Origin of the sequence: Proteus sp. fly-1013 (genome assembly GCF_040140245.1) — a bacterium.
GTDB lineage: Bacteria > Pseudomonadota > Gammaproteobacteria > Enterobacterales > Enterobacteriaceae > Proteus > Proteus mirabilis_B.
The window spans coordinates 173,015-230,685 of the sequence record NZ_JBEEWD010000007.1 but is presented as its reverse complement, the minus strand read 5'-3'; the positions used below and the strand labels follow the sequence as shown (position 1 = coordinate 230,685).

General features: G+C 39.1%; 50 protein-coding genes and 1 tRNA gene (2 of these 51 running past the window's edge). 26 read left to right on the top strand and 25 right to left on the bottom strand.

Going from position 1 to position 57,671, the window contains the following annotated elements:
- The 3 genes from yhjD to ABN236_RS14760 all read left to right on the top strand — a co-directional run.
- Window positions 1–483, top strand: partial view of an inner membrane protein YhjD gene (gene yhjD, locus ABN236_RS14770; RefSeq protein ID WP_194951378.1) — the end only. Its footprint begins 537 nt before the window's first position; 483 of the gene's 1,020 nt are visible here — the last part of the coding sequence; the start codon falls outside the window, past its left edge; its stop codon occupies window positions 481–483.
- A 69-nt stretch (window positions 484–552) separates the two neighbouring features.
- Complete coding sequence (locus ABN236_RS14765) at window positions 553–762, top strand: 2-hydroxymuconate tautomerase family protein (protein WP_006534633.1); 210 nt, start codon at window positions 553–555, stop codon at window positions 760–762.
- Between the two features lie 79 nt (window positions 763–841).
- On the top strand, window positions 842–1,852 hold the full coding sequence (locus ABN236_RS14760) for a serine hydrolase domain-containing protein (protein WP_194951379.1): 1,011 nt from the start codon (window positions 842–844) through the stop codon (window positions 1,850–1,852).
- Between the two features lie 181 nt (window positions 1,853–2,033).
- Here the strand turns inward: ABN236_RS14760 and ABN236_RS14755 are convergent, their stop codons facing one another.
- From ABN236_RS14755 to ABN236_RS14720, 8 genes are all read right to left on the bottom strand, one after another.
- Window positions 2,034–3,506, bottom strand: a complete 1,473-nt coding sequence (locus tag ABN236_RS14755; RefSeq protein WP_088494355.1) for an insulinase family protein — start codon at window positions 3,504–3,506, stop codon at window positions 2,034–2,036.
- Between the two features lie 174 nt (window positions 3,507–3,680).
- The gene (locus tag ABN236_RS14750; protein WP_349474316.1) at window positions 3,681–4,391 is read right to left on the bottom strand and encodes a HAMP domain-containing protein; all 711 of its coding nucleotides are present in this window, start codon (window positions 4,389–4,391) and stop codon (window positions 3,681–3,683) included.
- 521 nt (window positions 4,392–4,912) lie between these two features.
- The gene (gene dppF / locus ABN236_RS14745) at window positions 4,913–5,914 is read right to left on the bottom strand and encodes a dipeptide ABC transporter ATP-binding subunit DppF (protein ID WP_088494353.1); all 1,002 of its coding nucleotides are present in this window, start codon (window positions 5,912–5,914) and stop codon (window positions 4,913–4,915) included.
- The gene (gene dppD / locus ABN236_RS14740) at window positions 5,907–6,890 is read right to left on the bottom strand and encodes a dipeptide ABC transporter ATP-binding protein (RefSeq protein ID WP_194951381.1); all 984 of its coding nucleotides are present in this window, start codon (window positions 6,888–6,890) and stop codon (window positions 5,907–5,909) included. Before dppD ends, dppF begins: the two co-directional genes overlap by 8 nt.
- 12 nt (window positions 6,891–6,902) lie before the next feature.
- Window positions 6,903–7,805, bottom strand: a complete 903-nt coding sequence (gene dppC / locus ABN236_RS14735; RefSeq protein WP_088494351.1) for a dipeptide ABC transporter permease DppC — start codon at window positions 7,803–7,805, stop codon at window positions 6,903–6,905.
- Between the two features lie 11 nt (window positions 7,806–7,816).
- The gene (dppB, locus tag ABN236_RS14730; RefSeq protein ID WP_088494350.1) at window positions 7,817–8,836 is read right to left on the bottom strand and encodes a dipeptide ABC transporter permease DppB; all 1,020 of its coding nucleotides are present in this window, start codon (window positions 8,834–8,836) and stop codon (window positions 7,817–7,819) included.
- A 165-nt stretch (window positions 8,837–9,001) separates the two neighbouring features.
- The gene (gene dppA, locus ABN236_RS14725; RefSeq protein ID WP_088494349.1) at window positions 9,002–10,609 is read right to left on the bottom strand and encodes a dipeptide ABC transporter periplasmic-binding protein DppA; all 1,608 of its coding nucleotides are present in this window, start codon (window positions 10,607–10,609) and stop codon (window positions 9,002–9,004) included.
- 859 nt (window positions 10,610–11,468) lie between these two features.
- Window positions 11,469–11,545: transfer RNA gene (locus ABN236_RS14720), tRNA-Pro, on the bottom strand.
- A gap of 298 nt (window positions 11,546–11,843) precedes the next feature.
- Between ABN236_RS14720 and ABN236_RS14715 the strand changes: the two genes are divergently transcribed.
- Window positions 11,844–12,149, top strand: coding sequence for a DUF5339 family protein (locus ABN236_RS14715; protein WP_349474315.1), 306 nt, complete (start codon window positions 11,844–11,846; stop codon window positions 12,147–12,149).
- Window positions 12,150–12,211: 62 nt separating this feature from the next.
- On the opposite strand, the gene ABN236_RS14710 is transcribed toward ABN236_RS14715, so the two are convergent.
- Window positions 12,212–12,547, bottom strand: a complete 336-nt coding sequence (locus ABN236_RS14710) for a YceK/YidQ family lipoprotein (RefSeq protein WP_088494347.1) — start codon at window positions 12,545–12,547, stop codon at window positions 12,212–12,214.
- A gap of 390 nt (window positions 12,548–12,937) precedes the next feature.
- Between ABN236_RS14710 and ABN236_RS14705 the strand changes: the two genes are divergently transcribed.
- On the top strand, window positions 12,938–14,596 hold the full coding sequence (locus tag ABN236_RS14705) for a putative transporter (protein WP_349474314.1): 1,659 nt from the start codon (window positions 12,938–12,940) through the stop codon (window positions 14,594–14,596).
- A gap of 265 nt (window positions 14,597–14,861) precedes the next feature.
- Here ABN236_RS14705 and ABN236_RS14700 read toward each other — a convergent pair whose 3' ends face one another.
- A complete protein-coding gene (locus ABN236_RS14700; protein ID WP_270756458.1) occupies window positions 14,862–16,121 on the bottom strand; it encodes a valine--pyruvate transaminase in 1,260 nt (419 codons plus the stop codon).
- A gap of 170 nt (window positions 16,122–16,291) precedes the next feature.
- Complete coding sequence (locus ABN236_RS14695; RefSeq protein WP_349474313.1) at window positions 16,292–16,876, bottom strand: DNA-3-methyladenine glycosylase I; 585 nt, start codon at window positions 16,874–16,876, stop codon at window positions 16,292–16,294.
- Between the two features lie 238 nt (window positions 16,877–17,114).
- Between ABN236_RS14695 and glyQ the strand changes: the two genes are divergently transcribed.
- Both glyQ and glyS read left to right on the top strand, forming a co-directional pair.
- Window positions 17,115–18,020, top strand: coding sequence for a glycine--tRNA ligase subunit alpha (gene glyQ / locus ABN236_RS14690; RefSeq protein WP_004246832.1), 906 nt, complete (start codon window positions 17,115–17,117; stop codon window positions 18,018–18,020).
- 9 nt (window positions 18,021–18,029) lie between these two features.
- A complete protein-coding gene (gene glyS, locus ABN236_RS14685; protein WP_194951384.1) occupies window positions 18,030–20,102 on the top strand; it encodes a glycine--tRNA ligase subunit beta in 2,073 nt (690 codons plus the stop codon).
- 54 nt (window positions 20,103–20,156) lie between these two features.
- Here glyS and ABN236_RS14680 read toward each other — a convergent pair whose 3' ends face one another.
- From ABN236_RS14680 to ABN236_RS14670, 3 genes are all read right to left on the bottom strand, one after another.
- Window positions 20,157–20,597, bottom strand: a complete 441-nt coding sequence (locus ABN236_RS14680) for a hypothetical protein (RefSeq protein ID WP_349474312.1) — start codon at window positions 20,595–20,597, stop codon at window positions 20,157–20,159.
- Window positions 20,587–21,474, bottom strand: coding sequence for an endonuclease/exonuclease/phosphatase family protein (locus tag ABN236_RS14675; RefSeq protein WP_349474311.1), 888 nt, complete (start codon window positions 21,472–21,474; stop codon window positions 20,587–20,589). The genes ABN236_RS14680 and ABN236_RS14675 overlap by 11 nt, the downstream gene beginning before the upstream one ends.
- A gap of 217 nt (window positions 21,475–21,691) precedes the next feature.
- Window positions 21,692–22,978: a YidR family protein gene (locus ABN236_RS14670; RefSeq protein ID WP_349474310.1), complete on the bottom strand. Its 1,287-nt coding sequence runs from the start codon at window positions 22,976–22,978 to the stop codon at window positions 21,692–21,694.
- 136 nt (window positions 22,979–23,114) lie between these two features.
- Between ABN236_RS14670 and ABN236_RS14665 the strand changes: the two genes are divergently transcribed.
- The 6 genes from ABN236_RS14665 (at window position 23,115) to recG (ending at window position 29,964) form a co-directional block, all read left to right on the top strand.
- A complete protein-coding gene (locus ABN236_RS14665) occupies window positions 23,115–23,732 on the top strand; it encodes a trimeric intracellular cation channel family protein (protein ID WP_088494339.1) in 618 nt (205 codons plus the stop codon).
- 305 nt (window positions 23,733–24,037) lie between these two features.
- Window positions 24,038–24,661 carry a guanylate kinase gene (gene gmk, locus ABN236_RS14660; protein WP_088494338.1) on the top strand — a complete coding sequence of 208 codons (624 nt, stop codon included), beginning with the start codon at window positions 24,038–24,040 and terminating at the stop codon, window positions 24,659–24,661.
- A 54-nt stretch (window positions 24,662–24,715) separates the two neighbouring features.
- Window positions 24,716–24,991, top strand: a complete 276-nt coding sequence (gene rpoZ / locus ABN236_RS14655) for a DNA-directed RNA polymerase subunit omega (RefSeq protein ID WP_006534607.1) — start codon at window positions 24,716–24,718, stop codon at window positions 24,989–24,991.
- A gap of 29 nt (window positions 24,992–25,020) precedes the next feature.
- Window positions 25,021–27,147, top strand: a complete 2,127-nt coding sequence (spoT, locus tag ABN236_RS14650) for a bifunctional GTP diphosphokinase/guanosine-3',5'-bis pyrophosphate 3'-pyrophosphohydrolase (protein ID WP_088494337.1) — start codon at window positions 25,021–25,023, stop codon at window positions 27,145–27,147.
- A 2-nt stretch (window positions 27,148–27,149) separates the two neighbouring features.
- Window positions 27,150–27,872: a tRNA (guanosine(18)-2'-O)-methyltransferase TrmH gene (gene trmH / locus ABN236_RS14645; protein WP_194951388.1), complete on the top strand. Its 723-nt coding sequence runs from the start codon at window positions 27,150–27,152 to the stop codon at window positions 27,870–27,872.
- Between the two features lie 4 nt (window positions 27,873–27,876).
- Window positions 27,877–29,964 (top strand): ATP-dependent DNA helicase RecG, encoded by a 2,088-nt coding sequence (gene recG, locus ABN236_RS14640; RefSeq protein WP_311755499.1) that lies wholly within the window; start codon window positions 27,877–27,879, stop codon window positions 29,962–29,964.
- Between the two features lie 149 nt (window positions 29,965–30,113).
- Here recG and gltS read toward each other — a convergent pair whose 3' ends face one another.
- Window positions 30,114–31,328: a sodium/glutamate symporter gene (gene gltS, locus ABN236_RS14635; protein ID WP_088494334.1), complete on the bottom strand. Its 1,215-nt coding sequence runs from the start codon at window positions 31,326–31,328 to the stop codon at window positions 30,114–30,116.
- Window positions 31,329–31,569: 241 nt separating this feature from the next.
- Between gltS and ABN236_RS14630 the strand changes: the two genes are divergently transcribed.
- From ABN236_RS14630 to ABN236_RS14615, 4 genes are all read left to right on the top strand, one after another.
- A complete protein-coding gene (locus ABN236_RS14630; RefSeq protein ID WP_270756439.1) occupies window positions 31,570–32,961 on the top strand; it encodes a uracil-xanthine permease family protein in 1,392 nt (463 codons plus the stop codon).
- 154 nt (window positions 32,962–33,115) lie between these two features.
- Window positions 33,116–33,646: a hypothetical protein gene (locus ABN236_RS14625; RefSeq protein WP_349474309.1), complete on the top strand. Its 531-nt coding sequence runs from the start codon at window positions 33,116–33,118 to the stop codon at window positions 33,644–33,646.
- 100 nt (window positions 33,647–33,746) lie between these two features.
- Complete coding sequence (locus ABN236_RS14620; protein ID WP_349474308.1) at window positions 33,747–35,423, top strand: AsmA family protein; 1,677 nt, start codon at window positions 33,747–33,749, stop codon at window positions 35,421–35,423.
- A gap of 87 nt (window positions 35,424–35,510) precedes the next feature.
- Window positions 35,511–35,750 carry a hypothetical protein gene (locus ABN236_RS14615; protein WP_088494331.1) on the top strand — a complete coding sequence of 80 codons (240 nt, stop codon included), beginning with the start codon at window positions 35,511–35,513 and terminating at the stop codon, window positions 35,748–35,750.
- Window positions 35,751–35,841: 91 nt separating this feature from the next.
- Here the strand turns inward: ABN236_RS14615 and rluF are convergent, their stop codons facing one another.
- The 5 genes from rluF to typA all read right to left on the bottom strand — a co-directional run bounded on the left by rluF (window position 35,842) and on the right by typA (window position 41,288).
- Window positions 35,842–36,723, bottom strand: coding sequence for a 23S rRNA pseudouridine(2604) synthase RluF (rluF, locus tag ABN236_RS14610; protein ID WP_102949444.1), 882 nt, complete (start codon window positions 36,721–36,723; stop codon window positions 35,842–35,844).
- Window positions 36,724–36,897: 174 nt separating this feature from the next.
- Window positions 36,898–37,812 (bottom strand): fatty acid biosynthesis protein FabY, encoded by a 915-nt coding sequence (fabY, locus tag ABN236_RS14605; RefSeq protein ID WP_088494330.1) that lies wholly within the window; start codon window positions 37,810–37,812, stop codon window positions 36,898–36,900.
- A gap of 36 nt (window positions 37,813–37,848) precedes the next feature.
- Window positions 37,849–38,286 carry a D-aminoacyl-tRNA deacylase gene (gene dtd, locus ABN236_RS14600; RefSeq protein ID WP_072064855.1) on the bottom strand — a complete coding sequence of 146 codons (438 nt, stop codon included), beginning with the start codon at window positions 38,284–38,286 and terminating at the stop codon, window positions 37,849–37,851.
- 67 nt (window positions 38,287–38,353) lie between these two features.
- Window positions 38,354–38,971 carry a glucose-1-phosphatase gene (yihX, locus tag ABN236_RS14595; RefSeq protein ID WP_194951395.1) on the bottom strand — a complete coding sequence of 206 codons (618 nt, stop codon included), beginning with the start codon at window positions 38,969–38,971 and terminating at the stop codon, window positions 38,354–38,356.
- Window positions 38,972–39,452: 481 nt separating this feature from the next.
- Window positions 39,453–41,288, bottom strand: coding sequence for a ribosome-dependent GTPase TypA (typA, locus tag ABN236_RS14590; protein WP_023583239.1), 1,836 nt, complete (start codon window positions 41,286–41,288; stop codon window positions 39,453–39,455).
- 359 nt (window positions 41,289–41,647) lie between these two features.
- On the opposite strand from typA, the gene glnA reads away from it, so the two are divergent.
- From glnA to glnG, 3 genes are all read left to right on the top strand, one after another.
- Window positions 41,648–43,057: a glutamate--ammonia ligase gene (glnA, locus tag ABN236_RS14585; protein WP_088494326.1), complete on the top strand. Its 1,410-nt coding sequence runs from the start codon at window positions 41,648–41,650 to the stop codon at window positions 43,055–43,057.
- 185 nt (window positions 43,058–43,242) lie between these two features.
- Window positions 43,243–44,289 (top strand): nitrogen regulation protein NR(II), encoded by a 1,047-nt coding sequence (gene glnL / locus ABN236_RS14580; protein ID WP_075671278.1) that lies wholly within the window; start codon window positions 43,243–43,245, stop codon window positions 44,287–44,289.
- 10 nt (window positions 44,290–44,299) lie between these two features.
- Entirely contained in the window at window positions 44,300–45,724 is a 1,425-nt protein-coding gene (glnG, locus tag ABN236_RS14575) for a nitrogen regulation protein NR(I) (RefSeq protein ID WP_088494325.1), read from the top strand.
- A gap of 19 nt (window positions 45,725–45,743) precedes the next feature.
- On the opposite strand, the gene hemN is transcribed toward glnG, so the two are convergent.
- The 5 genes from hemN to ABN236_RS14550 form a co-directional block, all read right to left on the bottom strand.
- Window positions 45,744–47,117, bottom strand: coding sequence for an oxygen-independent coproporphyrinogen III oxidase (gene hemN / locus ABN236_RS14570; RefSeq protein ID WP_349474307.1), 1,374 nt, complete (start codon window positions 47,115–47,117; stop codon window positions 45,744–45,746).
- A gap of 860 nt (window positions 47,118–47,977) precedes the next feature.
- A complete protein-coding gene (locus tag ABN236_RS14565; RefSeq protein WP_088494323.1) occupies window positions 47,978–48,634 on the bottom strand; it encodes a DUF799 domain-containing protein in 657 nt (218 codons plus the stop codon).
- Window positions 48,631–48,984 (bottom strand): DUF4810 domain-containing protein, encoded by a 354-nt coding sequence (locus ABN236_RS14560; RefSeq protein ID WP_349474306.1) that lies wholly within the window; start codon window positions 48,982–48,984, stop codon window positions 48,631–48,633. The genes ABN236_RS14565 and ABN236_RS14560 overlap by 4 nt, the downstream gene beginning before the upstream one ends.
- Window positions 48,985–49,008: 24 nt before the next feature.
- On the bottom strand, window positions 49,009–49,683 hold the full coding sequence (locus ABN236_RS14555) for a CsgG/HfaB family protein (RefSeq protein WP_075671346.1): 675 nt from the start codon (window positions 49,681–49,683) through the stop codon (window positions 49,009–49,011).
- 481 nt (window positions 49,684–50,164) lie between these two features.
- A complete protein-coding gene (locus ABN236_RS14550; RefSeq protein ID WP_349474305.1) occupies window positions 50,165–52,504 on the bottom strand; it encodes a Tex family protein in 2,340 nt (779 codons plus the stop codon).
- Between the two features lie 181 nt (window positions 52,505–52,685).
- On the opposite strand from ABN236_RS14550, the gene greB reads away from it, so the two are divergent.
- The 6 genes from greB to pstA all read left to right on the top strand — a co-directional run.
- Window positions 52,686–53,165: a transcription elongation factor GreB gene (gene greB / locus ABN236_RS14545; protein ID WP_006534574.1), complete on the top strand. Its 480-nt coding sequence runs from the start codon at window positions 52,686–52,688 to the stop codon at window positions 53,163–53,165.
- Window positions 53,166–53,314: 149 nt separating this feature from the next.
- The gene (gene ompR, locus ABN236_RS14540) at window positions 53,315–54,037 is read left to right on the top strand and encodes an osmolarity response regulator transcription factor OmpR (protein ID WP_036933800.1); all 723 of its coding nucleotides are present in this window, start codon (window positions 53,315–53,317) and stop codon (window positions 54,035–54,037) included.
- A complete protein-coding gene (gene envZ / locus ABN236_RS14535; RefSeq protein WP_318620439.1) occupies window positions 54,034–55,374 on the top strand; it encodes a two-component system sensor histidine kinase EnvZ in 1,341 nt (446 codons plus the stop codon). Before ompR ends, envZ begins: the two co-directional genes overlap by 4 nt.
- A gap of 214 nt (window positions 55,375–55,588) precedes the next feature.
- Window positions 55,589–56,629 (top strand): phosphate ABC transporter substrate-binding protein PstS, encoded by a 1,041-nt coding sequence (pstS, locus tag ABN236_RS14530; RefSeq protein ID WP_088494319.1) that lies wholly within the window; start codon window positions 55,589–55,591, stop codon window positions 56,627–56,629.
- 77 nt (window positions 56,630–56,706) lie between these two features.
- Window positions 56,707–57,666 (top strand): phosphate ABC transporter permease PstC, encoded by a 960-nt coding sequence (gene pstC / locus ABN236_RS14525; protein WP_088494318.1) that lies wholly within the window; start codon window positions 56,707–56,709, stop codon window positions 57,664–57,666.
- Between the two features lies 1 nt (window position 57,667).
- Window positions 57,668–57,671, top strand: partial view of a phosphate ABC transporter permease PstA gene (gene pstA / locus ABN236_RS14520; protein WP_228766712.1) — the 5' end (the start) only. The gene runs 899 nt beyond the window's last position; only the first 4 of its 903 coding nucleotides appear in the window; the start codon lies at window positions 57,668–57,670; its stop codon lies beyond the right edge, outside the window.

The window sequence follows — 57,671 nt, the reverse complement described above, 5'->3', positions numbered from 1 at the left end:
TTCCGCTATTTTCGTGACTTTTTAGCGCTAATTGGCTTACTTTTTGCGTTAATTGTCACGATTACGCTTACTTCAGTGGCAGGTTCGGCCCAAAGGATGATTGTTCATACATTGGGATTAGACGGTATTGAATGGCTAACCCCCGCATGGACAACAATCGGCTTAACCATTTCTATTACTGCAAACTATTTACTATTTTTATGGATATTGTGGATCCTACCTCGCCACCAGCCAAAGCGTATTTCACTTATTAAAGGCACTCTTATCGCTGCCATTGGTTTTGAAATATTGAAATCGGTAATGACATGGATGCTACCCAAAATCGCAAGCTCACCATCAGGTGCTGCATTTGGTTCAGTGATAGGTTTAATGGCTTTTTTCTACTTTTTTGCCCGATTAACGCTCTTTTGTGCCGCGTGGATCGCTACTGATGGCCCAAATATGCGTAAAGAACAGTTGGCTGAAACGCAATCAACATCTTAACTTTATGATAAAACTATATGGTTAATTCCCTGCATTAACCGCCTATAAATAGCGTAATAAGGAAAAACAATGCCATACGTTAATATTAAAATTACACGCGAAGGTGCAACCGCAGAGCAAAAAGAGCAACTTATTGCAGGTGCGACACAACTTTTAGTTGATGTATTAGGCAAAAACCCAGCAACCACTGTTGTGGTAATTGATGAAGTTGAAACAGACAACTGGGGAATAGGCGGTAAAACAGTAACAGAATTACGAGCAGCAACAAAAAGTAAATAAAGAGTTCTGCAATATAAATAAAGGGTGCCAAGTACACCCTTTTTGCTGATTTATTTTCCTGACAGATAAGGAAGTAACTATGGTTCAATCAATGACTGATGCTTTTCATGCCTTACCTTCAGCAAGTGCTATCTATATCACAGGTGCTGGTATTCAATACCCCTTTGGTATGGCACACGGATTTGCTGACGAAAGTACCCAGAAAAAATTAACTGTAGATACGCCTTTTCGAATCGCTAGTAATACAAAAACCTTTCTTGCTGCCGCTTTTTTACGTTTATGGGAACAAGATGCTCTATCCCTTGATGATGACATAACTAAGTATTTAAGTGCTAATTATCAACAGACATTATTAGAGCTAGGGTATGATCTCAAAACCATTACACTACGTCATTTATTAAGCCACAGTAGTGGTTTATTCGATCATGCAAATGAAGCTTACCTTGAAGAGGTGATTAAAGATCCCTCTCATAAATGGACACGAGAAGAGCAAATAGCACGCTATGCTCAACAAGGTTTTCCCATTATCCCAGCAGGAAAACGCTTTATTTATTCAGATACAGGCTACATTTTGTTAGGTGATATTCTTTCTCAGTTTATGAGAAAAAATATGGCCATCGCCGTTCGTGAATTATTGCATTTTCAAGACTTAAATTTACCACAAACATGGTGGGAAGGTTTGGAGCTACAACCTAAGCCCCCTAAAGCGCGCGCTAGACAATTTACAGGTGAGCATGAAGGTACTCATATTGATCCTTCAATGGACGCTTTTGGCGGTGGCGGGCTTGTGATGACAACCCTTGAATTAGCTGAATTTACAGCTGATCTCTTCGAAGATAGAGTTTACTTACATCCCTCAACCTTGAAAGAGATGAAATGGCAAGGCTCGCATACTGGTGCTGCAAATTACCGTTTAGGTTTAATGGCTGAAGAAACTAGCCTAGGCACACTTTACTATCACCTTGGTTACTGGGGCTCGGTAGCTTATTATTTACCTGAAAAACAGATTGCTATTGCAGGTTTTACAACCCAGAGAAATAGCCGTGAAGATTTGATAGCTATTATTAAAGAAGCGTTTAAACGTCTTTAAGATCAAACAAATAAAAAGCCAAAAATTTGGGGTCACTTCAAATATAGAAATAACACTTTTGGCTTTTTATTTGCTTTATGGCTGATATTTTTTCAATATCAGCCTATCTCTGTTTTATTACGATTTCTTCGTCGGTGTTGTTTCCACCACTGGAGTTGTTACCGCAGGGGTTTCAACTGCTTTATTTTGGTGTAGCATTAGTTGCAACAGGAGCTGGTGTATTTGCCGTTTCTGGATGAACTTGCTTTTCAAATTGAATACGTAACTCACCTAGATTTACGGTTGGCGTTTCACCACTTTGCGTTAGTACAAAAGCAATATCTTCAGATAAAATTCTTGAAAGTTCCTGATTTAACGTCTCTTTTGTTAAGCCGGCTAAAAATGCTTGGCGTAAACGCTGATATTGTTCAGGTGGAATATCAATAATATTGCTTTGTTGTGATAACAGACGCTGATTAATTAAAATAGCCGTACTGGTTTTTGCATAACGCGCAAACAACTGAGTTAATTGAAGTTGTTTCTCTTGTTGAAGCTCTTGGTACAACTCATCGCTAATACCTTGGTTACGCAAGCGACCTAATTCTTCTCCTACCCATGATGCTAATGCAGGAATGTGTGCTGTGGCAGTATCAAGATTTAAAGAACAACTTGCACGCTGATATTGTACTCGGCAATCAATGTTAATTTGAGTGCTGTCGTTTTCTTTGCGTTGTTCAAGACTACGACCTAAATGTACGAAAATTACTTCACGAGCTAAATCACTTAACCAATATTTATTTAACGTGTCAGAGTCTTTTACTGGCGACCAATCTAAATCCCAAATTAAAGCAATCTGGTCTTTTGCACGCATAGGTTCTTGCACATATAACGTTTCAGGTTTCATATCAGCAAGAATAGGGACTGGAACTGGTGTTACACGTTTTCCTGATAGAGATGAAAAAGCCTGATTAATACTTTCAGTCAATACTCGATTATCAACATTACCTGCAACATAAAGCGTCATCATATCTGGGGTATACCAACGCTGTTGGTAATCCGACAACTCTTTAGTATTTACAGATTGATTAACGGGTTTGCCCGGATTGTGACCTTTTAAATTAGAACCTTCAAGACGTGAGCGCCAGATAGGATCTTCAATATTAAGAGGAAATGTTGCAATCGGAAGTGGAGATTGAACTGCGTTACGAACTGCATTTTCTGTATATTGTGCAGGTTTAGCAATACCTGCTAATAATGCAAAAGCATCCTTTAACAGCTCAGGCTGGTTGTTCGGTAAACTTAGATTATAAACAGTAAAATCGTATGAAACGATCATTGGAGGTAACGGATAGTCAGGATCTAACGCATTTTTCCATAGATTATCGCGTTTTTCTGGCGTTAAACCTGTATTTTCCAAAACGTTGAGTTTGGACACCAAGGATGAAAAACCCGTTTCACTGCTTTTTTCTGATAAAGACCCCGTATTGACTAATAAACGGATCTGTATTCTATCATTTGGGCGTTGCGGTGTTTGTAAGATTTGCCACTGAAAGCCATTTGCTAGTCGCCCTTCTTGCCAAGCTGGATCAGGCTGTAAAGCCTCTGCTTGAACTTGGCAAACAACAGCGCCGAACATAACGCTTCCCAATAAAATTCGTGTCATTACACCCTGCATGTGAACCTCTGTTGTATTAATCCTTGGTATTAAACCACTTATGAGGTTTAACAATAAGTGCCAAAAGACATGTTAGATGTTGGATGTCTATTTTTTGTATTATCATTCTTTATCACCACAGAAACATGAAATGAAATCACTATAGTGATTAGACTCATTATGGCGTAAGAAGGTTCAGGCCTTCGGCAATTTTTGATCAGATTTTTGATGATTATATCCTTTAACCAGCAAACCAATCTCATCATCACAATGTGATTTTGGACAAGATAACGCTGAAACTTGGCTATCTTTATTGAGGGTGACGGCGATTTGGCGTAAAGGTTTTACAACAATACGATTAATACACCAACTAATAGCAACCGTCAGAATAAGCCCCATCAACAGATATGTTGTTAGCATCAATGCAACAGTATTACTGGCAAAACGATAAAAACGGTTTGTGTCAGCCTGCAAAATGAGATGACCACTATAGGACTTATCATCTGTTGAAGTAATACCTAATGGCTGTAAAGGAATAACAGCTTCAACGGGAATACCAAAAAGCCAACTTGAAAATTCAGAGACTTCTTTTTTAGGTGCAAAATCTAAATTCATTACTTGCACATTCTCGGGTTGCATGACAATCGCTTTACCCAAAATCCCCGTTGCTTTTAGTGCAACTATCTGTTGTTTAGCATCGTTCAAATCTGACCGTAACAATGCATCAGCGAGTGGTTGCTGGATACTTACACCGGCATTAAAAAGCTGATTTTGATAATCTTCACGACGTTGATCTATCAAATAAACAAGTTGAATACTGATAAAAATAGCAATAGTCACCAACGTAACGCCCGCAACAGCGGCCATCTGTTTTATTGTTAATGAATGTTTAAGATGAGGTTTCATCGTTGCTATTTCCAATATACATGTCTGATCAGAGTGATTATACTGTATTTTTGTGATTATGTATCACTCTCAATAAAGAAAATAACGTTATAAAAAGCGCCTATCCATTAAAATGAAAGTAGATAAATATATAATTATTATTATTTGAGTATAGCTATAATATAAAAATAGTAAAATAAAAATAAAATCTTACTCTCTTTGTTATTTACAACAAATCTACTTTATATTAATGAAAAGATACAATTCACTAAAAAACACCAGAGCATATAAAATTAAACACTATTAAACCCTTAATCCAGAGTTAAAACACAATTCTAAGCACAGTATATTTCTTAATGGAAAATATTATTTCCCTTTAATATCGTTGAAGTTTATATTTTAAAAAATTCACATAAATATAATATTTGATATCTATCAAATCATTATTAGATTATTTAGTTAAGATTAATTAAATATTATTAATGAAAAAATAAGAACAATATAAATCAATATATTGCTCTTATTTAATGAGATGAGTTTATTTAAACTATTGCGTTATCTTGCTCCACGGCAAAACAAGCAATAAGCTGACCGTCATACTCTTTTAATGTTGGCTGTAATTGACTACATGGTCCAAATGCACGACGACAACGAGCAGCGAAAGCACAACCCGGTGGCGGATTTAATGGGCTTGGTAATTCGCCCGTCAATTTAATGCGCTCTCGTCTTAATTCAGGCGTCAATCTAGGTGTTGCTGATAATAATGCCTGCGTATAAGGGTGCTGTGGATTTTCAAAAATTTGTGCTTTTGTTCCTTTTTCTACACAACGCCCTAAATACATTACAATAACTTCATCGGCGATATGCTCAACAACCGAAAGATCATGGGAAATAAACACATAAGAGAGCCCCATATCTTGTTGCAGATCCATCATTAAATTCAGTACTTGGGCACGAACTGATACATCCAGTGCAGAAACCGGTTCATCCGCTACCACAATATCTGGATCAAGCATCAAGCCACGCGCAATAGCAATACGCTGACGTTGACCACCAGAAAACATATGTGGGTATCGGCTATAATGTTCTGTTTTTAATCCAACTTTAGCCATCATTGATAATACTTTTTCTTTACGCTCAGAAGCATTCAGTGTTGTATTGATCAATAGAGGTTCTTCTAAAATTTGCCCCACTTTTTTACGCGGGTTCAATGATCCATAAGGATTTTGAAACACAATTTGGATCTTCTGACGACGTAACTTCTCAGCCGATTTATCTTTAATTAGCAAATTTTGCCCACGATAAGAAAGCTCACCGGAAGTAGGGATCTCAATCATCGTTAATAATCGACCTAATGTGGATTTGCCACATCCCGATTCACCAACAACAGCTAAAGTTTTACCGCGCTCTAATTCAAAAGAGACACCATCAAGGGCTTTAACCGTTCTCTCTTTTGAGAAAAGCCCGCCTTTTACGCTGTAATACTTCGCTAAATTAACCGCTTTTAATAGGGGCGTTGATACATTGGGATTAACTTCAGCCATGGGTAGGTCTCCCTGCATTATCTAGCGGTGTATGACATTTCACACGGTGCGTTCCTAGTTCTTTTAATTCAGGCTCAATCTTATAACATTCATCATGAGCATATGGGCAACGTGGATTGAGTAAACAACCTGTTGGTCGATCATAACGTCCCGGTACAACGCCCGGTAGTGATGCTAATCGTGCTTTATTACTCGCGAACTCTGGGAGTGCTCTTAATAATGCTTGAGTATAAGGATGGCGAGGCGCTTTAAAAATTTCTGATGCTTTTCCAGATTCCACGACTTGCCCCGCATACATCACAATAATAGTGTCTGCAGCTTCTGCCACTAATGCGAGATCATGAGTGATCAACACCAGTGCCATATTTTCTTGTTTTTGTAAGTCGAGCAAAAGCTCTATGATTTGAGCCTGAATAGTCACATCCAGCGCAGTGGTCGGTTCATCAGCAATCAATAATTTAGGGCGACAAGCGATCGCCATTGCGATCATAACACGCTGACTCATTCCCCCTGAAAGCTGGTGTGGATAAACATCTAAGCGAGAAGCCGGATCAGGAATACCCACCAGCGTTAAGAGATCGATAGCACGTTGTTTACGTGTTTTACGACTTCCACCCTGATGGACTTTTAACGCTTCCATAATTTGATAGCCAACCGTAAAGCAAGGATTCAAGCTTGTCATTGGATCTTGGAAAATCATCGCAACATCGGCACCGACCAAATTGCGTCGTTCTGATTCAGAGATTTTCATAAGATCTCTACCATCAAAATAGAGCTCTTGTGCACTCACTCGTCCCGGAAAATCAATAAGCCCCATAATCGCCAACGAGCTAACAGATTTACCCGAACCAGATTCCCCTACAATGCCGACCACTTGCCCTTCTTCAACTTGATAGCTAATTCGGTCTACCGCTTTAAACGGAGTATCTTCATCACCAAAGTGAACAGATAGTTGATTAATATTTAGTAATGCCATGTTCTTACTCCGTTACTGCTTTAATTTCGGATCAAGCGCATCTCGTAAACCATCACCCATTAAGTTAAAGGCTAATACGGTAAACAAAATCGCCAGACCAGGAAACGTCACAACCCACCATGCGCTTTGTGTAAACTGCAACACATCAGATAACATGGTTCCCCATTCAGGAGTTGGTGGTTGCGCGCCCATACCTAAAAAGCCCAATGCCGCCATATCTAAGATTGCATTAGAAAAACCTAAAGAGGCTTGAACAATTAAAGGCGCAAGGCAGTTAGGTAAGATATTGATAAACATTTGACGCATTGAACCTGCGCCTGCAACACGAGAGGCAATCACATAGTCACGGTTAACTTCAATTAAAACAGCGGCTCGAGTCAGTCGAACATAATGCGGTAAGGCAACAAAAGTTAATGCGATAGAAGCATTAACAATAGAGGGACCAAAAATAGCGACCAATACTAGTGCCAATAATAAACTAGGTAATGCCAGCATGATGTCGACAACACGCATAATGCCGATATCCACAAGACCACCGAAGTAACCCGCAGCCAGCCCTAGAATGATCCCTAAAATAAGTGATAACACAACAACGATACAGCCCACCAATAACGAAAGGCGAGCACCAAACATTAAGCGCGAAAGAATATCGCGACCAACATCATCTGTACCTAGAATAAATTGCCAGCTTCCACCTTCTTGCCAAACAGGAGGTGCCAATAAGAAATCTCGAAATTGCTCATTGGGGGCATGAGGCGCAAGAAAACCTGCAAGTGCTGCAATAAGCAACATAATTACAATATAGATTAACCCAACTACGGCACCTTTATTTTGTTTAAAGTAGTGCCAAAATTCTTGAAAGGGCGTCATGGGAGCCGGTGCACTGATGACCGGTGTTACTTTATTTTCAGTCATTTATGCATTCCTTATTTTTTATGGCGAATACGAGGATTCACAATGCCATAAAGAACATCAACCAACAGATTGACGAAGATAATCATCGTTGCAATTAAAAGCACACCACCTTGAACAACGGGGTAGTCACGTCGCTGTAAAGCATCAATCAACCAGCGTCCTAATCCCGGCCATGAGAAAATGGTTTCTGTTAAGATTGCACCTGCCAGCATTGTCCCGACTTGTAATCCAATAACGGTGACAACAGGCAACATCGCATTACGTAATGCGTGGATAAGAATGACGCGAGCACGGCTTAAACCTTTTGCTCTTGCAGTACGAATATAATCTTCGCCTAATACTTCAAGCATCGAAGAGCGCGTCATACGCACGATAACCGCTAGAGGAATGGTTCCTAATACAATGGCAGGTAAAATGATGTGATGAACAGCATCTAAGAAATCCCCTTCCTCACCCCAAAAAAAAGTATCAATCAGCATAAATCCAGTAAGTGGATTACTGTCATCTAAAAAGACACTATCAGCGAGACGCCCAGAGACAGGTGTTAGGTCTAATTTTACAGACACTAACATGATTAACATGATCCCCCACCAGAAAATTGGCATGGAGTAACCTGCTAATGACACACTAATCGCAGTATGATCAAAGATAGACCCACGTTTTACCGCAGCTAAAACACCAACTGGGATCCCAACTGAAACCGCAAAAATCATGGCGCAAACGCCAAGTTCTAAAGTGGCTTTAAAGCGAGGTAAAAATTCATCCCATACAGGAATGCGACTTTTTAATGAGATACCCAAATCACCATGGAGAATACCATTTAGGTAATTGATATATTGTTGCCATAAAGGCTTATCCAGCCCCAACTCTGCCATTAAATAAGCATGACGCTCTGGAGAAAGGCCACGTTCACCCGCCATAATCATTACCGGATCACCGGGAATAAGATGGACGAAAATAAACGTCAGTAATGTAATTCCGATAAACGTAGGGATCACAAGTCCCAAACGTTGAAGGATAAATTGCAGCATATCCTAATTCTCTTTTCAAACATCAGCTAAAAGATAGCGCTGATAAATCAGGGGAAAGTCCCCTGCGCCCACAGTGTACTGAATGTATTCGTTATTATTGAATAGCGGTGCCTTTCATAAAGAAAGACACCGTACTTAAGGCAATCCAACGATTAGGTATTGCTATTATTTAAGAGAGACATTCTCGAAGTGATGTTTGCCTAACGGATCAACCACATAGTTTTCTACTTTTTTACTCACAGGCTCATAAACGGTCGAGTGAGCAATAATCAGTGCGGGTGCTTGATCATGCATAACAACTTGAGCTTGTTTGTAGAGTTCAACACGCTTGTCGTGATCGGCTGCGACTCGAGCAGGTTGGATCAGATCTTCAAATGGCTTATAGCACCATTTTGAATAGTTCGATCCTTGCTCTTTTGCGGCACAACTAAATAGCGTAGCAAAGAAGTTATCTGGGTCCCCATTATCCCCCGTCCAACCCATCATCACTGCTTGGTGTTCACCAGATTTAGCACGTTTGAGATATTCGCCCCACTCGTAACTTACAATCTTGGTTTTAACACCAATTTTTTCCCAGTCCGCTTGTACCATCTCAGCCATACGGCGGGCATTTGGATTATAAGGACGCTGTACTGGCATTGCCCATAAATCGATAGTAAAGCCATCTGCAAGACCCGCTTCTTTTAGCAGCGCTTTGGCTTTTTCAGGGTTATATTCGTAATCGACGATATCGTCGTTATAACCCCACATTGTAGGAGGAATGAGGTTTTTCGCTTTCTGGCCTGCGCCTTGATAAACAGCTTCAATAATGGCGTCTTTATTCACCGCCATACTTAATGCTTGGCGAACCTTTTGGTTATCCAGTGGTTTTTTCTCAACGTTAAAAGAGATATAACCCACGTTTAAGCCCGGTTGTTCTAATAGATTGATATCGCTATTTTGTTTCATCTTCGCAATATCAGCAGGATTTGGGAAAGGCATTGCCTGACACTCGCCTTTTTGCAGTTTTGCATATCGTACAGAGGCATCAGGTGTAATAGAGAAGACTAAACGATCAATATCTGGTTTTTTACCCCAATATTGGTCATTAGCTTTATAAAGAATACGAGAGTCTTTCTGATATTGCTGTAATTGGAAAGGCCCTGTACCGATAGGATCTAAGTCCACTTTTTCAGGTGTACCTGCTTTCATCATGTTATCCGCATATTCAGCGGATAATATAGAAGCAAAGTCCATTGCCATATCAGCAATAAAAGGGGCTTCTGAACGCGTTAAAACAAAACGAACGGTATGATCATCAACCTTCTCGATTTTCTCGATCATGTTGTTCATATCCATTCCGGAGAAGTATTCATAACTTCCGCCAGACACTTTATGGTAAGGATGTTTCGGGTCCATTTGACGCATAAACGTGTACATCACGTCATCCGCATTAAATTCACGTGTTGGCTTAAAAGTTTTACTATTATGCCAATTCACGCCTTTACGTAAATGGAAGGTATACACTTTACCATCATCGCTCACATCCCAACTTTCAGCTAAGCCTGGAATGATTTCTGTTGTACCCAGTTTAAATTCAACTAAACGGTCATAAATAGGCACTGAACTTGCGTCATAGGTTGTTCCAGAGGTAAATAACTGAGGGTTAAATCCTTCAGGTGAGCCTTCAGAGCAATACACCAATGTTTTTGCCTGCACACCCGCAGAAACAGCTAATGCGAGCAATCCAATTGTAGCGGTCAAAATTCCTGTCTGTTTTTTGGAGCTTTTCATCATTACTCTCCGAAATTGTTCTGTTGTGTTTTGGTTTCCTGTTTAAAAACGGAATACCTTTTTATTTTGTCATTGTTCAATTAACCAACTGTATCCCCTTACGTCAATAAGGTGTTAGAAGGTAAAAAGAACTCGTTATAAACACAAATGAAACAAATATTGAACAAACTCAGAATAAAAAAATAAGTCTCTGACTAATATCTAGTCAATAAAACCACACATTAAGGAATCCTTAAGTAAAATGACTATTTTAAAAAAAGCCATAATTTGTGATTAACCGCTTAAATATTGAACGAATATTTTGAAATGAAACAAAGAACTTGGCGCTTTATTCTGTTATGGAAGAAAAATAATTATCTTACTAGAGGATACTGATTTTAGTTTTAATCAAGCAAATAGAGTGAAAAGTATCAATTTTTGCCTCTTAGCAAATCACTTAACTAGATAAGACCATGAAATTCAGTCTGTTATTAATGATTTTAATTCTTTCATAGTGAAAAATTTATATTCTTTAAGCATTACCAGAAGTTCTATCGCCTATAAAAAGTGGCGTTAGAAGAAAATTTACAGACGTCTTTAGGCTGTTTATTAAAAAACTTCTAAAATAATTTAATGCCTAAACGACTTTATAGATCAGCGAAACTTACTGCATTTCCAGCCAATATTTCTCTTGATTTGGAAAATATTTCCATGAATTTCTGTTTTTAAACTTAATAGGAACTTCGAATGCAAGGTATGGATGGGATAGAAGTAAAATGATTGAGAGAAGGCACTATTATGGTGAGAGCAAAAAACAGAGAGGTATTTTTAGTGAGGCTAAAACGACAAAACCCCGCTTTAAAAGCGGGGTTTCTTAATATGGTCGGCGAGAGAGGATTCGAACCTCCGACCCACTGGTCCCAAACCAGTTGCGCTACCAGGCTGCGCTACTCGCCGAAAACGAGGTGCATCTTACTGCCTGAAGCCCACTCCGTCAATACTTTTTTAGTATCTCCTGACTGTTCGTATGGTTTTCAACCAAAACGGTTGATTTTTAACTTTTTTATCATAAAAAGAGGTGAATTTTAGCGTTATTGTAACAAGCTTACCTGTCTATCTTCGTTTTACTATGGCTTTCTTTACGTTACCCATAAAAAATGAAAAAAAATAACAAATTTATTCTTAATTATTATCGTCTAATTAGTGTGCTTTTTATATAATTCCCTTATGTCAAATAAGGTAGGTAGTTTAGAGAATGAAACAATGTTGGTGGGGTGTCGCATTACTTTTATTGTCAACCACACTTCCAGCTCAAGCATCTACAGTTCATGCTTGCCGAGTGTACTTTAAAGAAGCGGATAGATTTATTCAGTACATTTCTCAAAGAGAAGATCTAAAACATAATATGCCGGAGATTAAGGCTAACTTCGAGCAAAGCAAAAAGCAGATAATGACAGCGCCTCTGTCAGAACAAAAAGTAATATGTGACAAGGAAATGCAAGAGCTTAATAGTTTGAATAAAATGTTTGGACCTAAAGAAGAAACGGTACTAAATAAATAATCAAATAAACAGATAATGACTAAATATAATTACTTATTTATTATTTAGTCATTAATTTGATATTAATTCTTATTTTCATGATTATTATTCGCAGTTGTACTTTCCAATCTTTTTATGCGTTCTTTAGGTGAATTATCACTTTTGTCATCACCCTGAGTATAATAATCATAAGGTAATAATAAAGTATCTAATACTGCACTAAAAGGAAGATCGAGAATAACCAATGGTTTCATTGCCCATCCAGTTTCATCATCTTTTAGCATTGTCATGTTATTTTTTGTCCCTGAATAAAGTTCTTTATTCGGGCCAGCATGAGTCATAACACTTGAGCAACCTGTCAGTAATGTCGTCAAAAATGTGACTAATGTTAAATTTTTACTTGTCGTTCTGAATATCATAGGGCACCTATAAAACGAGATCCGTAGTCAACGCTTTTTATCATATAGTTAAACCTGTTTTCTCTTACAGGACAAGAGAAAGATGATATAAAAAAGCTTAATTTTTTAGTTATTAAATAAATAAGTCTCGCGTGAAAAAGTTTCACTTTATCTAATTTTAAAAAGCATAATAATATTATTAATTATTATGTTTCTATGATATTAAAATTCAACCTTCATTATTTTAAATAAACATTTTAGCTTTATATTTATCTTTCTTGTTTGTTTTATCTCTATATATGCTAGATCTGTGCGATAAGACACAGCGACTTTCATTATTCTTTGCCAAAATAGGTTTATCGTTTTAGCTCAAATTTTCTCATTTTTATTTTTGGGTACAGGATCTTTTCTATGAGTGATATTGCATTAACAATGGTGATGTTGTCATTAGCAGGCGCTCTAGGTCTTTGGATTGGCAATATCAAAATCTATCGAGTCAGCCTAGGGATAGGCGGTGTTCTTTTTGGTGGAATTATTATTGGCCACTTTGCTCAGCATTATAACTTTTCGCTTAATGCACAAACTCTTCATTTTATTCAAGAATTTGGGCTTATTCTTTTTGTTTATACTATTGGTATCCAAGTCGGTCCGGGTTTTTTCTCCTCACTACGTGTTTCAGGCTTAAAACTAAACGCCTTCGCTATCTTAATTATTCTTCTTGGCTCAATCATAACCGCTTCTATTTATCGTCTATTTGACGTTCCTTTACCTATTATTTTGGGTATTTTTTCTGGTGCTGTTACCAACACGCCTTCTTTAGGTGCTGGGCAACAAATACTGACGGATCTGCATGTTGACCCAACTTCTGTGGGACAAATGGGAATGGGCTATGCCATGGCTTATCCTATGGGTATCTGTGGCATTCTTCTCGTAATGTGGCTTATTCGTGTGTTCTTTAAAATCAACATTGATGAAGAAGCAAAAGCCTTTAGTAACCAACAACACAGCACTAAAGATGCACTACATACCATTAATATTGCGATTAAAAACCCCAATTTAGATGGCTTATTAATGCAAGATATTCCTCTGCTCAATGAAGATGCCATCGTCTGCTCCCGCTTAAAGCGTGGAGATAACATTATGGTACCGATGCCATCAACAATTATTCAGTTAGGGGATTTACTCCATATTGTCGGTTCAAAAGAAGATCTCAATAAAGTTCGCCTAGTACTTGGTGAAGAGGTCGATGCTTCACTTTCAACATCAACAAATTTACTTCAATCAGTACGAGTCGTTGTAACGAATGATTCCGTGCTCAGTAAACGTTTAAAAGATCTGGATCTTAAAAGAAAATACGATGTTGTAGTGACTCGATTGAACCGCGCAGGTATCGAACTTATTCCAAGTAATAATAGTATGTTGCAATTCGGGGATATTCTTAATGTTGTTGGACGCCCTGAATCTATTGAAGCCATTACAGTTCTGTTAGGTAACGCCCGTCAGAAATTAGAACAAGTCCAAATGCTTCCTGTCTTTATTGGTATCGGCTTAGGGGTTCTACTTGGCTCTATTCCTATTTTTATTCCCGGTATTCCTGTGGCACTTAAATTAGGTTTAGCTGGTGGTCCTCTTGTTGTTGCCTTAATTTTAGGACGTATTGGTACATTTGGTAAGCTCTATTGGTTTATGCCTCCAAGTGCAAACTTGGCATTGCGAGAGCTAGGTATTGTCATGTTTCTTGCTGTGGTAGGGCTAAACTCTGGTGGTGAATTTGTCGAAACATTAATTTACGGTCAAGGCTTGAGTTGGATTGGTTATGGTATTTTGATTACATTATTACCGTTATTGATTGTCGGTGTGATTGCCAGAGTCTTCTTTAAGCTTAATTATTTAAGCCTCTGCGGAATGTTGGCTGGTTCAATGACCGATCCCCCTGCATTAGCCTTCGCAAACTCAATTCATAGCTCAAGTGGGGCTGCCGCGCTTTCCTATGCCACAGTTTATCCTTTAGCAATGTTTTTACGCATCATAACACCACAATTAATGGCACTTATTATATGGACTTTGTAGTAAAAATAATAAATATATTAAATAGTTGAACCAAATTTGTTATCAAAATCCACATTTGGCTTAGCAGAGGGATAATTAAGGCAATGAATGGCTCTTATTTAAGCCATAGATTTTATAAATGTCTGTTTTAATAGTTCTCGTGCTAAGAAATTTAGATTGAGACGGATTGCTAAATTTTTAGTAATCAATTTCTTTCCGTCAAACTTATGCTCAAAAGTCCTCGTTATTGTCTTTGCCCCTTCTTCTCGCTGAAGGGGCATTTTTATTAGATATTCACTGGCTGATAGATGTTCTCGATTTCTTCAGCCAGAATTTTTATTCCTTTCTCAATCAATTCAGGCTCAGGCACGTAATTCATCCGCATACATTGATGAGCGTGATCCCATGAATTTTCTAATCCCGGAAAGAAGTAATGTCCCGGCACCATTAATACACCACGTTTTTTCAAACGACGGTAAAGCTCTTCACAAGAAACAGGTAAATCTTTAAACCAAAGCCATAAAAAGATCGCACCTTCCGGCTTATGAATAAGACAACGCTCTTCAGGTAAGTAGCGGCGGATAATATTAATAGTTTCAAGTACTCGTTGATGATAGAAAGGCCCTATCACATCTTGAGATAACCGCATTAAATCATCGCGTTTTAGCATTTCTAATGCCATTGCAGGCCCAATTCCACCGGGTGCGAGACTAATAATGCCGTTAACATTTGTAATAGCTGAAATCAGCGCTTCATTGGCGATAATAATGCCACAACGTGCTCCCGGTAGGCCTAACTTAGACAGGCTCATACAAAGGATAGTGTTGTCATTCCAACGAGGTGTTGCTTGAGTGAAAATAATACCCGGAAAAGGAACACCGTAAGCATTATCTATAATCAGAGGGATATTGTGCCGTTTAGCTAAAGCCTCTAGCTTTTCAACTTCATCGTCAGTAATTACATTACCTGTTGGATTGGTTGGTCTAGAAACACAAATAGCGGCAATGTCATCACCAATTTCAAGATGAGCAAAATCGACATGATATTTAAATTGTCCATTTGGCAACATTTCTATTGTTGGCTTATTTGCAACAAACAGATCTTCTTCTAATCCAGAATCAGTATAACCAATATATTCAGGGGCAATTGGGAAAAGAATTTTACGTTTCTTCCCATCTTTGGTTGTGCCACCTAATAAATTAAATAGGTAGAAAAAAGCACTTTGGCTGCCATTAGTTAGTGCAATATTTTTTGCCGAAATATTCCAGCCTAGCTTCTCTTTTAAACATGCCGCCAACGCTTGTAACATGGCATCTTTGCCTTGCGGACCATCATAGTTACAAACCGCATCACTTAATGAGCCATTTTCGGTCATCTCTTTAAGTAATTGACGAAAATAGTTATCCATTTCAGGAATATGAGCAGGATTTCCGCCTCCTAGCATCACAGCACCGGGTGTACGTATTCCTTCATTTAAGTCTTGCATCAAGCGAGCAATGCCTGAGTGCTGAGCAAACTTTTGCCCAAATTGTGATAGTTGAGTCATCTTTGCAGGTATCTTCTATGTTGCTTTCTCGTTAAGAAATACCATACCGCGAGCTTTAACCTGCATCAATAGTTATAATCGAAATGATAGAATAGTAATATTAATATGATTTTAAATATTGAAATATAAAGCCAATAACACTCTCGATTAAAGATAACTCAACTCATATTTTACCTTTTATTGGCGTTTTTACTCTCTTCTTGGCGACAAAAGCAAGAGAGAATATGGTCATTTACCATACCAACGGCTTGCATAAATGCGTAGCACGTTGTTGTACCAACAAATTTAAAGCCTTTTTTCTTTAACGTTTTTGCCATTTTATCCGAGATTTCTGTGGACGCGGGCACTTGGGAAATATTATTCCACTGATTAATAATGGGTTTATTATCAACAAATTGCCAAATAAACTGACTAAAATCTTCACCTTGTTCTTCCATTGCCATGAAAATACGAGCGTTATTAATAATGGCGTTAATTTTTCCTTGATGACGAATAATTGCAGGATCTTGCAATAAAGCTTCAACATCCTTATCTGTCATTTTGGCAATTTTTTCGGGTGAAAAATTAAAAAAACAGCGGCGGTAACCTTCTCTTTTCTTAAGTACGGTATACCAAGATAACCCAGCTTGTTGACCTTCAAGACAGATCATTTCGAAAAGCTTGTATTTATCTCGTTCAGGTTTACCCCACTCATCATCATGATATGCCAAATATTCAGGATCACTGGTTACCCAATCACAACGCTGTTTATTCATTTTCTCATTCCTTGTTACCAATAACTTGTAATAGCACCATTTTATATACTGTATAAATATACATGTAAATAGGTGAAAAAAAATTCAATCTAATTCTTTGAGCATAGTCATAAAGTCAATTAAGGGATTATTTTTTTGATCGAGGGAAAATTGCCCGCATTCCTTGCTGTATATCTTTCGTCTAGAAGGTATACTGAAACCTTTCTTTTTATTCTATGTATCGCCATGCGGATATAACATGCAAAAGTTTGATACCAAAACCTTTCAAGGTCTTATCCTGACACTACAGGATTACTGGGCTCGCCAGGGCTGTACCATTGTCCAACCATTAGATATGGAAGTGGGCGCAGGCACATCACACCCAATGACTTGTTTACGTGCATTAGGCCCAGAGCCTATCGCTGCGGCTTATGTACAGCCTTCTCGTCGTCCAACAGATGGACGTTACGGTGAAAACCCTAACCGCTTACAGCACTATTACCAATTCCAAGTTATCATTAAGCCATCACCTGATAATATTCAGGAACTTTATCTTGGCTCATTAAGAGAATTAGGTTTAGACCCAACAATTCATGATATTCGTTTTGTGGAAGATAACTGGGAAAACCCAACTTTAGGTGCTTGGGGCTTAGGCTGGGAAGTTTGGCTCAACGGCATGGAAGTGACGCAGTTTACCTATTTCCAACAAGTCGGTGGATTAGAATGTAAGCCTGTTACGGGTGAAATCACTTACGGCTTAGAACGTCTTGCCATGTATATTCAAGGTGTTGATAGCGTTTATGACTTAGTTTGGTGTGATGGTCCATTAGGTAAAACCACCTATGGCGATATCTATCATCAAAATGAAGTTGAGCAATCAACCTATAACTTTGAATACGCCGACGTAGACTTCCTGTTCTCTTGCTTTGAGCAATATGAAAAAGAAGCTCGTGAGTTGTTAGAGTTAGAAAAACCTCTGCCTTTACCTGCCTATGAACGTATTTTAAAAGCAGGACACACCTTTAACTTATTGGATGCACGTAAAGCTATCTCTGTGACAGAGCGCCAGCGTTATATTTTACGTATCCGTACTTTAACCAAAGCGGTTGCTGAAGCATATTATGCTTCTCGTGAAGCGCTTGGTTTCCCTATGTGTAAAAAGTAAGAGGCTATCATGACAACTGAGACTTTCCTCGTGGAAATCGGCACAGAAGAATTACCGCCGAAAGCGCTTCGTTCTTTAGCCGAATCTTTTGCTGCTAATTTTACTGCTGAACTGGATAACGCAAATATCACTCATGGTGATGTATCTTGGTTTGCAGCGCCTCGCCGTTTAGCCATTAAAGTGGCTAATATGGCGAAATCACAAGCAGATAGAACCATTGAAAAACGTGGTCCTGCGATTGCTCAAGCATTTGACGCTGACGGTAAACCGACAAAAGCGGCTGAAGGTTGGGCAAGAGGTAATGGCATTACTGTTGACCAAGCAGAGCGCTTATCAACAGATAAAGGCGAATGGTTATTTTATCGTGCAGAAGTAAAAGGTGAAGCTGTTAACCAATTACTGATTGGCATGGTAAGCAATGCATTATCAAAATTGCCAATTCCAAAATTAATGCGCTGGGGTGATAAAGAAACTCACTTTGTACGCCCTGTTCATACAGTCACCTTATTATTAGGTGATACCGTTATTGATGGTGAAATTTTAGGTATCCAAAGCGATCGCGTTATTCGTGGTCACCGCTTTATGGGTGAAGCTGAATTCACTATTGATAATGCGGATCAGTATCCTGAAATTCTTTATGAGCGCGGAAAAGTTATTGCTGATTACGAAACACGTAAATCAATTATTCTTCATGATGCTCGTCTTGCTGCTGAAAAACTTGGCGGTATCGCAGATTTAAGCGATAGCTTAGTCGAAGAAGTCACTTCATTGGTTGAATGGCCAGTTGTGTTAACAGCAAAATTTGAGGAAAAATTCCTTGAAGTTCCTGCTGAAGCACTGGTTTATACCATGAAAGGTGACCAAAAATACTTCCCTGTTTATGACAAGCAAGGCAAATTATTACCTAACTTTATTTTTGTCACTAATATTGAATCTTCTGATCCACAACAGATCATTAGCGGTAACGAAAAAGTAGTACGTCCTCGTTTAGCTGATGCTGAGTTCTTCTTCAAAACTGACCGTAAACAACGTTTAGAAGATAACTTACCACGCCTTGAAACCGTATTATTCCAGAAAGATTTAGGCACACTGCGTGATAAAACAGACCGTATTCAAGCATTAGCTGGCTTTATTGCTGGCAAAATGGGTGCTGATGTTAATAAAGCAACCCGTGCAGGTTTACTGTCAAAATGTGACTTAATGACCAATATGGTGTTCGAATTCACAGATACCCAAGGTGTTATGGGTATGCATTATGCGCGTCATGATGGTGAAGCCGAAGAAGTCGCGGTTGCATTGAAAGAACAATATCAGCCTCGTTTCGCGGGTGATGAATTACCTTCTAATCCGGTTGCTAGCGCCCTCGCTATTGCAGAAAAGATGGATACACTTGCGGGTATTTTCGGTATTGGTCAACATCCTAAAGGGGATAAAGACCCATTTGCTCTACGTCGCGCATCACTGGGTGTTTTACGTATTATCGTTGAGCAAGACTTACCGTTAGATATTGAAGAATTAACACAAGAAGCGGTTCGCCTTTATGGTGACAAACTGACTAACAAAAATGTGGTCAGTGATGTGGTTGAGTTTATGTTAGGTCGTTTCCGTTCTTGGTATCAAGAACTGGGTTACAGCATTGATACTATTCAAGCTGTATTAGCACGTCGCCCAACACAACCTGCTGACTTCAATGCTCGCGTTAAAGCAGTAACTTACTTCCGCACATTAGACGAAGCCTCTGCATTAGCAGAAGCCAATAAACGTGTTTCTAACATCTTAGCAAAATCCGCTGATGTAAAACTGAATGACACTGTTTTAGCTTCCGTCTTAAAAGCACCAGAAGAAGTTCAATTAGCAGCTAATCTTTCTGTATTACAAGATAAATTGGCACCATTATTTGCAGAGCGCAAATACCAAGAAGCATTAGTTGAACTTGCCTCATTACGTGATGTGGTCAATAACTTCTTTGATAAAGTCATGGTAATGGATGAAGACGAAGCAGTTCGTATCAACCGTTTAACCATGTTAAGCCAATTGCGTGAACTGTTCTTAAAAGTCGCGGATATTTCTGTTTTACAATAAGTTGTAAACCCCAGAAAACAGAAACCGGCATTGTGAAAGCAATGCCGGTTTTTATCAAACATCATTATTCTTACGTAAATTATCTTTTAAAGGATGATGAACAAGCTCCATAATTCTTATCGATTCTTTATCAATAATACTCACAATAATATGCAGTAAATCATCAATATTCTCCGCATAAAAAGATTCAATTTCGGTTTCTATTTCAATAGGAAAACCATTTATTTTACTAAAACTATAACCAAATAATATAAACCCAGACTTATCACTTGCATTTAATTTATCAATATAAATAAGTCTTTCGCTATTAATAAATTTAGGGCTGTAATGATGATTATCTTTAAATAATACTTTAATTTTATTATTAGTGATCACTTCTAATTTTTCGATAACTATATTTATTTTATTCTCTATTTTATTTTTTATATCAATAATAGAGGATGCTCTATCCAATGAAGCCTTTATCTTTTCAAAAAAATTATTTTCATCGTTCATGTGAAACCCTACAAAATATTGGATAATGATCAAACTTTTTAAAGAAAATATCATCGAGGCAGTGATTAGCATCATTTAAGATCCGATAGAAATCAAGCTGTTCGAGATCTAACTTAAAGCAGTCTTCTTTCCCATATAAAAATGAAGAAGAGAAAATCATTTGATCAAAAACATACCATCGATTTATTGATGCTGAATTATAATAATACGTGCCTAAGTTATTCGTTTTCTTATCCGACAAAAGATACCAAAATGGATTAAATAATAGTTCTCTTTTCTTTTTTATGATGTGATAGTCTCTTGTTGCATATAATGTATTAATCATCACATCAGAATAAGGTTCAGTATTATAATCACCCATACAAATAATTTGTGTGTCTTTTCCTTTATTTTCAAATAGCTTATCAATACTATTTCTCAACTCTTGGGCAGCTATACGCCTAGTTTTTTCATCAGCACTTAGTACAGATGGCCAGTGTGATAAAAAGAATGTGATCATTTTTTGATTTTCAAGATCTTTAAATGAAACACTGACACCCACTCTTATTGTTCTATTATCAGGTTGAAGTTTAGTTAAAAACTTACTTGAGATAAATGCTAATTTATTCATATTGTACATTATAGAAATATCAATAAGTATACGGCCTATCTTTCCTGATAAATCGATATATTCCATGTTTAATTCGCAAGCTAATTGTTTAAAATCTATGTTTTCCCTTTTAGAAATCTCACAAAGTGCAACTATATCAAGCGTTCTCTCTTTTATTATTTTTCTAAGATATTGTTTTGCCAATCCGATATCTTCTATATCTATTTGCTTACTTGACCTTATTGGTGGAGATAATCCCATATTCCACCAGCATAAATTCAATTCCATTTTTATATATAATTCCATTTATAATAAATTATTTTTAAATATTACTAGTTATTATCTTACTAAGGCTTAGTAATTTAGCACAATAAATTAAAATAGAAAAAATAATAAAACAAATCAAAATAAACAAATATTTTAATTCATATTTAAACTATTAGTTTTTTATTAAATTAAAAGGTATCTTATTATTTAAGATACCTTATTTATATACGATAAAACTTTACAACCCAGTCTCTACTGTAAATATTTGGCGATAACCATCAATATCACGCATAAATGCAATATATTGGTCATTTGGAGAGAATACGACTGCATCACTACTTGGTGCCTGTGCTGTTCTTTCTGTTAATCGAGTTAACTCACCCGTTTTCACATTACATAGCATCACGCTGTTATCACAAATAAAGGTGAGATATTGTCCGTTACTATTCCACGTAAAGGCTGACTGAATATCCCAATCCTGCGAAGTGACTTGTTTTATCTCTTTCGTACTCGGTGATACCGTATATAACTGCACAATGCCGTTATCATCTTTCATCAAGAAAGCAATCGCATCGCCTTTTGGGGAACTTCTTAACCAGTGACGAGGCTGATTTAAAACACCTGCATACTTCCTATTTGCTGTATTTGTTAGGCGAACTTGATGAATACCTTTAGCCACTGCGGGCATTGTTGTATCCGTTCCTGCCAATGGTTTATCACCTTCAACACTGAAAGCCTGATTATCATCAGGTAAATCCACTAAGAAAATATCAGCGACTTTATCACCATTTTCACTCATGGTATCGCCGATAAATGCAATAGCCCAACGCTGCTGTGAACCATCAACCTTTATATAACCTTGAGTACCAACCCAACACTCTTCATAAGCTTTATTAATTTCGTCGCTTCCCTTTTGTGGATAAGCAACAGTTTGGCTTATTACAGTGCAAAAATATTCACCGTCATATTCACGAGGATGTTTTTTAGCGACATTAACCGCTTTTAGTGGTACAGCAACAGCCACATTACGTTGATCATATTCGCTCCCCAGTTCATGCATAATATGATCATTGTAGGTAAAGCTTAAACGTGTGCCGTCAGGGCTAAAGACGTGAACATGTGTACCGCCACGTAATGCGCCGGCTTGATAAGGTGATGTCAACGAACAAGCGTCGATATTAAATGCACGATTATTTTCTGATTCATCAACAATCACACCTCGACGATGATGAAAGTCATAATGCCATTCATTATCTGGGTTTTCTGGCCCATGAATAAAGGCATAACGCACGGGCTCTGTTGGGCTTACTGTCGCAACCCCTGCATGTGCCCCTTGTGTTGCTGTGTAAATGATCTGTTGCTGTTTTGTTTTCGCATGAATTTTTTCTATGGTTAGACCTGTAAAAGATCCCCCATTGGGACGTACATCATAGACTAACCACTGGCTATCTGGCGTCCAAACATTTATATTAGTTAGCTGATGATGACGGCTATCAAACGTAATCTGGTGTTCCTGAAAAGACATATTTATCCTTATCGGGAAATAAATTTCCACATTATAAAAACTAATTAATTTTACCTGGCACTAAAAAAATTCAGTCGAGACTTTTTCGCAAGGTAATTATTCTACCCTCACTAAATAGTCAGAAAATTAGAAAATCATGTTACTTAGTGTTCTCTATATTATTGGTATTACTGCAGAAGCCATGACCGGTGCGCTTGCTGCTGGTCGTCGTAAAATGGATGTTTTTGGCGTTATTATTATCGCCTCTGCAACCGCCATTGGTGGTGGCTCTGTCAGAGACATTCTGCTCGGCCATTACCCGCTGGGTTGGGTAAAACACCCTGAATATATCGTCACTGTTGCATGTGCTGCTGTTATCACCATGTGGGTTGCTCCCATGATGAAACACCTACAGCGACTCTTTCTTATCTTAGATGCCATTGGTCTAATGGTTTTCTCTATTATCGGTGCGCAAATCGCACTCGATATGGACTATGGCCCAATTATTGCTGCTATTGCTGCGGTGATTACGGGTGCTTTTGGTGGCGTATTAAGAGATATGCTTTGTAATACCATTCCTTTAGTTTTCCAAAAAGAAATTTATGCCGGTATCGCTTTTGGTGCTGCGTGGCTTTATATGGGATTACTGTTTTATACACCGTTACCAAGAGACGTCATTATCATCATTACCCTAATTGCAGGGTTAACAGCTCGACTTCTCGCTATTCGTTATAAATTAGGCTTACCTGTCTTTAATTACGAGAATCAAGATTAACGAATCGCTGTTTTAACGACAGCGGTTCTTTTTGATTCTGTGGGGTATCTCAAAATATAATCTCTTTTCGCTATTGTGATAAAAGGTAATTCCTATCACTGAGCCTTTAATTCTATGTTAATATTGACATAGTTTAATTTTTCTCTTGTTTCTATATTCAGAAAATAGAATGTAATAAGAAAAAAATGGCCCTGTATTAAACATGGGCACTGTATGTCATTCATTGTATGTGTATACTATATGGGGGATTTGCTCCCTAAACATGTATTTATACTTAATTCTCCAGTCAAATTCAGAAAGTCATCATGATCCAAGGAACACTTTATATTGTTTCCGCTCCAAGCGGTGCGGGTAAATCAAGTCTTATTCAAGCGCTGTTAAAAACACAGCCTTTATATGACACACAGGTTTCTGTCTCTCATACAACCCGCTCTATGCGACCGGGAGAGAACCATGGTGAACATTACTTCTTTGTTACTGAAGAAGAATTTAAAAGCATGATAGACAGCGGGGATTTCCTCGAACATGCTTGTGTTTTTGGTAACTATTACGGAACATCCGGCAAAGTTATCAAAGAAATCTTAGCCAGTGGTGTAGATGTTTTTTTAGATATCGACTGGCAAGGCGCACAGCAAGTGCGTAAAGCGATGCCAGAAGCTCGCAGTATTTTTATTCTGCCACCGTCAAAAGAAGAGCTTTACCGCCGACTTCGTGGACGTGGGCAAGATAGCGAAGAAGTGATTACAAAACGTATGTCGCAAGCTGTATCGGAAATGGAACATTTTAATGAGTATGATTATTTGCTGATTAATGATGATTTCAATACTGCGCTTGCTGATTTACAATCAATTATTCGTTCAGAAAAATTACGCCTTGATCGTCAAACGCTACGACATGGTGATTTAATCAGCAAATTATTGGCAGACTGAGTTAACTTTCAGTATTATGCCCAGTCATTTCGTTAATGGTGGAGTAACACAAATATGGCACGCGTAACCGTTCAAGACGCTGTAGAGAAAATTGGTAACCGTTTTGACCTCGTTCTGGTCGCAGCACGTCGTGCGCGTCAGTTACAAGTTGGCGCTAAAGATCCTTTAGTTCCAGAAGAAAATGATAAAATGACTGTTGTCGCGCTACGTGAAATCGAAGAAGGCCTGATTAACGGTAAAATTCTTGATGCTCGTGAACGCCAAGAGCAACAAGAGCAAGAAGCAGCAGAATTACAAGCTGTTTCAGCGATTGCGGAAGGTCGTCGTTAATCGTTTTATAAAATAGGGGTAGGTCTGCCTTGTACCTGTTTGAAAGCCTGAATCAAATCGTTCAAAAATACTTGCCATCGGAGCAAGTTGAACAACTTAAAAAAGCCTTTATCGTCGCCCGAAATGCCCACGAGGGACAAACTCGTTCAAGTGGTGAGCCTTATATTACTCACCCTGTTGCGGTTGCGTGTATTCTCGCAGATATGCGATTAGACCAGCAAACGCTGATGGCGGCGCTGTTGCATGATGTTATCGAAGATACACCTGCAACCTTCCAAGATATCGAAAGCCTCTTTGGTAGTACGGTTGCCGATCTTGTTGAAGGGGTGTCTAAACTTGATAAATTGAAGTTTAGAGACAAAAAAGAGGCTCAGGCTGAAAACTTCCGTAAGATGATTATGGCGATGGTAAAAGATATCCGCGTCATTTTGATCAAGCTGGCAGACCGAACTCACAATATGCGCACACTGGGATCATTACGCCCAGATAAACGTCGCCGTATTGCTCGTGAAACACTCGAAATTTACAGCCCTCTCGCACACCGTTTAGGTATACACCATATCAAAACAGAGCTTGAAGAGCTGGGTTTCGAGGCGCTACATCCAAATCGCTACCGTGTAATCAAAGAAGTCGTTAAAGCAGCTCGAGGCAATCGTAAAGAGATGATTAATAAAATCCTCTCTGAAATTGAAGGTCGCCTGACAGAAGCGCATATCGAATGCAAAGTTAACGGTCGCGAAAAACACCTTTACTCTATCTATCGGAAAATGTTGTTAAAAGAGCAGCGTTTTCACTCGATCATGGATATTTACGCCTTTCGCGTGATCGTGAAAGAAGTCGATACCTGTTATCGCGTTTTAGGTCAAATGCACAGTCTTTATAAACCGCGCCCCGGTCGAGTTAAAGACTATATTGCAATCCCAAAAGCCAACGGCTATCAATCTCTTCATACTTCACTTATTGGCCCTCATGGCGTGCCAGTTGAAGTGCAAATTCGTACTGAAGATATGGATCAAATGGCAGAAATGGGGGTTGCAGCACATTGGGCTTATAAAGAGCAAGGTGAACAACCGGGCACAACGGCACAAGTTAGAGCTCAACGCTGGATGCAAAGTTTACTTGAATTGCAACAAAGCGCGGGTAGCTCATTTGAATTTATTGAGAACGTAAAATCCGATCTCTTTCCTGATGAAATCTACGTTTTCACGCCAGAAGGTCGCATTGTTGAATTACCAACAGGCGCTACTCCTGTCGATTTTGCTTATGCTGTACACACTGATATCGGTCATGCCTGTGTAGGTGCAAGGGTTGATAGACAACCTTACCCACTTTCACAATCGCTACGCACCGGACAAACGGTTGAAATTATTACCGCTCCAGGTGCAAGGCCCAATGCGGCTTGGCTAAACTTTGTTGTCAGTTCAAGAGCACGCTCTAAAATTCGACAACTACTGAAAAACCTAAAACGTGAAGACTCTATTAATCTAGGTCGTCGTTTACTTAATCACGCATTAGGCGAGCACAAGCTTGCTGATATTTCAGCTGAAAATATTGAGCGCGAGTTGAAGCGTATGAAGCTTCATTCAATCGACGACTTAATGGCTGAAATTGGTTTAGGTAATACCATGAGCGTTGTTGTTGCGCGTAATTTATTGATTGATAGTCAAAATCAAGATGAAAACGCACAAGCAGAAACAACCAATGATGAAACACCTAAACTCCCAATTAAAGGCGCTGATGGCGTATTAATCTCCTTCGCTAAATGTTGCCGCCCTATTCCGGGTGATCCTATCGTTGCACATATTAGCCCAGGTAAAGGTTTGGTTATTCACCATGAATCTTGTCGTAATATTCGTGGTTACCAAAAAGAGCCTGAAAAATTCATGCCTGTCGAGTGGGATAAAGAGATCAACAGCGATTTCATTACTGAAATTAAAGTCGATATGATTAACCACCAAGGCGCTTTAGCAAACTTAACCGCAGCTATTAACGATGCTAACTCAAGTATTCAAAGTATGAATACAGAAGAGAAAGACGGTCGCGTATATTGTGCTTTTATTCGCTTAACGGCGAAAGACAGAATTCAATTAGCCAATATCATGCGTAAACTTCGCATCATGCCAGACGTTCTGCGCGTTAGCCGTAATAAAAACTAGTCATGAATTCAATTCGATATGCCCGCATCTGCCAAATGATGGCGATGCGGCAGCCTGATCTTACCGTCTGCCTTGAAGAAGTGCATAAATCCCATAATGTTGCAGCCGTTATCAGAACGGCTGATGCTGTGGGTATTCCTAAAATTCATGCTATTTGGCCTGAAGAAAAAATGCGGATGTTAGTTTCCCCCGCAGCAGGAAGTAATAGCTGGGTCAATGTAGAAACTCATCCTACTATCACAGACGCGGTTAACGCCTTTCGAGCCCAAGGTATGCAAGTTCTTGCGACTCATCTCTCAGATAAAGCGGTTGATTTTCGTGAGATTGATTACACGCGCCCAACTTGTATTATTATGGGACAAGAAAAAACGGGTATCTCACAAGATGCTATCGCGCTTGCAGATCAAGATATTATTGTGCCGATGATGGGAATGGTACAATCCCTAAATGTTTCTGTCGCCAGTGCACTAATTTTATATGAAGCACAACGCCAACGTCAGGCTGCGGGTATGTATAACCGAACAGAGAGCACCTTAACAGAAGAAGAACAGCAAATTCTTCTCTTTGAAGGCGGATACCCGGTTTTGGCAGAAGTTTCTCGTCGTAAAGGACTGCCTCGCCCTTATATTAATGGCAGCGGTGAAATTGAAGCCCCTGAATCATGGTGGGCGGAAATGCAAATGACGCAAAAACAACTTAGGAAATTAAAAAAGACGGAGTATTGATCCCATGAAAGGAAAACTGCTTGATGCAATCCCCTTAACCACTCTTCACGGCGTAGGTGCAAGTCAGGCAGACAAGCTGGCAAAAATAGGGCTTGTGACTATTGAGGATTTGTTACTCCACCTTCCTTTGCGTTATGAAGATCAAACGCACCTCTATGCTATCAGTGATCTCCTTCCCGGTATTCCTGCCACTGTCTCTGGCGAAATATTAAGAACTGAAGTCAGTTTTGGTCGTCGTAAAATGATGACCTGCCAAATTTCTGATGGCTCTGGAATTTTAACACTTCGCTTTTTTAACTTTACAGCGGCGATGAAAAATAACCTTGCTCAAGGTAAACAAGTCACTGCTTATGGCGAAGTTAAGCGAGGAAGTCGGGGCCCTGAAATTATTCACCCTGAATATAAAATCAAAGTTGCAGGCTCTGAAGTTAAACTGCAAGAAACACTCACTCCCATCTATTCAACGACAGAAGGCTTACGCCAAACATCATTACGTAAATTAATAGAGCAAGCATTAGAATTGCTTGATACCTGTGCTATTAACGAATTATTACCTGAGCAATTTATCCACGGTTTACCGCCGTTGGCTACTGCATTACGTACACTGCATAATCCGCCTCCAGATATCGCTTTTGCAGAGCTTGAGAAAGGACAGCACCCTGCACAAAAAAGGCTAATTATTGAAGAATTGCTGGCTCACAATCTAGGTATGCTCAATGCAAGAGCTGGCGCACAATCTTATCGTGCAGAGCCATTGTTTATGCCAAATACATCAACATTACGTCAGCAGTTTCTCGCCTCTCTCCCCTTTACCCCGACTAATGCACAACAACGTGTCGTCAATGAGATAGAAACAGATTTAGAAAAAGACTATCCAATGATGCGATTGATCCAAGGAGATGTAGGCTCAGGTAAAACGCTAGTTGCCGCATTAAGTGCGTTACGTGCTATTGCTAATGGCAAGCAAGTGGCTTTAATGGCACCAACAGAATTATTGGCAGAGCAACATGCATTAACCTTTAGGAAATGGTTTGAGCCTTTTGGTATCCAAGTAGGTTGGTTGGCAGGAAAACAGAAAGGGAAAGCCCGCGAAACGCAGCAAAATGCTATTGCGAATGGTGAAGTATCGATCATTATTGGAACACATGCGATTTTCCAAGAACAAGTTAAATTTCACTCTCTAGCCTTAGTGATTATTGATGAACAACACCGTTTTGGTGTGCATCAACGCCTTGCCTTATGGAAAAAAGGTGAAGAGCAAGGCTTTCACCCTCATCAATTGGTGATGACAGCAACGCCAATCCCACGCACATTAGCGATGACCGCTTATGCTGATATGGATACCTCTATCATCGACGAATTACCGCCAGGGCGTACACCTGTTACCACTGTCGCAATCCCTGACACTCGCCGTAATGACATTATTGAACGCATTAGACTAGCTTGCACAGAAGAGGATCGACAAGCTTATTGGGTATGTACCTTAATTGAAGATTCGGAAGTACTTGAAGCACAAGCAGCCCAAGTTATCTATGATGAGCTGACAATTGCGCTCCCTGAAATCAAAGTAGGATTAGTACACGGGCGAATGAAACCCGCAGAGAAGCAAGCTGTAATGGCGGCATTTAAAGAAAATGAGCTACAACTTTTAGTTGCAACAACAGTGATTGAAGTTGGCGTTGACGTACCTAATGCAAGTTTGATGATCATTGATAACCCAGAACGACTAGGGCTAGCACAGTTACACCAATTACGTGGACGTGTAGGTCGAGGTGCTATCGCCTCTCATTGTGTCTTGTTATATAAAACACCACTCACTCAAACCGCGCGGTTGCGATTGCAGGTATTAAGGGATAGCAATGATGGTTTTGTCATTGCACAAAAAGATCTCGAAATTCGTGGCCCCGGTGAGCTTTTAGGCACGAAACAAACGGGTAATGCACAATTTAAAGTCGCTGATTTATTACGTGATCAAGGGCTTATTCCTGAAGTTCAACGTATCGCTCGTTACCTACATCAACACTATCCTAAGCATTCTCAAGCCTTAATCGAACGCTGGTTACCTGCCAAGACACAATATAGCCAAGCGTAAGACCACTTTTTGCATAGCCTTAGCATGCCGTTAAACGCGATTTAGTGCGATATTGAAATAGAACACACCATAAAAAACACCCCAATGCTGAAAACCAACGTTGGGGTGCGATTTAATACAGAGATATTTCTCAAGTTATAACAGTAAAACTATCCCGCTATAGGCGTAAAGAATGGCAGCAGTAGATACAGTTTGATCACTATCGCATTCACAATATCAATAAAGAACGCCCCAACCATTGGCACGACTAAGAACGCAAGATGAGACGGTCCAAAACGGTCTGTTACAGCTTGCATATTCGCAATCGCCGTTGGTGTAGCACCTAAACCAAAACCACAGTGACCCGCCGCTAAAATCGCCGCATCGTAGTTTTTACCCATCACACGGAATGTCACAAAAATAGCGTACAACGCCATAACTCCCGCCTGAACGCCTAGAATAACCAGCATCGGGATCGCCAGTGACGCAAGCTCCCATAATTTCAAGCTCATTAATGCCATTGCTAAGAATAACGATAAACTCACGTTACCTAAGACTGACACTGCTCTATCAAAAACTCGGTAGAACCCAAGCATTGAAAGGCTATTACTTAAAATCACGCCAATAAACAGAACACACACAAAGGTCGGTAGTGAGAATGCCGTACCTTCTAACAGTTGAGAAAGGAACGTACCAGCCATTAAACAGATAGAGATCATCGCAATAGTTTCTAATAAAACCATTGAAGTAATCATTCGACCTGTTGTTGGCTTCTCAAACGCTGTTGGCATTTCATGGTCGTCAGCACCTAATCCCGGCGTTGGGATATTTTTGATTAAGTAGCGTGCAACTGGGCCACCAATCAATCCCCCTAAAACTAAACCAAAGGTCGCACAAGCCATCGCCACTTCAGACGCACTCATAAAACCATAGCTTTCAACAAAGGTTTTACCCCAAGCAGCCCCTGTACCATGACCACCCGATAATGTAATCGAACCGGCCAGTAATCCCATTAATGGATCAAGACCTAACATTTTCGCCAATGCAATACCGACTGTGTTTTGCACTAGCAACAACCCAACAACAACAAAGATGAAAATAAAAAGCGCTTTTCCTCCCGCTTTTAAGCTCGCGAGGTTTGCGTTTAAACCAATTGTTGCAAAGAAGGCCAGCATTAATGGATCTTTAAGTGAGAGATCAAAACTCACTTCCCAGTCCATAAAAGATTTGAATGCTAATAGAAGAACTGCAACAAGTAGCCCACCTGCAACCGGTTCTGGGATCGTATACCGTTCTAAAAAAGGAACAGATTTCACTAACTTACGTCCGATCAAGAGAACCAAAGTGGCCGCAACCAGCGTGCCATAAACATCAAGATGATACATTTATGTACCCCGTCTTATTTGTTAATTTTATATAAAAATACTACGACGCTAAGTTCATCCATAAACAACGCCAAAAGCAGGTATCCCCGATTAGAAAAAAAAACGGAGACAAACACAAGTTAAAACATATAAAAATGTGAGCGCCTCTTATGCATTTTGATAACATCATTTTTACGCAAACGATTGCTTTTGTGGCGCAGATCATTAAAATACCGTTTTTGTCGAATAAGAAATTCACACCATGGTTACTTCAGAAAATCAAAAATTGCCTAAAAATAGTGACGTTTCAATTAAAAAAAATAGCGAACTTCTTTTTGCTTTAGAAGAGAAACCGCCATTACCACAAACACTTTTTGCTGCTTGCCAACATCTTTTAGCCATGTTTGTCGCGGTTATTACACCTGCGATCCTCATTTGCCAAGCATTAGGGTTACCTGCACACGATACCCAACGCATTATCAGCATGTCTTTATTTGCATCAGGCATTGCCTCTCTTATTCAAATTCGAGCTTGGGGTCCGATAGGTTCAGGGTTGTTATCAATTCAAGGAACGAGCTTCAACTTTGTTGCTCCGCTCATTATGGGGGGGTTAGCGCTTAAAAATGGTGGAGCTGATATTCCAACGATGATGGCAGCCCTTTTTGGGACATTAATGGTTGCCTCATTAACCGAGATTATTCTTTCTCGTGTACTTCACTTAGCAAGACGTATCATTACACCGTTAGTTTCAGGTGTTGTAGTGATGATAATTGGCCTCTCTTTAATTCAAGTTGGATTAACCTCTATTGGTGGTGGTTATGCAGCTATCGAGAATAATACCTTTGGCTCACCACAAAACTTGTTATTAGCAGGCTCTGTTCTTATCGTTATTATTTTACTTAATCGACAAAAAAATCCTTACTTACGAGTAGCTTCTTTAGTCATTGCAATGGCTGTGGGCTATGTTCTTGCTTGGGCTTTAGATATGTTACCCACACCCGCAGAACATCAAGAAACACCTTTTATGACTATTCCTGAGCCATTTTATTATGGGCTGTCATTTGATTGGCATTTACTTATTCCTTTAATGCTGGTGTTTATGATCACTTCGCTAGAAACTATTGGTGATATCACAGCAACGTCTGATGTTTCAGAGCAACCCGTCAGTGGTCCTTTGTATATGAAACGCATTAAAGGGGGCGTATTAGCTAATGGAATTAACTCCATGGTTTCAGCATTTTTCAATACCTTCCCAAACTCTTGTTTTGGTCAAAATAATGGAGTGATCCAATTAACGGGTGTTGCTAGTCGCTACGTAGGTTATGTTGTTGCAGCAATGCTTGTTATCTTGGGTTTATTTCCCTTCGTTGCTGAATTTGTACAAAGAATTCCTGAGCCAGTATTAGGCGGAGCCACATTAGTGATGTTCGGTACGATAGCTGCGTCCGGTGTACGTATTGTGTCTAAAGAGGCATTAAACCGCCGAGCTATCATGATCCTTGCTATTTCACTTGCAGTAGGCTTAGGCGTTTCGCAACAGCCTCAAATATTACAGTTTGCTCCTGATTGGCTAAAAACATTGCTGTCATCAGGTATTGCTGCGGGCGGTTTAACAGCCATTATTTTAAATCTGATTTTCCCACCAGAAAAATAATGATTAACTAGCAACAAATGAGTAAAGCGCTATTTGGGATTATGAAAATAGCGCTTTATTTATCATCTTTAGGTCAATGGTATTTTTATAAAAGTATTGTCCTTTGCGTTACGGTAAATCTTTATCTCAATACTGAAAATCAAAGGAAAATAACATGGCTACACCATTGAACCCAATTAAAAACCCTGCACTCGAATACTTAAAAAGTTATCCGTCTACTCAATATTTTCATATACAAACTATTGGGCAATTTTTTACTTATCTCAAAGACTCTATTCTTTCATTATTTAATAGTGAGCATAAATTTACTTATTTAGGAAATAAGTCTGTTGCTGAATTCAATTTAGAGCATATTAAAAAAGATTTAGATACGTTTTTAACCAATCCATATCTTAATAAGCCTACAGTGGATGCCCTTAAATATTCATTTAATTACTTACAGAATCAATCTTACATTACACCTAATCTTCACGATGTTTACCGTTCTGGCAGTCTTGAACCTAATGATTTGATTTCTCAGTTAATTAACTACAGTAATAAACTTTATCAGCAAAAATTAAGTACAACAGAAGCACAACATGCCCAATTGGTGATGAAAATACTAGAGGAGGTAAACAGTCATTTAAAACAATTACCCAAGACAGAAAACCTGACAACTAGAATATCTAACATCCTTAATAAATGAGTGAAATCTCTTTGATTTATCCGATGAATACTTGAGCATCGTCTAGTTTTCAGGCATAACTGTATAATGTTTTGATGGAGTATAAAACAGGAGAAGGGTTATGCGCTGGCTGATGAAAAGTTTGGTATCTCTGATACTTATCGTTATTTTATTTATTATTATAATTTACGCTTTTATTCAGACTCAGTGGGGCGCGCAGAAAACCAGTGAATGGCTGACACAATACACTGACTATGATATTCGCTTCTCAGGTATTGAGCATGATCTTATGCAACCCGAGCAAGTCATTGTTCATGATCTCCTCGTTAATCCTAAACAAGATAAAGCCACAGTATCGGCAAAATCAGCACAAATTCGATTTAATTGGCAATTTTTTACCACCCCTTCTCATCTGCAAAAAATTACATTAGAAAATGGCAATATTGAGTTTGCAGATAAAATGTCTTCAATACCCTTAAGTGCCGATATCTTACAATTTAAAAATATGGCGCTAAGCAGTGAAAAAACTGATTTTTCTTTTGATGCCAAGAAAGTAACTGGCGGTATTACGCCGTGGTTCCCAACATCAACCGACTTGATTGGAGCGGGTCATTTCCAGTTTTCTATTGCTAACGGCATGATAAATAATAATGAATTCAGTAATTTTATTATCTCTGGGCAATATCAACCAAATAGTATTCAAATAGAGAAATTAGGTACTCGTCTACTTAATGGCTCACTATCTTTGAGCGGGCAATATCAAGATAATCAATGGAAACTTGATGAAGTTTATATGAATGGCTTGCGCTGGCAATCCTCGCAAACCTTTAACGAATTAATTCAGTCTCTCTCTAATTACCCTCGTATTAGTATAAGAACACTTAATATTGTTGATTTTACTGCTGAAGGAAAACAGTGGGCAGTCAGTGGTTTTGATGGGCAATTCTCTCAGTTTAATTGGGATAACGCTCTTTCATTTACAACTGGTGAACTCAATACAAATGATGTTGTTTTTCAAGATGAACACTTCACTGATCTTATCGCAAAACTTAATCAACAAAATCATCAACTCAATCTAGATAGCCTCAGCCTACGCTACGAGAAAGGCTTAATTAAGCTTGCTGGTAATTGGAATAAAGACAATAAAACGATTACGATCCAAGACGCTACATTATCAGGCCTTTTATATACACTACCTGAAAATTGGCTCACTTTTTTAGCTAAACCAATAGATGATAAGAGTAATATTCAAAATATCACTGTCGAACAATTATCTATCAATCAATCCATCTTGATTGATATCACGCCAGAATTTCCATTCCAATTCACCAACTTAACAGGAAAACTGCAAAATTTAGTCATTGCAAAAGAAGGGGAATGGGGATTATGGCAAGGCTCAGCGGTATTTAATGCTGATAGTGGTACATTAAATCGTATTGAATTACGTCGCCCTGATTTAAAAATTGTCACTCAACAAGACAACGCTATCGTTGAGCAATATTCAGCATTTATTGGTGACGGCATTGTTCGAGGTTCAGCCGGTTTAGTGCAATCTAACCAACAGCGCCAATTCTCACTTATTGCTAATGGACTAAATGTACCTTTATCAACGCCTTACACATTGGGTTTAAAAACAACCTACTCTGACGAAATAGGTCAATTCACACTAAAATTGAAAGGAGATTTACGTTCAAGCCCAGTGGAATCAACACTTAATGGTACATTAACTGGAAGTAAAGGTGAGCAACAAATACTCAACTCAGTGATACAAAATGGCGAAATAATTAATCACCTATAATATTGATCTTTCGCAGGAGCACGGATTGCTCCCTTTATAAAAAGCGTTACAATGCGCTATTGCCCTTTTCTTTATTGTGGAGTTTTCATGTCTGACGAAGATTTTTCCCCTGAAAAAATATCTTTAAATGTGTTTCAACAATCTCCTTTAACTGCACTTGAAGATAACAGCACACTGCTTGTGTGTGATGACAACAAAACTCCGTTGTTCTATTGCCTTTCTAAAGAAGATTATGATGCATTGATTGAGCGAGTTATGGATGCTGAACTTGCAGCTATCGTACTTGAACGTCGCCAAAATAAATTAGATGAACTTGATTTAGACTAATTTTATCGATGTATAATTTGTCTTAAATAGAACAAACAAAAAACACCCTTTCAGGTGTTTTTTTGTTTTTATCGCATCTTCAAAAATAAACTTAGCGTTTTTTCTTTTTACGACCAGGCTGAACAAAACGCTTACGGGAATTATTTTCCGTTTCTTTGGTTTTTGTTTGAGGAATATGAATACCCAATGCTTTTGCATTACTACTGACTTGTTTCTTCGGCTTATTTTGCTTTGGTTTCGGTGGTGCTTCAGAAGTTGATTTTTCAATCGCCTCAAATAAGGTAATTAGTTCATCATCAGTCAGATCACGCCATTCACCAACAGGCAATCCTGATAAGCTCACATTCATAATACGAATACGTTCAAGCTTAGTGACTTCATAACCAAAATATTCACACATACGACGAATTTGACGATTTAACCCTTGAACTAAGGTAATACGAAACACCATCGGCGCTTCTTTCTTAACCTTACATTTCTTGGTTTTTTGTCCCATGATAGGAACACCAGCACCCATTCCATGAATAAACTCATCAGTGATCGGCTTATTCACTGTCACGAGGTACTCTTTTTCGTGATCATTACCTGCACGTAGGATTTTATTCACTAAATCGCCGTGGTTGGTCAGGAAAATCAACCCTTGAGAGTCTTTATCCAAACGTCCAATCGGGAAAATACGAGTACTGTGGTTAACATAGTCAACAATATTATCTTTCTCGCCATCATCTGTGGTACTGACAATACCTACTGGCTTATTCAGTGCAATCAAAACTAGCTCAGAGTTATCCTGTGCTTCAATCAATCGACCATTGACTTTGACTTCATCGCCCGCAAATACTTGGTCGCCAATACCGGCACGTTTGCCATTAATAAGGACAAGTCCTTGCTCAATATAACGGTCAGCCTCACGACGTGAGCAGATCCCGCTTTCACTGATATATTTATTAAGACGAGTAGATAAATTGGTGTCCATGCTTCCCTCCGTAAACTGCGAAATATACATCAATTGGATAGCGATAGAAACACTATAAAATAAGCATTAGAGCATAGATTGATTATCCCCACGCTTTAACGTAGAAAAGATAACAAAAACGTCGATAAGATCGGTAAAAAATAGATTAAATTCAATTAATTAAAATAAGTACGCTTAACATTGCTTATTTTGTGAAGGTAATACAATATAAGTACCACTAAAAACAGCACCAACACCTTCATCGCCACAAATATCAACATCTAGCTTAATGCGAGCCTTACTGCCCTTCGCTAATCGCCCTAAATCCCCGCTTAAATTTTCCATATCTGCAACGGCTGCAGGGCGTCCTGATACAGGCTTGCGATAACGAATATGAGCATCCACCAGCACAATATCACCTTGCAACTTATGCTCTCGCATTAATAGCCAAATCAATCCCCAACCGGTTAATGTTGCGAGTGAAAATTGGCTGCCAGCAAAAATAGTGTGATGAGGGTTTTGGTTTCCCGCTTCTGGGATAGTGGTATAAAAACGAGTTCCCGTATATTGAGTAATACGTAATCCCATTTTCTCACTTAAAGGAATATGTTGATGCCACTGTTTTTGTAATTCAGCACACCAATCTGGTCGATGAAGAATGTCATCTAAAGACTCAATACTTTTTTTCATAAAGAAGTGCTTAATGGGTGTAGTTTGTGGACCAGTGACTAGACCACAATTTTCATAACCCAATTTTTCAAAGAAGTTTACAGACTCTTCTCTTGCACTACACACGATCCGTTTTATGCCTTCTTGGCGAGCCAATGACTCTAGCGCCATAGCAACAAGAGTACCTAATCCTTTACCTTGTGCATCTGTACGTACTGCCATAAAGCGGATAGCGCCTTCGTTATCCGCATTAATATAAAGCCGCCCAATCGCGACAGGTTGCCCGGTTTCATCGACAACCATTTGGTGATGAGCAAGGGTATCATAACCGTCTTTTTCAGAGCCTTCAGGTTGATGTAGAGGTTTACGAAGCATTTCCCAGCGAAAAGCATAATAGGCATCAAATTCCGCCTCTGTTTTTGGGGTTCGTAAATGGTACATATCTGAGCTCCTTTTAACATCACTACATGTTCGGCGTTATACCTGCAACCAAAAGGTGACTGGACCGTCATTAGTCAGTGTGATTTGCATATCCGCGGCGAATTGACCTGTTTGTGTTTCTAAACCTTGTTGCTGACATTGTTCTATAAAGTAGTGGTAGAGATTTTTCGCTAATTCAGGGGGGGCACCATTCGAAAAACCAGGGCGCATTCCTTTTTGTGTTTCTGCGGCAAGGGTGAATTGAGAGACGACTAATAAACTACCACCTGCTTGTTGCACATTTAGGTTCATCTTGTCGTTTTCATCGCTAAATATGCGATAACCGCACACTTTTTCACATAATCTTTTGGCTTTCTGTTCGTTGTCGTCTTTCTCTACACCTAATAAAACCAACAAACCTTGATTAATAGCGCCGACTGTTTCACCTGCAATATCCACTTTTGCCTGTGTCACTCGTTGAATTAACGCGATCATACTCTCTCCAAAATAAATCAATAAAAAAGGATAACAAATTCAATCCATTGTTATTCTTACAATAGCATTATTCTTCTACTGGGAGAGAAAAATCATAATCTTTAAAGTAGTCAATGACAGTTTGTTTATCAATGACATGTACACCTTTCATACCCACAGCAATGGCTGCATCAACATTGGCTTTCACATCATCAAAGAAAACGGCATTCTGTGCTTCGACGTCTTCAGACTGTAAAACATATTTATAGATTTCAGGATCAGGTTTTCTCATACCGATATCTTGAGATAGATAGAGGAAATCTGCTGAGGCAGCTATTTCAGGATAGTGTTCCGGCCAGTAATCTTGGTGTAAACGGTTAGTATTTGATAACACCACGACCCGATGTCCTTGCTCTCTTAACTTATTCATTATATCAATGACTTCAGGGCGTAATGCGACGAAAATAGCCTGCCATCCTTCAGCAAACTGTTCAAAGCTTAAATTCATTTCTAATTCTGAACTGATTTCTTCTGCAAACTCGATGTCTGTAATATTGCCGCGTTCGTGTAATTTAAAGATCTCTCCTGTGGTGAAGTTCTTTTTTATGTTCGCTAATGGAACACCACTGAGTTTACTCCATACTGCGAATACCCGGTTAAAATCGATATCAATAATCACATTACCCATATCAAAGATATAAAGCATAAATCCTCTCCATAATAGAAAACTCATTTTACTTTAATCATAAATCGCTTTACTGAACAGGCTTAAACACCAAAAAAGTACAATAATCACACTTAATTTTTTTGTAAAACATAAAACCAGAATAGGGAGAGACGAAAAATGAGACTAAAAGCATCATTATCTATAATGCATAATAGAGTGGATGATGACTTTTGATATTGATACCAGAAAATAACGCCTAAGTTGTAAATGCAACTTGGGGAATAAAAGATAAGAAAAGAAAGACAGGAAGAGAAAAACTTATGCGATGGCAAATAAACCACCGCATTCGTCTTATAGTACTTATACTCTAAATAATTTGAGTTACAGATAGACGGGGAACATAGATAAGCTATGTGACTCGACTAACTGAGTGTAGTCAACGCCTCTGTAACTTGAAGTATGACGAGTATAAACTCAGGGCGCTAACGCGCCCTAAGAATTATGTTATCAGAATAACGAATTAGTCTTTGCTACGGTAAGCGCGACGACGATCGTTTTCTGACAGATAACGCTTACGCAGACGGATAGACTGCGGAGTTACTTCAACTAACTCATCGTCATCAATAAATTCTAATGCTTGTTCTAATGTTTGTTTCAGGTGTGGAGTCAGCGTTGTCGCCTCATCTGTACCAGAAGCACGCATGTTAGTCAGCTTTTTACCCGTCAAACAGTTTACTGTTAAGTCATTAGAGCGAGTATGAATACCAATTACTTGGCCTTCATAAACTTCTGCACCATGAGTAACGAATAATTTACCGCGGTCTTGTAAGCTATACAGTGCGTAAGCAACGGCTTTACCTTGGCCATTAGAGATCATAACACCGTTATTACGGCGACCGATTTCACCTGGACGAACATCATCATAATGACTGAATGTTGCGTACAGTAAACCAGTACCTGATGTCATGGTCATAAATTCAGTACGGAAACCAATCAGACCACGGCTAGGGATAATGTAGTCTAAACGTACACGTCCTTTACCATCTGGTTGCATATCACGCATTTCGCCTTTACGCTCACCCATCGCTTGCATCACATCACCTTGGTGTTGTTCTTCAATATCGATAGTAACTTGTTCGAAAGGCTCTTGTTTACGGCCGTCAATATCACGGAAGATAACTTTAGGACGAGATACACCTAATTCGTAACCTTCACGACGCATATTTTCAATCAGAACTGACAGGTGAAGCTCACCACGACCTGATACACGGAATGCATCTGGATCTTCAGTTTCTTCTACACGTAATGCTACGTTATGGACTAACTCTTTTTTCAGACGATCTAAAATCTGACGAGAAGTCACAAACTTACCTTCACGACCACAGAAAGGTGAAGTATTAACACAGAAATACATGCTAACAGTTGGTTCATCAACGGCTAATGCAGGTAATGCTTCAACAGCACCTGTTTCGCAGATCGTATCAGAAATATTCAGTTCGCCTAAGCCTGTGATGGCAATGATATCGCCAGCTTCTGCGACGTCAACTTCGATACGTTCTAAGCCTAAGTGACCTAACACTTTACCGACTTTACCGTTACGAGTATTACCTTCGCTATCGATGATAGTAACTTGCTGGTTAGGTTTAACCTTACCACGCTTGATACGACCGATACCGATAACACCCATGTAGTTGTTGTAGTCCAACTGAGAAATTTGCATCTGGAATGTGCCTTCCAGATCAACTTTTGGTGGCTCTACATATTTGACAATAGCTTCATATAACGGAGTCATATCTTCAGCCATGTCATTGTAATCTGTTCCCGCAATACCATTTAATGCAGATGCATAGATAATTGGGAAATCAAGTTGTTCGTCAGTTGCGCCTAAGTTTACGAACAGGTCAAATACCTGATCAACAACCCAGTCTGGACGCGCACCAGGGCGGTCAACTTTATTGATAACAACAATTGGTTTTAAGTTGTTAGCAAACGCTTTTTGTGTCACAAAACGAGTTTGTGGCATTGGGCCATCCATCGCGTCAACCAGCAATAGAACGCAGTCTACCATAGACATAACGCGTTCTACCTCACCACCGAAGTCGGCGTGTCCTGGGGTATCTACGATATTGATACGATAGTCATTCCATTTAATCGCTGTATTTTTCGCAAGAATAGTAATTCCGCGCTCTCTTTCGAGATCATTTGAGTCCATCACGCGCTCAGCAACGGTTTCACGTTCGCCGAACGTACCAGATTGCTGTAGTAATTTATCGACGATAGTTGTTTTACCATGGTCAACGTGGGCGATGATGGCGATATTACGCAAGTTTTCGATCACAAAATTTGCCTCAGGCATTGTAGAAATAAGCGCAGTATTGTACACGCTTTAGACGAGAGACTAAACAAGATCACAATAATGATTGCTTAACAATATGCAATTAATTGAATTGTGATCCTTTTCACGCCTCAGAATTTAGTAGCATCCGTTCAATTGCACCAAAATAGTGCAACTAATTAGGCTTAATTTGCACCAACTTTGTGCAATAATTAAAAAATCACAGGAGATATTCTACACTAAACTTCATCAATACAGTATATATCCCTTTTTAGATAAGTTGGCATGCTTTTCGCAATAGAATTTAGGTGAGCAAAAAATTCACCGAAAAATGTGTAAGGCCACTGCACTCAATAAAACCATTCGCCAGGAGAGTTCCTATGTCCCTTGAACATGTGTTATCCATGATTGAAGAACATAAAGTTAGATATATTGACTTACGTTTCACTGATACCCGCGGTAAAGAACAACATCTTACTATTCCGGCTCATCAGGTTAACGATGATTTCTTTGAAGAAGGAAAAATGTTCGATGGTTCTTCTATTGGTGGCTGGAAAGGCATTAACGAATCAGACATGGTGCTGATGCCGGATGCAACAACTGCAATGCTTGACCCATTTTTCCAAGATCCAACCCTGATTATTCGTTGTGACGTTTTAGAACCTGGCACAATGCAAGGTTACGATCGCGACCCACGTTCAATCTCAAAACGTGCTGAAGACTATTTAAAATCAAGTGGTATCGCAGATACAGTGCTGTTTGGGCCAGAGCCAGAATTCTTCCTGTTTGATGATATTCGTTTCAAAAACGATATTTCAGGCGCTTCTTACGCTATCAATGATATTGAAGCTGCATGGAACACCAATACCAAATATGAAGACGGTAATAAAGGTCACCGCCCAATGGTTAAAGGGGGTTATTTCCCACTGCCACCCGTTGATTCATCACAAGATATTCGTTCTACTATGTGTAACATCATGGAAGAAATGGGCTTAGTTGTTGAAGCTCATCACCATGAAGTAGCAACTGCGGGTCAAAATGAAGTGGCTACTCGCTTTAATACCATGACCAAAAAAGCAGATGAAACTCAAATTTATAAATACGTGGTACAAAACGTAGCTCACGTATTTGGTAAAACAGCGACCTTTATGCCAAAACCATTAGTTGGTGATAACGGTTCAGGTATGCACTGCCATATGTCACTGTCTAAAAACGGCGTAAACCTGTTTGCAGGTGACAAATACGGCGGATTATCTGAAATGGCACTGTATTACATCGGCGGTATTATCAAACACGCTCGTGCATTAAATGCATTTACTAACCCAACCACTAACTCTTACAAACGTTTAGTTCCGGGTTTTGAAGCACCTGTAATGCTGGCTTACTCTGCACGTAACCGTTCAGCGTCAATTCGTATTCCAGTTGTTGCTAGCATGAAAGCGCGCCGTATTGAAGTCCGTTTCCCAGATCCGTTAGCAAACCCTTACCTTGCGTTTGCTGCGCAGTTAATGGCTGGTCTTGATGGAATTATCAATAAAATTCACCCTGGTGATGCTATGGATAAAAACCTCTATGACTTACCACCAGAAGAAGCGAAAGAGATCCCAACTGTCGCAGGTTCATTAGAAGAAGCATTAAATACATTAAATGCAGATCGTGAATTCTTAACTCGCGGTGGTGTATTTACTGATGATGCTATTGATGCTTATTTAGAATTATTACGTGCTGATGTACAACGTGTACGTATGGCTCCGCATCCTCTTGAATTTGAAATGTATTACAGCGCTTAAGACTATTTTTACTAATAAACACTTAAGCCTAGATGTAAAACTGTTTTTTTTGCCGTGAAGCTATTTTGCCCATCTTCGGATGGGCACTTTTCTCCCACTTAAGGAGTCAGTCTTTTCACTTACGCATTGGTTCATTAATGTAATAAAGGTAAGATGCACTAAAATGGTGCAATGGGGTATTCAATATGGAAACGGCAGACTTACCTGACAACACATTAATTTTAGACTCACTGATACACTCTGTATTGGTTATCAACAAAGAGTTTATTATTTGCTACGCAAATCATTCTGCGTTACAGGTTTTAGCACAAAGCCGTCGAAAACTATTTGAAACGCCTTTCACTGCCCTTTTCAGCTATTACTCTTTTGATGCTGATTTAATGCGTGAAACATTAGCGAATGGACAAAGCTTTACCGACAATGAAGTGATATTGGTTGTCAATAACCAATCACACACAATGTCGCTCAGTGCCCAACCTATTTCCGAGCAACATATTTTGCTGGAACTGGCGCCTATGGATAGTCAACGCCGGTTAAGCCAAGAGCAGATCCAACAAGCCCAACAAATGGCTGCTAGGGAATTGGTTAGGGGGCTGGCACATGAAATTAAAAACCCGTTAGGAGGATTACGAGGTGCAGCTCAATTGCTAGCAAAATCCTTACCTGATCCTGCCTTAACGGAATACACGCAAGTCATTATTGAACAAGCTGATCGCCTACGGGTGCTGGTGGATAGATTGCTTGGTCCTCAACATCCGGGGACAAAAACCCATCAGAGTATTCATCATGTTGTGGAGCGCGTAGCTCAGCTTATTTCCCTTGAATGCCCTGAAAATGTCACCTTATTGAAAGATTACGATCCGAGTTTACCTGAGTTATCACATTACCCAGATCAAATAGAACAGGTACTCCTAAATATTACACGCAATGCTTTACAAGCCGTTGAAAAAACAGGAGGGACGATTATTTTACGTACCCGTACTGCTTTTCAAGTCACGCTTCATGGCGAACGCCATCGCCTTGTTGCTCGCATTGATGTGATTGATACCGGTGATGGCATTCCTCCTCATCTGCAAGATACACTTTTTTATCCCATGGTTAGTGGTCGAGAAGGTGGCAATGGATTGGGGCTATCTATTGCACGTAATTTAGTGGATCAGCATGCAGGTAAAATTGAATTTACCAGTTGGCCCGGGAATACTGAATTTTCTATTTATTTACCAATTAAGTAGGAGATAACCAATGCAAAAAGGAAATGTATGGGTTGTTGATGATGACAGCTCTATTCGCTGGGTACTTGAACGCGCTATTTCTCGTGAAGGTCTGTCATGTAAAACCTTTGAACATGCGAATGATGTGCTTAATGCACTTAATACAGAAATACCTGATGTATTGTTATCAGACATTCGTATGCCTGATATTGATGGTTTATCTCTTCTAAAAATAATTAAAGAACAATATCCAACTCTTCCCGTTATTATTATGACGGCACATTCCGATCTCGATGCTGCTGTTAATGCCTATCAACAAGGGGCTTTTGATTACTTACCAAAGCCGTTCGATATCGACGAAACGTTGGCACTAATTGATCGCGCCATTACTCATTATCGCGAGCAAAAACAACCGAATAACGATGAAACTTCATTGCAATCAGTTTCAGATATGATTGGCGAAGCACCTGCAATGCAAGAGGTTTACCGTATTATTGGTCGGCTTTCTCGCTCTTCAATTAGTGTGCTGATTAATGGGGAATCAGGGACAGGGAAAGAATTAGTGGCACATGCATTACATCGCCACAGCCCAAGATCTTCCTCTCCTTTTATCGCCTTAAATATGGCAGCCATTCCTAAAGATCTGATTGAATCAGAGCTTTTTGGTCACGAAAAAGGCGCATTTACAGGTGCTTCTCAAGTACGACAAGGTCGATTTGAACAAGCGAATGGCGGCTCACTGTTTCTTGATGAAATTGGCGATATGCCTCTTGATATTCAAACACGTTTACTGCGAGTCCTTGCTGAAGGGCAATTCTATCGAGTAGGTGGTTATGCCCCTGTAAAAGTCGATGTACGTATTATTGCCGCTACACATCAAGATTTAGAAAAGCGAGTTCAAGCAGGTGATTTTCGTGAAGATCTCTATCATCGACTCAATGTAATACGTATTCAGTTACCCCCATTACGAGATAGAACGGAAGATATTCCCAGCTTAGCACGCTATTTTCTACAAAAAACAGCAAAAGAATTAGGTGTCGAAACCAAAGCGCTTCATCAGCAAAGTTTGCAAATAATGATGGAATACAACTGGTCAGGTAACGTCAGACAATTAGAGAATGTGTGTCGCTGGTTAACCGTAATGACGGCAAGCCAAGAGATAATGCCTCAAGATTTACCACAAGAAATTCGCCAACCTGATGAGAAAGCCAAAAATATCAGTCGAATTGCTTCTTCTCAACATTGGTCACAGCACCTTTCATTATGGGCAGATGAAGCATTAGGGGAAGGAAAAGAAAATATCTTAACAGATGCCCTACCTCAATTTGAACGCACATTATTACTTAGTGCCTTGGCATACACACAAGGGCATAAACAAGATGCGGCAAGATTATTAGGTTGGGGTAGAAATACATTAACCCGCAAATTAAAAGAGTTAGGGATAGAGGAATATTGATCCTCTAACCCTTCATCAATTAAATAACACGCGAGAATTGACGTTGGCGCATTTGATTTCGTAAATAGGTATCAAAACACATACAGATATTACGAATTAGCAAACGTCCTCGTGGTGTAACTTGAATATCGTCCGCTGTTATTTCAACTAAACCATCATCCTTCATTGGCACAAGTAATTCTAAATCTTCTTTAAAATAGTCATGGAAGACAATATTGTGCATTTTTTCAATATCAGAAAAACGCAGACTAAAATTACAAATTAAGGTTTTAATTACATCTCGACGAATACAATCATCATTAGTCAGAGATAAACCTCGCCATAGTGCATTTCCTTCACTATTTACACGCGCATAATACTCTTTCAATACTTTTTCATTTTGCGCATAGTTATCACCTAACATACTTATTGCAGAAACTCCCATGCCTAATAAATCACACTCTTCATGAGTGGTATAGCCTTGGAAATTACGATGTAAAATACCTTTGCGCTGAGCAACTGCTAATTCGTCATCAGGTTTAGCAAAGTGATCCATACCAATAAACTGATAGCCGTTTGTTGTCAGCGTAGAAATTGTTTCTTGTAATATTTCTAATTTTTCTTCAGCTAAAGGGAGATCTTCATCTTTAATTTTACGCTGAGCAGCGAATAAATTAGGTAAGTGTGCATAATTGAAAACACTTAATCTATCGGGTGATAATTCAATAACGCGTTTTAATGTAAAGGCAAAACTCTCTTTGGTTTGCTTAGGTAAACCATAAATTAAGTCAATGCTGGTGGAGTGAAAACCCACTTCACGCGCACGCTCTACCAATGCAAAAATAAACGCTTCATCTTGCTCTCGATTGACTTTTTGTTGTACTTCTTTATTGAAATCTTGCACACCCATACTTAGGCGATTAAATCCTTCATGGCGCAGATGGTCGATAACATCTAGCTCAATTTCACGAGGATCGATTTCAATAGAGAGTTCTGCATTATCAACAAAATGAAAATGGTGACGTAATAGCGAAACTAATCGGCTAATTTGTTGCTTATCCAGAAAAGTAGGTGTGCCCCCACCCCAATGCATTTGAGTCACTTTTCTGTCTTTAAAATAACGAGCCCTGTTAATAATTTCTTTTTCTAAAACATCAAGATATTCATCTGCCTTATGTTTATGCCGCGTAATAATTTTATTACAGCCGCAGAAATAGCACAGCTTATGGCAGAAAGGGATATGAATATAAAGCGATAAAGGGCGCTCAAGATAACGTTGAGTTGCTTTGATAAAATCATCATCGCCATATTGCTGATTAAACTCTAATGCTGTTGGGTATGATGTATAGCGAGGACCTGAATAGTTATACTTATGGATCAGGTCAAGATCCCAAATAATTGTTTGTTCTGACATGCCTCTACCTTCCAAAAGTGAACCGCTGATATTTCATACCAGCAAACAGACATTATGAATATCTGAAAGAATAGTGTAACCAATAAATCGAGAACTGAATATGATCGAAAGAGGTATCGTATAAATCCCTTTCTTCTTATTGATAGGTGATAACATTCAAATATACGACGTGATGTAAATCACATTATGTAAAAATAGTCTTATCCATTAAATATATTCATGAATAAATTAAGTTTATTCAATATGTTAGTAGTTTTAATTCATCGCGAAATATCAGAAGAAAACTTTTACGCCGAGTTTAAAACGATATATTACTCAAAATACGATTTAAATTAATTAAATATCTCGTTATATTAGTTTTATTATTCTTTTATTCCCTCTTAATTCGATGATTATAATAATAGTAACAATTATATCTTTACCTAAATTATAATATTACATATCCTAGAGACAAACATTGATTAATATCCAACTAGGTCGTGTTTTGATTTAAATTTGAGGCTCATTTAAAGAATAAAGGTCGCTATATTACAAGGAAAGATAGCATCCCCCATACCTTATCTTATTCTAATTGACGTTTCTCTTATTTAATCAGTCTCTTTTATATACCCGAATTATGGATTATTAACCACGGAAGGAAACGGACTAGCAACCAAGGATGGTTTATCTCTTCAATAACAATTCATCTCTTTTATTCACTCTTCTACTTCACGTTTATCTTACAATAAATATATGTAGCATTACCTAGCACCAAATAAGAATAATTATTATTTATACCTACAAATAAAATAAGGCTCTACTTATTTTAAAGTTAATAAGCAGAGCCTTTCTCTTTATTATGCTTATTTTATAGCATTTATTTATTCTGCTTCTTTACCATAATTAGGAGAGCGAGGACCATACAGAATGCCATTCGCATTTCCAGCAGAAAGTAAGCGAACACTGGTTATACCCGCAATTTGATAGCTTTTATCTGATACTGTATTCACGATTTGATTCACAACCGCTGAAACCAGCATCCCGACTAAACTACCTGATGAGCCTTCTGTTTCTGTACTTGATGCCGTTGCAGAACTGCTCCACAACACACCACCATTACGAAGATCAACAAGCTTGGCTGCGACAGTAACTCGCGTATCACTAGAAATAATTTGGTATGACGTTCCAAATTCGGTGATATCTAAGTATAAAACAGCATCAGCGCCAAAGATTTCACGTAATTTATTAGGGCTTACTGCATGAATATCCCCAGCCATGGATAAGCCGTTTTGCTTAAATGTCTCTTCAACGACAGCAACAGGGAACACATAATATCCGGCTTCCGCCAATGGGTACGTCACTTGAGATAAGAAACTGTGTCCAGCTCCAACTTCTGTTGTATGGTTTTGGGGCACCAAGACTAAAATGCTCTTTGGTTTACTCTGCTTAAATGCGGAGTAATCTGTTTTAACAGGCTGGGCACATCCCGTTAATACCAGCGCAAAAGCCAAACAAATTAAAGTGAATAAGCGACTCATTTTTGCATTCCTTTATTTTTCATCAGGCGATCCATAAATTCCGCTGATTCTGGGTAAAGTGCTTTCTCTTCATTAAATTCAGCCATCGCTAAATCTAATGCACCTGTTGCACCGTATAACATACCTAAATGTGCATGTAATCCCGGTGGAATACCTAATGATTTGGCACGAGAAAGCTCAATACTTTTCTTTAATGCATCGATTTGTGCTTGAGGATCACTTTCACTTTGTTGATAGTGCTGATACACCACTTGTTGATAACTATCCCAGTTATAAAGTGGTTTAGGACCACTTGTACAGCCCGTCAGTAATAATGCACCAAAAACAAGGCTTATTAATGATTTTGACATCGTTATATCCTTATAAAATGTGCATTATTTTGAAGGCTGCCAAGCATTACTTTCAATGCCTGCAACTAAGTTATTAACCGCTTCACGAATAGCTAAATCAAGCACTTTACCGTTAAGTGTTGAGTCATAGCTTGCTGTTCCACCAAACCCAATGATTTCACGATTAGAAAGCTCGTATTCGCCCGCACCTTGAGATGAGAACACCACTTCTGATGTATTCACATTCACAACGTTTAAGTTCACTTTGGCATAAGCAACTTGTGTTTTACCACGGCCTAAAATACCGAATAATTGACGGTCACCAACTTCTTTACGGCCAAATTCAGTGACATCGCCAGTAATAACATATGTTGCACCTTTTAACTGTTGGCTTTGGCCTTTAATGCCCGCTTCTTCTTTTAATTCAGATAAGTTAGCTCTATCTAATACATTAAAACGCCCTGTTTGCTGTAAGTGCGTCATTAAAATCGTTTTGGATTGATTTCCTAATCTATCAACTCCATCAGAGAATATTCCATTCATATAACTAGAACGGTTATCAAACTTACCAATAGAAATAGCGCTCTTAGTGCCGGTATAAGTTGTGTTATAGGTTGCAACTTTAGCAACTTCTAAAGAGCGTGAAGATTCTGATGCACATCCTGCAAGTAATGATGCAGAAACCAAGATCAAACCAAGCGATAATTTATTTAAATTCATATTAATAACCCAATAAAGGTGAAATAAATCTATAGATATTCATTCTATTAATTGAAATAGAGTTGATATAAACGGAAATAATAATTTTCAGTTTTAGCTCATAAAGCCCACACTTATAAACCTCAGTAATAATAAGGTTAAAAGATACATCAGCTCTTATTTATAATATAAAGGCAATCAGCGGCGGGGAGAATAGAAGATGGGTGATAAAAACAACAACAAATAAATATAGAGATAAAATAGAGAATGCTTTATCTATTATTTTATCAATATCCCTTAAGTCAGCTTAAAATTAAACTTATAAAAAAATGAAAAAGAATTTGTATTACGTTGCTATTTAATTAGTTTTTATAAATATTTTTATCTAAAAGCAACATCTAAATAATGTGTAATAAAAAACGTGATATAACCAATATTAGTTATATCACGCTCATGATTTTTACTCTTTTTACCGACTAATACGGTAGCAATAAATGCGCTATTAGCGTTTTTTTCCAAATGCGGCAGCTAAAGCATCACCCATTGCACTATTTCCCGCACTATTACCATTATTTATTGTCTGGCGGTTATTGCGGGCTGGTTTCTGTCCTTTGTTGTTTCTAGCAGAATTCGTATTATTTGATGATGATTGTTTTTTATCACTATCGCCTGCGACTTCATCTAAACGCATAGTCAGTGCTATACGTTTACGAGCTAAATCAACCTCAAGAACTTTAACTTTAACAATATCTCCGGTTTTCACCACTGTATGTGGATCTTCAATAAATCTGTCTGCTAAAGAAGAGATATGAACCAGACCATCTTGGTGTACACCGATATCAACGAATGCACCGAAATTAGTCACGTTAGTCACAGTTCCTTCAAGGATCATGCCACTGACTAAATCATTCATCGTTTCGACACCTTCAGCAAAGGTTGCAGTTTTAAACTCTGGACGAGGGTCACGTCCCGGTTTTGCTAACTCTTTTAAGATGTCATTAATTGTTGGCAAACCAAATTGCTCTGTAATAAATGCTCTTGCATCTACTTGTGAAATTAAAGTGCTATTACCCATTAAATCATCAATTTTTTGATGTGTAGATTGCAGGATATTTTCAACTACTGGGTACGCTTCAGGGTGAACCGTTGAGGCATCTAGCGGATTTTTACCATCACGAATACGCAAGAAACCGGCACATTGCTCAAAGGCTTTCGGCCCTAAACGCGCCACTTTGAGTAACTGTTTTCTATCGACAAAGCGACCGTTTTCATCACGCCAGCTAATAATATTTTGAGCAATAGATTGGCTAAGCCCTGCAACACGCGTTAATAACGGTACTGATGCTGTATTTAAATCAACACCAACACCATTCACACAGTCTTCAACAACAGTATCCAGTTTTCTCGCTAATAATGTTTGGCTAACATCGTGCTGATATTGACCAACCCCAATCGATTTAGGATCGATTTTTACAAGCTCAGCCAACGGATCTTGTAAGCGACGCGCGATAGAAACCGCACCACGAATAGAAACATCCAAATCAGGGAATTCATTAGCCGCAAGCTCTGACGCAGAATACACCGATGCACCTGCTTCACTGACAATCACTTTTTGCGCTTTGACTTCTGGATAACGTTTTACTGTTTCAGCAAAAAAGCGCTCTGTTTCACGAGATGCCGTACCATTACCAATCGCCACCAGTTCAACATTATGCTTAATACACAACGCAGCTACACTTGCCGCTGCTTTATCAGCTTGTCCTGTATGTGGATAAATTGTATCTGTAGCAATTAATTTACCCGTGCTATCAACAACCGCAACTTTAACACCAGTACGTAAACCAGGATCGAGCCCCATTGTGGCACGCATGCCAGCAGGAGCCGCCATCAGTAGATCATTAAGGTTACGAGCAAAAACATTAATCGCTTCTTCTTCCGCTTTTTCTCGTAATTGACCCATCAATTCTGTTTCAATATGCATTAAAACTTTAATACGCCAAGTCCAACTCACAACAGCTTTACGCCAGCTATCAGCAGGTTGATTATTTAAACGTAATCCTAAATGTTCCGTGACCAGTTGTTCACCGTAGCTCTCTTTAGGCGCTTCTTCAAATTGCGGATCTGGATTGAGTGATAATTGAAGTATCCCTTCATTTCGACCACGAAACATCGCTAATGCGCGGTGAGAAGGAACATTAGCGATTGGCTCATGGTGATCAAAATAATCACTAAATTTCGCCCCTTCGGCTTCTTTACCTTCAATCACTTTGGCAACAAGATGTGCATTTTTCCATAGATATTGACGAACTTTTGCCAATAACCCAGCATCTTCTGAAAAACGCTCCATCAAAATATAACGCGCGCCATCTAAAGCCGCCTTCGTATCATCAACACCTTTTTCTGTGTTGATATAAGCGGCTGCCGCTTCTTCTGGGCTATTTTGTGGTTCATTCCACAGTAAATCCGCTAAGGGTTCTAATCCATTCTCAATCGCAATCTGACCACGAGTACGGCGCTTAGGCTTATAAGGAAGATAGAGATCTTCAAGCTCTGTTTTACTTTGAGTTTCATTAATTGAAGATCGCAATTCAGGCGTCAGCTTTCCTTGTTCTTCAATTGATTTTAAAATTGTTTGGCGGCGATCGTTGAGTTCCCGTAGGTAACCGAGGCGAGTTTCTAATTGACGTAATTGCGTATCATCTAATCCGCCTGTGACCTCTTTACGATAACGGGCAACAAATGGCACCGTATTCCCTTCATCCAGTAACGTTATCGCCGAAAGGACTTGCTGGGGCTTAACCGAGAGCTCATCTGCAATAATTCGGCTTAATGATTCATTCATAAAATATTTACCTACCGAGAGGAATAGTTAAAAAAGATGGCTATTATACACGCAGAGCACTAAAAAAATTTGGCAAATTTCCCATCTAGCTCGACAATTATGAGGAAATTAACAGATTATTTTAACATTCACGCTATAGTACCTTTATGAAATTCAATGTTGATGATAGTTTTTATTCGTAATGGCAAAAAGTAACTATATTACTCGCGATGGCTGGTATGCCTTAGACAAAGAGCTAAAATATCTTTGGAAAGAAGAGCGCCCTCGTGTTACACAATCGGTTTCAGAAGCAGCAGCCCAAGGCGACCGTTCAGAAAATGCTGAATATATTTATGGAAAGAAGCGATTACGTGAAATTGATAGACGTGTTCGTTTTTTATCAAAACGCCTTGATGAACTAAAAATTGTTGACCCCGATCCTCGCCAAGAAGGAAAAGTCTACTTTGGTGCTTGGGTCACGCTTGAAGATGATGACGAAAACGTCAAAACTTTTCGACTTGTGGGTCCCGATGAGTTTGATCCAGCAAAACAGTGGATTTCTATTGATTCACCCGTTGCCAGAGCGCTCATTGGTAAACAAGTTGATGATGAAATTAGTGTGCAGACACCAGGTGGTGAAGTTAATTACTGCGTATTATCTATCAAATATCATTCGGAATAAGATAAATAAATAGTTTTATCCCCTTTCCTAGGGCTAATGAACAAGTTTTATTTATAAATCATTAACATTTATTCTTTGGTTTTGGTTTAATATTCTTATCGATGATAGAATTCGCTAATAAAAGCATTTGCACTTCGGGAGCTTAAAAAATGCAAGAAAGTTATAAAGTGCTAATCGTGGATGATGATTTACGTCTACGTTCACTCTTAGAGCGCTATTTGACAGAGCAGGGTTTTCAAATCCGTACTGCTGCAAACGCCGATCAGATGGATCGTCTGCTCACTCGCGAATCTATCCATCTTATTGTGCTCGATTTAATGCTTCCAGGTGAAGATGGCCTATCTATTTGCCGCCGCTTAAGAAGCCAAAACAACCCTATCCCTATTATTATGGTGACTGCGAAAGGGGAAGAGGTTGATAGAATTGTTGGGCTTGAAATTGGTGCTGATGATTACATCTCAAAACCATTTAACCCAAGAGAATTACTCGCACGTATTCGCGCCGTTCTTCGTCGTCAAGCAAATGAATTACCGGGCGCACCTTCACAAGATAACGCCATTATCTCTTTTGGTAAGTTCAAGCTGAACCTTGGTACACGCGAAATGTTCCACGAAGAAGAGCATATGCCTCTGACGAGTGGTGAATTTGCTGTATTGAAAGTACTGGTATCACACCCTCGTGAACCACTATCTCGTGACAAATTAATGAGCCTTGCTCGTGGTCGAGAATACAGTGCTATGGAGCGTTCAATTGACGTTCAAATTTCTCGTTTACGTCGCATGATTGAAGAAGATCCAACACACCCTCGTTACATTCAAACGGTTTGGGGTCTTGGTTACGTCTTTGTTCCTGATGGAACCAGCGCTCAATGAGAAGGCTGAGGCTTTCCCCTCACAATAAACTAACACGCTCTTTATTTCTGGTTATCTCGCTACTTTTTTTTAGCTTGATAGCCAGTTATATCGTTGTGCAGCATCTTATTGTTGGGCCAAGCCTTCAGCAATTCAATAAAGTATTAGCGTATGAAATACGCACTTTAATGCCTGAAGAATTGATCCTCGTTGATGGCACCCCGCTAAAAATATCCCCTGCTTTACGCAATAAAATCTATAACGAATTAGGCATTTCTTTCTTTGATAAAAAAGCAGCACTTGAAGAAGGCCTTTATTGGGCAAAAATAGATGATGAATTAAGTGAACAGATGACTGAATATCTGGGGGGAGAAACCGAAATTTGGATTGAGAATACGCTGGAATACCCTGTTTTATGGGTCAATACACATATGTCTCCCTCGCTTTGGATACGTGTTCCGTTGACTGAATTAGGGCAAAACTTCTTACTCCCCGTTTATCGGCAAGCGATTATTTTTATTATTATCGTTGTCGCTTTTTTCTGGCTCTATAGTCGTTTTCAAAATCGCCCACTTAATGAAGTGGAATATGCAGCGCGTCGCATCGGAAAAGGAGTTATTCCTCCTCCTATTCCTGAATCTGGCTCTTCTGAAATGCGCTCAATTATTCGTGCCTTTAACCAGATGTCATCAGGAATTCGCTCATTAGATAATGATAGAACACTCGTTATGGCAGGTGTCAGCCATGATTTGCGTACGCCATTGACTCGAATTCGTCTAGCAACGGAAATGATGAGTCCCGAAGATAGTTACCTCGCAGACTCTATCAATAAAGATATCGAAGATTGTGATTCTATTATTGGGCAATTCTTAGACTATATGCGCACGGGTAAAGAGATGTCTTTAGAGCTGTGTGATATGAATAATCTATTGCAAGAAGTCATTTCAGCCGAATCTAATTCAGGGAAAATCAGTGAAGAACATCTTCATCCTGAACCTATTAATATCACAGCTAACCCTATTGCGGTAAAACGAGCACTTACCAATATGGTTGTGAATGCCACTCGCTATGGTAATGGCTGGATAAGCGTTTCAAGTGGCAAAAATGAAGAATATGCTTGGTTCCAAGTTGAAGATGATGGTCCCGGTATCCCACAAGAAGATAGACAGCGTCTTTTCCAACCTTTTGTTCAAGGTGAACAAGCGCGTAGTTCAACGGGTGCAGGTTTAGGTTTATCTATTATTCGCCGTATTATGGATGCTCATGGTGGTTATGTTGAACTTGATGATAGCGTTAAAGGCGGATTATTAATTCGAGCTAACTTCCCATTAAAAGAGCGTGAAGATGAGGATGATTAGTCCTCTCTAATTCAAGTATTGAAGTGCTTTTTTATGACGCCATTTTCATTCTAATTTCTCTCCTCCTATAAATATTTCATCATTTTTTTGCTTTGTCATAAAACTGTCACAATTAAGACATTTAATTGTCATCAAACTGACCTATTGTCTGTGCGTACCGTAACCGAAGTTGATAGATGTCGAAAATTATTCTACCTATCCCACAGGAGGGATTATGAAACTGATGCGTACCACCCTGACTAGTGTCATTGCCGCTGCGTTTTCAATGACCGCTCTTTCTGCACAGGCAACGACCTCGCTGACTGGTGCGGGCGCAACGTTCCCTGCCCCAGTTTATGCTAAATGGGCAGATTCCTATCAGAAAGAAACGGGTAACAAAATTAACTACCAAGGCATTGGTTCCTCTGGTGGTGTAAAACAAATCATTGCAAATACCGTTGATTTTGGTGCTTCTGATGCGCCATTAGCAGACGATAAATTACAAGCTGACGGTTTATTCCAATTCCCTACCGTGATTGGTGGCGTTGTTATGGCAGTCAATATTCCTGGTATCAAATCAGGTGAACTGACCTTAGATGGCGATACTATCGGTAATATCTACCTAGGCAAGATCCAAAAATGGAACGACCCTGCCATCACTAAACTTAATCCGGGCGTAAAATTACCAGACCAAAATATCGCAGTTATTCGTCGTGCAGATGGTTCTGGAACCTCTTTCGTTTTCACTAGCTACTTATCAAAAGTAAATAGTGCATGGAAAGATGAAGTAGGTGCTGGCTCTACTGTTAAATGGCCGACAGGCTTAGGTGGAAAAGGGAATGATGGCATCGCGGCATTCGTTCAACGTGTACCGGGTTCAATTGGTTATGTTGAATATGCTTACGCAAAACAAAACAACCTTGCTTATACTAAATTAGTCACCGCTGACGGCGAAGCAATCGCACCAACAGCAGACAGTTTTAGTGCCGCAGCAAGAAAAATTGATTGGAGCAAAAGCTTTGCACAAGACCTGACTAATCAGAAAGGTGAAAACGCATGGCCGATTACTTCCACCACCTTTATCTTAGTGCATCAGAAACAGCAAAATGCAGAAAAAGGTAAAGAAGTACTGAATTTCTTCAACTGGGCTTACGACAAAGGTAATCAAGAAGCGAAAAATCTAGATTACGCCGTATTACCCGCAGAAGTTGTAGAGCAAATTCGTGCAGCATGGAAAACAAGTATTAAAGACAGTAATGGTAAACCGATTTACTAATAAAACCGGGAACCATTAAGAGATAAGTTAACGTTCACCCCCTGCAAAACAGGGGGTAATAAATTAAAAGAGGCTTTATGGCCGAGCATACAACGGTAATAAAGGCCCCTAGTAAACGAGGGGACGTTATTTTCAGCGCACTGGTTCGTCTAGCTGCGTTGATTACACTTTTGCTTTTAACAGGTATCATTGTTTCACTGATTTTCGCCTCATGGCCAAGTATTCAACAATTTGGCCTTTCATTCTTATGGTCGAAAGAGTGGGATCCTCCTGCTCAGGAATTTGGGGCACTAGTACCCATTTACGGCACCATTGTAACTTCAGTCATCGCACTGGTTATTGCCGTTCCTGTCAGCTTTGGTATCGCTCTTTTCTTAACTGAATTAGCGCCTAATTGGTTAAAACGCCCGTTAGGTATCGCTATTGAGTTACTCGCCGCTATTCCAAGTATTGTTTATGGTATGTGGGGACTGTTTGTCTTCGCACCACTCTTTGCAACCTATTTCCAAGAGCCGGTAGGTAATGTGCTTTCTTCTATTCCTATCGTTGGCGAGCTTTTCTCTGGCCCTGCTTTTGGTATCGGGATCTTAGCTGCAGGCGTTATCCTCGCTATCATGATCATTCCTTATATCGCTTCTGTTATGCGTGATGTGTTTGAACAAACGCCTGTCATGATGAAAGAGTCTGCCTACGGCATTGGGTGTACAACATGGGAAGTGATTTGGAATATCGTTCTACCTTATACCCGTAATGGCGTTATCGGCGGTGTTATGTTGGGATTAGGACGTGCCTTAGGTGAAACTATGGCGGTAACCTTTATCATCGGTAATACCTACCAATTAGACTCTGCCTCGTTATTTATGCCGGGTAACAGTATCACGTCTGCATTAGCGAATGAATTTGCTGAAGCTGAGACGGGATTACACACTGCTGCATTAATGGAATTAGGGCTTATCCTGTTTGTCATCACCTTTATCGTTCTTGCGATTTCTAAGTTTATGACATTACGTTTATCAAGAAATGAAGGAGCGCGCTGATATGT

Coding starts and splice junctions, on each gene's coding strand:
- ABN236_RS14705 (WP_349474314.1), top strand. CDS start 12,938: ATGAGTGATATTGCATTAACAATGGTGATGTTGTCATTAGCAGGCGCT.
- ABN236_RS14760 (WP_194951379.1), top strand. CDS start 842: ATGGTTCAATCAATGACTGATGCTTTTCATGCCTTACCTTCAGCAAGT.
- ABN236_RS14565 (WP_088494323.1), bottom strand. CDS start 48,634: ATGAGTCGCTTATTCACTTTAATTTGTTTGGCTTTTGCGCTGGTATTA.
- recG (WP_311755499.1), top strand. CDS start 27,877: ATGAAAGGAAAACTGCTTGATGCAATCCCCTTAACCACTCTTCACGGC.
- glnG (WP_088494325.1), top strand. CDS start 44,300: ATGCAAAAAGGAAATGTATGGGTTGTTGATGATGACAGCTCTATTCGC.
- dppB (WP_088494350.1), bottom strand. CDS start 8,836: ATGCTGCAATTTATCCTTCAACGTTTGGGACTTGTGATCCCTACGTTT.
- envZ (WP_318620439.1), top strand. CDS start 54,034: ATGAGAAGGCTGAGGCTTTCCCCTCACAATAAACTAACACGCTCTTTA.
- pstC (WP_088494318.1), top strand. CDS start 56,707: ATGGCCGAGCATACAACGGTAATAAAGGCCCCTAGTAAACGAGGGGAC.
- rluF (WP_102949444.1), bottom strand. CDS start 36,723: ATGGACACCAATTTATCTACTCGTCTTAATAAATATATCAGTGAAAGC.
- ABN236_RS14710 (WP_088494347.1), bottom strand. CDS start 12,547: ATGATATTCAGAACGACAAGTAAAAATTTAACATTAGTCACATTTTTG.
- ABN236_RS14680 (WP_349474312.1), bottom strand. CDS start 20,597: ATGAACGATGAAAATAATTTTTTTGAAAAGATAAAGGCTTCATTGGAT.
- ABN236_RS14665 (WP_088494339.1), top strand. CDS start 23,115: ATGTTACTTAGTGTTCTCTATATTATTGGTATTACTGCAGAAGCCATG.
- dppD (WP_194951381.1), bottom strand. CDS start 6,890: ATGGCATTACTAAATATTAATCAACTATCTGTTCACTTTGGTGATGAA.
- ABN236_RS14670 (WP_349474310.1), bottom strand. CDS start 22,978: ATGTCTTTTCAGGAACACCAGATTACGTTTGATAGCCGTCATCATCAG.
- ABN236_RS14695 (WP_349474313.1), bottom strand. CDS start 16,876: ATGAATAAACAGCGTTGTGATTGGGTAACCAGTGATCCTGAATATTTG.
- glyS (WP_194951384.1), top strand. CDS start 18,030: ATGACAACTGAGACTTTCCTCGTGGAAATCGGCACAGAAGAATTACCG.
- ABN236_RS14630 (WP_270756439.1), top strand. CDS start 31,570: ATGGTTACTTCAGAAAATCAAAAATTGCCTAAAAATAGTGACGTTTCA.
- ABN236_RS14715 (WP_349474315.1), top strand. CDS start 11,844: ATGAAACAATGTTGGTGGGGTGTCGCATTACTTTTATTGTCAACCACA.
- hemN (WP_349474307.1), bottom strand. CDS start 47,117: ATGTCAGAACAAACAATTATTTGGGATCTTGACCTGATCCATAAGTAT.
- ompR (WP_036933800.1), top strand. CDS start 53,315: ATGCAAGAAAGTTATAAAGTGCTAATCGTGGATGATGATTTACGTCTA.
- glyQ (WP_004246832.1), top strand. CDS start 17,115: ATGCAAAAGTTTGATACCAAAACCTTTCAAGGTCTTATCCTGACACTA.
- ABN236_RS14560 (WP_349474306.1), bottom strand. CDS start 48,984: ATGTCAAAATCATTAATAAGCCTTGTTTTTGGTGCATTATTACTGACG.
- ABN236_RS14700 (WP_270756458.1), bottom strand. CDS start 16,121: ATGACTCAACTATCACAATTTGGGCAAAAGTTTGCTCAGCACTCAGGC.
- pstS (WP_088494319.1), top strand. CDS start 55,589: ATGAAACTGATGCGTACCACCCTGACTAGTGTCATTGCCGCTGCGTTT.
- trmH (WP_194951388.1), top strand. CDS start 27,150: ATGAATTCAATTCGATATGCCCGCATCTGCCAAATGATGGCGATGCGG.
- glnA (WP_088494326.1), top strand. CDS start 41,648: ATGTCCCTTGAACATGTGTTATCCATGATTGAAGAACATAAAGTTAGA.
- rpoZ (WP_006534607.1), top strand. CDS start 24,716: ATGGCACGCGTAACCGTTCAAGACGCTGTAGAGAAAATTGGTAACCGT.
- ABN236_RS14755 (WP_088494355.1), bottom strand. CDS start 3,506: ATGCAGGGTGTAATGACACGAATTTTATTGGGAAGCGTTATGTTCGGC.
- dppF (WP_088494353.1), bottom strand. CDS start 5,914: ATGGCTGAAGTTAATCCCAATGTATCAACGCCCCTATTAAAAGCGGTT.
- ABN236_RS14620 (WP_349474308.1), top strand. CDS start 33,747: ATGCGCTGGCTGATGAAAAGTTTGGTATCTCTGATACTTATCGTTATT.
- dppC (WP_088494351.1), bottom strand. CDS start 7,805: ATGACTGAAAATAAAGTAACACCGGTCATCAGTGCACCGGCTCCCATG.
- glnL (WP_075671278.1), top strand. CDS start 43,243: ATGGAAACGGCAGACTTACCTGACAACACATTAATTTTAGACTCACTG.
- ABN236_RS14550 (WP_349474305.1), bottom strand. CDS start 52,504: ATGAATGAATCATTAAGCCGAATTATTGCAGATGAGCTCTCGGTTAAG.
- ABN236_RS14615 (WP_088494331.1), top strand. CDS start 35,511: ATGTCTGACGAAGATTTTTCCCCTGAAAAAATATCTTTAAATGTGTTT.
- dppA (WP_088494349.1), bottom strand. CDS start 10,609: ATGAAAAGCTCCAAAAAACAGACAGGAATTTTGACCGCTACAATTGGA.
- greB (WP_006534574.1), top strand. CDS start 52,686: ATGGCAAAAAGTAACTATATTACTCGCGATGGCTGGTATGCCTTAGAC.
- fabY (WP_088494330.1), bottom strand. CDS start 37,812: ATGTACCATTTACGAACCCCAAAAACAGAGGCGGAATTTGATGCCTAT.
- typA (WP_023583239.1), bottom strand. CDS start 41,288: ATGCCTGAGGCAAATTTTGTGATCGAAAACTTGCGTAATATCGCCATC.
- ABN236_RS14625 (WP_349474309.1), top strand. CDS start 33,116: ATGGCTACACCATTGAACCCAATTAAAAACCCTGCACTCGAATACTTA.
- yihX (WP_194951395.1), bottom strand. CDS start 38,971: ATGCTTTATATCTTTGATATGGGTAATGTGATTATTGATATCGATTTT.
- ABN236_RS14555 (WP_075671346.1), bottom strand. CDS start 49,683: ATGAATTTAAATAAATTATCGCTTGGTTTGATCTTGGTTTCTGCATCA.
- gltS (WP_088494334.1), bottom strand. CDS start 31,328: ATGTATCATCTTGATGTTTATGGCACGCTGGTTGCGGCCACTTTGGTT.
- gmk (WP_088494338.1), top strand. CDS start 24,038: ATGATCCAAGGAACACTTTATATTGTTTCCGCTCCAAGCGGTGCGGGT.
- ABN236_RS14765 (WP_006534633.1), top strand. CDS start 553: ATGCCATACGTTAATATTAAAATTACACGCGAAGGTGCAACCGCAGAG.
- ABN236_RS14750 (WP_349474316.1), bottom strand. CDS start 4,391: ATGAAACCTCATCTTAAACATTCATTAACAATAAAACAGATGGCCGCT.
- dtd (WP_072064855.1), bottom strand. CDS start 38,286: ATGATCGCGTTAATTCAACGAGTGACACAGGCAAAAGTGGATATTGCA.
- ABN236_RS14675 (WP_349474311.1), bottom strand. CDS start 21,474: ATGGAATTGAATTTATGCTGGTGGAATATGGGATTATCTCCACCAATA.